The sequence below is a fragment of the Comamonas sp. w2-DMI genome, from assembly GCF_040187735.1.
Classification (GTDB): domain Bacteria; phylum Pseudomonadota; class Gammaproteobacteria; order Burkholderiales; family Burkholderiaceae_C; genus Comamonas; species Comamonas terrae.
On sequence record NZ_JBANEL010000016.1, the window covers coordinates 1 to 56,024 of the forward strand.

Consider the following 56,024-nt stretch of genomic DNA (forward strand, 5'->3'; position numbering starts at 1 on the left):
GTTTCGTGCAGAGGAGTCCTGATATCTGGCTGTCAGGAGCCGTATGCACAAGAGGCTTCAAACCGCGCTGAATGGTGCAGTCGTCTTCTGAAAATGACATCAGGTTAGGGCATAGCCTTAACTGACACCACCTCCCAGGGCCTGATATAAAGCAACACTATCGACTAGGCGTTGTGCCTGGGCCGCAACCATATTGATCCGGATTGACTGTGCCTGTTGCTGCGCGATGAGCAGTTGCAGGTAGCTGGCCGCGCCCAGCCGGTATTGCCGCTCGACCGACTGCAAGGAGGCCTGTGCAGCCATATCAGCGGCAGCGAGGGCAGTCAAAGTTTGTGCATCGCTTTCCACCGCGCGCAGGGTGTCGGCGACGTTACGCAAAGACTCCAATACGACGCTCTGGTAATTGGCTGCGGCGGCATCAAAAGCGGCGAGCGCCGCTCTTTTTTCAGCGGGTAGCCCTGGATTAAAAAGAGGCTGGGTGAGCTGCGCAACCAGGCCCCACACTGCCGAGCCACCACCGAACAGGGTACCGGTGGTCAGCGCTTGAGAGCCAAGGTTGGCGCTCAGGTTGATCTGTGGGTAGAGCTTGGCGACAGCCACACCATAGTCTGCATTGGCCGCATGCAACAGCGCCTCTGACGCCTGGATATCCGGTCGGCGGCGCACCAGTTCTGAGGGCACGACGAGCGGCATCTCGACGGGCAGAGTGAAATCGGCCAGAGTGAAGGCCGGGATGCCACCCGTGCCTGGGGCACGACCGGCTAGCACCGCCAGTAGATGTTCGGTTTGTTGCAGTTGTTTACGCAGCGCAGGCAGTTCTGCCCGCGTTTGCTCCGCCTGAGCTTGTAGGCTCAACGCTTCATCAGGTGAGGCCTGACCGATACGCACGCGTTCATGGGCTAGGCGCAGTTGCTCATCCTGCACGCGCAAAATGGCAGTAGTGGCTTCTAGTTGCGCGGCGAGGCGTGCTCGGGTAATGGCAGCGGTTGCCATGTTGCCGGCAAGGGCCAGGCGCGCAGCATTCAGTTCGAAGCGACGGTAGTCGGCGCGAGCAGCCAAGGCTTCGAGTGCGCGCCGGTTGCCGCCAGCCAGATCGAGGTTGTAATGCACGCCAACGCTGGCGTTGTAGAGGCTGAATTGACGTGCGTCTCCGCTCAACCCTTGGCTACTGGGACTCATTTGCTGGCGCTGAGATCCCAGTGCGACATCTACCTGTGGATATTGCGTCGAGCCCGCCTGTGCGGCAAGAAGCTCCTGCGCCTGTCGCAAATTGGCGCTGATGCTCGCCAGCGTCGGGCTGACATGGAAAGCTTCGTTGATCAGTCCGTCGAGTGTGGATGAACCCAAGCTTTGCCACCATTGCGTTTCGATCGGAAGCCCTTCGACTAGACGTTGTGTTTCGCCGAACTGCGTGGGAGCGGACGCGGTTCTATCAGCCACCGGTGTTGCAGTGTAGCGAGCCACATCGGGTGCGGTGGGACGCTGAAAATCAGGGCCGGCGGCGCAACCGGCCAGACCGGCGGTGACCAGACCAGCTACCAGGTAAGTTGCCGCAAGCCGTCTTTCGAGGCTGATGGGGCGCTGGCATGTTTTAGCGTGCTCCATAAAAATGCTCCACGAAAGGTTTACGGAAAGCTTGGTGGCAGCCCAAGCAGCTTTCCTGCACGTGGGCGAATGATTGGATCACCGCCTTGCCGTCGCTGCTCGCAGCAGCCAGCTTCATGGCCAGCGCCGCCTCGTGAGTCTGCGCGTCAAAGTTTCTGAACTTGGTCGCATCAGCGCCGAGGTAAGCAAGGATGCGCATTTTTTCAGTAAGCGGTGGCTCGGGGTGTGCAGCAACTTTTGGGGCGAGCTGAACGACCTGAACCCATTCCTCCTGCGAAATCGCACCGGTAATAGCCTGCATGTTGCGCCCGAGTTCCTGCATGATCTTGCGTAGCGCCAGTGGCTCAACCTGGGTAGCGTCACCAGCCCAAGCTGGCAACTGAAAACCCCATAAAAGCAGGCAGGCCGTAACGGTCAGGGTGATAGTTCCAAATGCGTGGCTGTGTTTGCGGTGGGTCATGAAATTCTCCTGTAATTCAATCGTTCTCTCATTCGAACTCCCGCCCTTCGCCAGCTTCCTCATGGGTCACACCGTCGCGGATGTGGTAGATGCGCTTGAAAGTGGGGATGATCTTTTCGTCATGGGTGACGACGATGATGGCGGTCTCGAACTTCCGAGCCATGTCATTGAGGATGCGGATTACAGCCATGGCGCGCTCACTGTCTAGTGGAGCTGTGGGCTCATCAGCCAGGATCACCGGAGGGCGATTGACCAAACCTCGCGCAATGGCGACCCGTTGCTGCTCGCCACCGGAGAGTTGCGAGGGCATGGCGCGAGCCCGGTGTTGCACATCGAGCGCGGTGAGCAGTTCCAGTGCCTTCGCGCGCGACTCCCCATTCGCGACGCCTGCGAGCATCGGCAGTAGCGCCACGTTGTCGGTGACATCGAGAAACGGAATCAGGTATGGTGCCTGGAAAACGAAACCGATCTTGTCGCGCCGCAAGGCGCGCAAGTCGCGGACTTTCCAGCCATCGTCGTAGATCACTTCTTCGCCCAGCGTCATGCGACCGGCGGTCGGATCAATCACCGCGCCCAGACATTTGAGCAGCGTGCTCTTGCCGGACCCGGAAGGGCCAATCAGGCCCACCACCTCGCCGGGTGCCACCTGCATGTCCACGCCTTTCAAGGCATTGACCGCGGTATCGCCCTCGCCATAACGTTTTCTCAAACCTTCGATGCGAATGCCTTTGCCACTCATCTCAACCTCCAATGGCTTCGGCCGGGTCGACCTTGAGTGCCATGCGAATGGCGACGATGCTGGCTAGAACGCAGATCACGAGCACGGCGAAAAAACCGGCGATGGAGTCGAACGGCATCAGCAGTACGTACTTGGGAAACAGGGGCGCTGAGAAAGTGGCTGTGATCTTGCCGACCACGAAACCAATCACGCCCAGGGCGAGCGCCTGCTGCATGATCATCGCGGCGATGGTTCGGTTGCGTGTGCCGATGAGCTTCAACACCGCGATCTCGCGGATTTTGTCCATCGTCAGCGAATAGATGATGAAGGCAACGATGGCCGCGCTAACGATGGCCAGAATCACCAAGAACATGCCGATCTGCTTGGCCGACGTGGCGATCAACTTGCCGACGAGGATGTCTTCCATCTGTGCCCGTGTGTAGACCGTCAAACGTTTCCAGCGCCGGATGGATTCGGCAACCTCGTCCGGCGCATGACCAGGTTTCAGAGTGACCAGCACTGCATTGACGAACGCGTTGGTGCTCTGTGAAGCAATCACGGCATCCAGCAAACCAGTAACACCGGGTCGATTGAAGGCCGGGTTGGCTTCGGTGCGACGCCGGCTTTGCCAAATGGCGTCGTTGTCCTTGAGGAACTGAGCCTCTTGGGCATCCTTGAGCGGAATGAATACCATCGGGTCGCCGCTGGACGACACCATGCGCCGTGTCAGCCCCACGACGGTGTAATGATTTCGGCGAATGGCAAGACGATCTCCCAGTTTGAAGCCGGTGGCGATGTCGGCCACCGCCTCGTAGTGACCGCGCGTGATCTGGCGTCCAGCGACGAGATAAGGAGGCCATCCGGGTGTAGCCCCCAACGCACCGGGCGCGATGCCGACCACCATGGTGCGTACATCACTCTCGCCCTTGCGTACCTGCATGGTCAGGTAGGTCACGTTCGCTGCCTGTGAGACTCCCGGCATGGCGAGAATGGCGCGATACACGTCATCGTTGAGGCTGGACGACTCCGCATAAGGACCCAGAGTATCCTTTTGCACCACCCAAAGGTCAGCGCCACTGTTGTCGAGCAACGCCTTGCCGTCGTCCACCATGCCTCGGTACACCCCAGCCATGACCAGGGTGACGCCGATCAGCAGACCCAGACCGATGCCGGTGAAGACGAATTTTCCCCAGGCATGGAGAATGTCGCGGCCGGCCAGGCTGATCATCGTGACACTCCTGGGATATGGTCGACCACATGGATGCGGCTGCGCGCCGTCAGTGCCTTTTCGCTATAGGTCACAACCTGGTCCCCATTCTTGAGCCCTTCGCGCACCTGCACGTAACCATTGAGGTCGGAAGTGCCGAGCTTGACCGGGGAGAAATGCAGATCACCATCCACGATTTGCCAGACACCAACTTTGTCGCCCTCACGCTGGACGGCAGCGTTGGGGATCAGTGGAGCGGCCGGGAGCGCCGGCAAGTCAACCGTGACTTCGGCCAGTTCACCCACCGGTGGCAAAGGTTCTGGTTTGTTATCGAATGTCACCTTGGCAAGCGTTTCCTCGGTTACCGCGTCGGCCTTGGGTTCCACCCGCAGCACGCGACCTTTCAAGGTCTGGCCACCACGCGAACGCAGGACGATAAGAGTCGGCAACCCCCCAGCCAGCCCCGATGCGCTGATCTGGTCGAAGCGCGCATTGATCCACAAACTCTTGGGGTCGATCACTTCCACCACGGCCTGGCCCGCGACGATGGTCGTGCCGGGATCGGCATCGCGCACGGCGACTACACCATCGACCGGCGCGATCAGGCGCAGATTGCTCCGCTGCGCGACGAGTCCTTCGCGGTCGGAGCGTGCCCGGACAATATCTTCCCGAGCGGCAGATAAGGCGGCATCGGCGATCTGCAGTTCCTGCCGCTTGGTGGTGACGATTTCCTCGCTGGTCGAGCGCACCGCAAACAATTGCTCGTAGCGGCGCGCCTGGGTTTGCGCGTAGGCTTGCCGGGCTTCTGCCTCGCGCAAAGCCGCTTCCGCACGCTTGAATGCCGACTCCTGTGAGCGCACCCGATCATCGAGGTCGACCGGCTCCATCTCGCCGAGCACCTGTCCGGCCTTGACCTGGTCGCCTACATGCACGTCCAGGCGTTTGACGCGCCCGGCAAACGTCGGCCCGATCTTGTAGGTGTAGCGCGCCTCCACCGTGCCGATGCCGAACAGCGCCGGTGAGATAGCCCGTGATTCCACGCTTGCCACCGTCACAGCGACCGGGGCGAGCGGCCCTGATCGCAGACCGACATAAATAAAAAGCACCAGCATAGGAATGATGACGGCAAGCAGCGCCAGGGTGCGGCCTTGCAAGGGTAACTTTTTCATTGCGCACTCCTTATGCCACGCCGATAAATTGCAAAGACGCGCGGCGCATCGCGGTGCATACGTCCCACATCACCCGCCAACAGCGATTGCATGACCAAGCCCTGGATCGTGCCAATGAACAGCGTTGCCGCCGCCTCGTTGTCAAGCGAGGGAGACAACTCGCCGCTGGCCTTGCCTTTCTCGATGAGACGATGCAAACGTTCGCCGTAGCGCTGAATCAAGGTTTGCACCATGCGCTTGGCCGGTGTCGATTCGGCACGCTGAAGCTCACCAAACATCATTCTTGGCACGCCTGGGTGCTCAGCTACGAATTCGATATGACTCATGAACATCGCCTCCATGGCTGCCAAGGGCGACTCGATTCCTTGTGCGGATCGATCGATTCTGGCTAATAGGCGCTCTGCTACCCACTCCATGACCGCCTGCCAAATGGCTTCCTTGTTCGGGAAGTGCCGAAACAGCGCACCCTGGGTCAAGTTCATGTGTTTAGCGATAGCTGCAGTGGTTATCTCGCTTGGGTTTTGTGAACCGGCAAGCGCCACGACGGACTCGACAGTTACGGCACGACGTTCATCGGCCGGCAGATGCTTTGGATGGGTGTCCACGAGCACTCCTTGTAAGATAGTAATTGATTGCTATCTTACCACAAGAGGCAACTCAAACAAGAGAAAACCCGACGTACTCGTCAATATCTAGCGTCTGCAATGGGCTTAACGTGCTTTATTTTCCGTTTTCTGAGACGTCCCCTGCTAGTCCTTCACAGTCGCAGGGACGACGTGGGCCAGTGCGGCGCTTGCGGCCCCCGGCCGTGTCGATGCAGGTGTCGGCATGGCCGAGGTCGCCAATTTTCTGGCGGGCCTGTCAGCAGCCAACCTGCGCCGGCCGCTGCTTCGGAGACCCCAGAGTAGCTCGGTCTTCTCTTGCCGGGGTTTCACGACCGCGTATACCGTTCATGCGCTGATCACGAAATACACCGTGAGCGCGAGCGCGACAACCGCCAGGATGAAGTTGAGCCAGATGCCCAAGGTGGTCCAGTAACCAGCGGGTATCTCCTTCTCGCCCAACCCACGCAAGACTCGGCGGAACTGCAGCGCAGAGGCAACCGCCACACCCGCGCCGAGCATCAACAACACGACCCCAAGCCACAATGAAAACCCGCGCTGAGCATCGGAGAGCGGCTGGTTGCTGATCATGCGCAGAAACAGTCCAAAGCGCTCGACGACGAAGCCGAAGCCCATCAGCGCTATGGCTGTGCGTTGCCAGGCGAGCAAAGTCCGTTCGGCGGCGAACAACACACGGGGATCATCTAAGTACGACATACCAGATGCCTCAGATTCACGGCCTGCGCGCCACAAGGCCCACAAGCGCCGAGCGCCCTGCGTGGCGCGCCCCTTCGCGCAACTCGGCTTCGTACTCGACCAATTCGACGATCTGCAGAGAGGCGAATGCGCGGCGGAGCAGGTCTGCGGTGTAGAGGTGCGACAGTGCCCCTGGGCCGCCTGTCTTGTACTCCAACTGCTTGGGCGTATAGCCCTGAAGGACCAGCAGGCCACCCGGTTTCAACGCTCGCACGATATTGGCGAAGAGCCGCTCTCGCATCTCAGGGTCAGCGAACTGGACGAACACCGCGACGACGAGATCGTAAGCATCCACGGCCCATGGCCACTCATCGCAGCCAGCGACATGGTAGGCCACAGACACCCTTGCTTCGTCAGCCAACCTGCGGGCCTTGGCCACGCCTGCCTGCGCCACATCGAATGCCTCGACGTGCAGGCCCTGGTGGGCAAGCCAGACACTGTTGCGCCCTTCGCCGTCGGCGACGCATAGCGCGCGGCTGCCAGGTGCGAACAGCGCCGCCTGGGCGCGCAGGTATTCGTTGGGTTCGCGTCCAAAAACGTAGTCTTCGCCGGAATATCGTTCGTTCCATGTCGCGGCAGCGGCGGCGATTGATTCAGAGGTCACGACATACTCCTGTCGAAGAAGGTAAAAGGCCCGGGAACAAGCGACAGGCTGTTGTGCCGTCAGCATTGCTCAATGACAGCACGCCAAGCTGCACAGCGGCCGTCCTGCGTCGCGGGTGTGTAAGACAGCGCGTAGTTCTCAGACACGGTCGCGCAAGGCGTCGGCAGAGCTAACCTGCGTTGGGTCCAGCCGATGCTCTGGCCTTGAGCACGCTTCGCTCCATCTCTGGACGGCATCGTCAGCAAGCTGTCTACCGCCACACCACGCTCGACGGCCATCCGACAGGTGCAGCCAAGTGCTCGCCGCGTGCGGCCAGGATGCCCCGGCTCCAAGCAGGCGAGCGCTGGTGCCAACCACGGGCCACACTTCAGCTAAAGATGCCGGCGCACTTCCGCCGGCAGCGCATCCTGGATGCGTTTAAGGTTGCTTGGACTTCACAGGGCAGGTGCTGAGACCCAGGAGCGGATACAGCGGGCAGAAGCTCACCAAGCCGGTCAGCAGGGGCACAACCCCCAGCCAACCCCACCAGCCCACAGTTCCCGTGGCGGCCAAGGCGATCAAGACGATGCCAAGGACGATGCGCAGGCCCCTGTCGATACCACCAACGTTGGATTTCATGTGCAAGCTCCTTTCTTCAACAAAAAAAACGTTCCGACCGGCTTCACGGCCCGGTAGCAGCAGCGGCTACGCCCCTGCCAACCACCCCGACACCGGAGCGACTTCGATCAGCCATCACGGGCAAAACATGGCCTTGAGGGTCGTCATCAGCTTCTCCACATCGGGGTTGTCGATGCGGTAGTGCAAGGTCTGGGATTCACGGCGGAACGTCACGAGCCCCTCCTCGCGCATCTTCGCCAGATGCTGCGACAGGGCTGACTGGCTCAGCGACACATGCTCCAGCATCGCGCCCACAGTCAGTTCTTCGTGCTGGATCAGCAGACACAGCACCAACATCCGGTGCTCGTTGCCGATAGCGCGCAGCATCGCCGCCGCCTTGGCTGCACCTTCCTGGATGAATCGCTGGTCTTTCTTGTTCAGTGCCACGGATGTCCTCGACTTAGGTTCACTAATTTAGTAGATTCTAATATATAATGAATTCCAGATGTGTTTCTTTGTAAGGAGTCAAGCATGCAGCCTCAAGCCCGCATCCAAGCATTCTTCGACGAGCCAACCAGCACAGTGACCTATCTGGTGTGGGACCCGGCGACGCGGCAAGCTGCGGTGATCGATCCGGTTCTGGACTATGACCATCGCAGCGGCAAGGCCTCTACGGCGTCCGCTGACCGCGTGCTGGACGCTGCCCGCGCCGACGACCTGACCATCGCCTGGGTGCTGGAAACCCATGCCCACGCCGATCATCTGAGCGCCGCCCCTTATATCCGACAACGCACGAATGCGCGGGTGGCCATTGGCGAGCACATCCGCGATGTGCAGACGATCTTCCGGCCGGTCTTCAACCTTGACGATGTGTCAGGCGACGGCAGCGAGTTCGATCGTCTTCTCAAGGACGGAGAAACGCTCCAGATCGGGCAACTGACCATGGAAGTCCTGCACACGCCCGGCCATACCCCCGCTTGCGTCTCCTATCGCATCGGGGATGCGGTCTTCGTGGGCGACACGCTGTTCATGCCCGACTATGGAACGGCGCGCGCGGACTTCCCTGGAGGCAGTGCGCGGACCTTGTACCGATCCATACAGCGGCTGCTGGCGCTCCCGCCGCAGACCAGGATTTTCCTGTGCCATGACTACAAGGCCCCCCGGACGCGACAGCTATGCCTGGGAAACGACCGTGGCCGAAGAGCGCGCGCGCAACGTTCATGTCCGCGAAGGGATCGACGAGGAAGCGTTCGTCGCAATGCGCCAGCAGCGCGACGCGACACTGGCGGCGCCCACACTGCTGCTGCCGTCGATCCAGGTCAACATCCGCGCCGGCCAACTGCCCCGCGCCGAGTCCAACGGCGTGCAATACCTCAAGATCCCTGTCCGGATGGCCGCATGAGGGGCGCAGCGCGACGCACGGTCCGTTGAAGCATGGCCCCTCCAGACAGACTGCAAGCCCCCAAGTCCGGACCGAGTTCGGACTTGCGGTTGGATGCAGCCTGCCTGCTCCATGCCGTCAGCCCGCTGCTGTGGCTGCCGCAGGCCGCATTGCTGGCGCTGGGCGTGGCACGGTTGCAGAGTGGCGCCGGCCTGAATGGCGTCGTGGGTCCGGCGGTGGGCATAGTACTCGCCGGCGTACTGCGCGCCTGGCTCGACGCCTGGAGCGCCGGGCGTATGTTCGATACGGCCCGCGAAAGCCTGAGCCACTGGCGCGGCCGCGCCATCGCTGCAGTTGCGGCGCGTTCTCCGCTGGATCGCGCCCGCGCGCACGCAGGTGCCGCGGCCAGCGCGCTGGCGGAACAGGCTGAGGCGATCCTGCCCTGGCAGACGCGCTACCGCGGCGCTGTCTGGCGCGTGCGCCTCATACCCGTGCTGATTCTGCTGCCCGTGGCCTGGTACTCCTGGGCAGCAGCGGCCGTACTTGTGCTGGCCGCGCCGTTGATCCCCATGTTCATGGTGATCGTGGGCTGGCGGGCCAAGTCCGCCAGCGAGGCTCAGTGGCTGCAAATGGGCAGCATGAATGCGTTCCTGCTCGATCGCCTGCGCGGCTTGCCGACGCTGCGCGCACTCGGCAGCGTCGAGGTCACGGCGCGCCGCCTGCGGGCCAGCGCCGAGGACCTGCGCCAGCGCACCATGCGCGTACTGCGCATCGCATTTCTTTCTTCGGCGGTGCTGGAGCTTTTCGCGGCGCTGGGCGTCGCCATGGTCGCCGCCTACGTCGGGTTCCATCTGCTGGGGCATCTGGATTTCGGCGCCTGGGGTCGGCGTCTCAGTCTCGCCGAGGGCCTCTTCATCCTGTTGCTGGCACCCGCCTTCTTCGAGCCCTTGCGGGAATTGGCATCCGTCTGGCATGACCGCGCTTCCGGCATGGCGGCAATGGATGCCTTGGACCGGCTCAATGCAGACGGGTTGCCATTGCCGGACGACGAGACGTCGGATCAGCCCAGGCAGGAAGCCCAGGCAGGGAACTCGGATGAAGACGGCAAGCGAGTTCGTCCGCCCCGCGTCAAGGTTCAGGACCTGGCATTCGCGTTCTCTGGCGAGACACCGGTTTTCAGGGACTTTGCGCTGGACGTAAAGCCCGGTGAGCACGTCGCCCTGATGGGTGGCAGCGGGGCGGGAAAGACCATCCTAATGTCGCTGCTGGCCGGATTGCTGCCCGCTTCGGCAGGCCGTATCGAGATCGCCGGCACTGCGTTGACCGCCGAATCCGCACGCGCGTTGCGCGGACGCATGGCCTGGATGGGGCAGCGGCCCCACGTGTTTTCTGGGTCGGTCCGACACAACGTCGCCCTCGGTCGAGCGGGCGTGAGAGATCAGCAAGTGCACCGCGCGATCCAGTGGGCACAGCTCGACAAGGTGGCTCAGGCCCGTCCGGGGACGTCGCTCGGAGAAGGCGGGACAGGCCTGTCGGGGGGCGAAGCCGCGCGTCTGGCGCTGGCTCGGCTGGCCGCCGCACCGCGCGCCGATCTGCTACTGGCAGACGAGCCTACCGCGCATTTGGACACCGAAACCGCCGAGCAGGTCATCGAATCCCTGGTGGCCCTGGCCCAGGGGCGCACCCTGATCGTGGCCACCCACGACCCGGCGCTCGCCGCGCGCATGGACCGCATCGTGCACCTGTCGGCACCGGTCGATGCCGCGCAGCCCATCCCGGGAGGATGGCATGGCGCGTAGAACCGCCCCGGCATCGATACTGCTGCCTGCTCTGCGGGCCGTGCTCGCAGCATCTTCCCGTCGCATGATCCTGGGCGCTGCGCTCGCAGCGCTGACCGTCCTCGCGGGCATGGGGCTGCTCGGCCTGTCGGGGTGGTTCATCGCCGCCACGGCCATCGCTGGACTGCAGGTGATCAGCGCCCTGACATTCGATGTCTTCATGCCTTCGGCCGGCATTCGCCTGCTGGCGCTGGGGCGCACCGCCGCCCGCTATGGCGAGCGGCTGATCACGCACGACGCCACGCTGGCCGCGCTGGCGCACCTGCGCGAGCGTCTCTTCCGGGGGTGGGCGGCTGCTCAGGACATCCGCGATCTGTTGCGCCGCCCGGCCCGGGCGCTGTTTCGCCTGACCAGCGACCTCGACGCTCTGGAATCCCTTTATCTGCGTCTGCTGGTGCCGGCCTGCGCGGCCCTGGGCGCCGCCGTTCTCGCTGCCTTGGTGATCGGCGTCATGGCCCCTTGGCTCGGCATCGCGCTGGGCGTCTGGCTGCTGGCCGTCGGCGTGGCCGTGACCGCGGGACTGTCGCTTCGGGCACGGCCGCCCGCCGTGCGCCGCGCGTTGATCACCGAGCGCCTGCGCGCGCAGGCTGTCGACCTGGTATCGGGCCAAACGGAACTGGTCATGGCTGGCCGTCTGGCAAGCCACTGCGAGGCGCTGCAACAGACAGACCGTCGTCTCGCGCGTGCAGACCGGCATCTGCACCGCTTGGACGTGGCGGCTGGCGCGGTCTATGGTGTGGCCGGCAGCCTTACGTTGGCGCTCGTGCTGCTAGGCGTGGGCATCCTGGCTGACCACGGGCGGATCGGAACCGCAGGCGCAGCGCTGGCCTTGCTGATCGCGTTGAGCGCCATGGAGCCCTTCGCTGCGCTGCGGCGGGGCGCCGTAGAGGCTGGCCGCACGTGGCTGGCGGCGCGGCGACTGTCGCCGCATTGTGGCGGCGATACCCAACAAACGATCCGGCCCGCCGAGCCACCCGAGCCACCCGAGCCGGGGCATGCGCTCAGCCTGCGCCAGGTATCCGCGCGCTACCCGGACAGTCCCGTGGACGCCCTGCAGTCCGTCTCCCTGACCCTGGCGCCCGGAGAACGTATCGCCGTGATCGGCCCCAGCGGCGCGGGCAAATCGACGCTGATGGCCTTGGCCGCAGGTGAGCTGGTGCCGCGCGAGGGCACCATCCGATCACTGCCTCACGCCTGGCTGAGCCAACGCACCGATCTTTTCCAGGACAGCCTGCGCGACAACCTGCGGTTGGCCCAAGCCGATGCCGACGACGACACCCTCTGGCGTGCGCTCGGATCGGCAGGCCTAGCGTCGGACGTGCGCGCCCTGCACGCCGGCCTGGACACCCGCCTCGGAGAAGGCGGGCTGGGACTGTCGGGCGGACAGGCGCGGCGCCTTGCCCTCGCTCGTCTGCTGCTTCAACCCCACACCTTGTGGTTGCTCGACGAGCCCACCGAAGGACTGGACGCGCCCACTGCCGCCGACGTGCTGGCGACGCTGCACACGCTGGGCTCCGGGCGGGCGTGGCTGCTCGCCACGCACCTGCGGCGCGAAGCCGTGCTTGCGGACCGCCTGGTGCTGTTGCGCGGCGGTCGCATCGAAGCCGAATTCCCGCGCGGCAGTCCGGGCTTTGACGCTGCATTGGCTGCCCTGCGGCCCGACTGATCCCTTCAAGCACACAAGATTCACATCGATAGAGGAACCCACCATGGACTTTGACATCGTCAGCCTGTCGCGATTGCAGTTCGCGATCACGGCGCTCTACCACTTTCTTTTCGTACCGCTGACGCTGGGCCTGTCCATCGTGATCGCCATCATGGAAACGGTCTACGTGATGACGGGCCGGACCATCTGGCGCGACATGACCAAGTTTTGGGGCGTGCTGTTCGGCATCAACTTCGCCATGGGCGTGGCCACCGGCATCGTGATGGAGTTCCAGTTCGGCATGAACTGGAGCTACTACAGCCACTACGTGGGCGACATCTTCGGAGCGCCGCTCGCCTTGGAGGGGCTGATGGCCTTCTTCCTGGAAGCGACCTTCGTCGGTCTGTTCTTCTTCTGCTGGGACCGGCTTTCCAAGGTGAAGCACCTGGTCGTGACTTGGTGCGTGGCGCTGGGATCGAACTTCTCGGCGCTATGGATTCTGATCGCCAACGGCTGGATGCAGAACCCCGTGGGCTCGCAGTTCAATCCGCAGACCATGCGCATGGAGATGACGGACTTCTTCGCCGTGCTGACCAACCCGGTGGCGCAGGCCAAGTTCGTGCACACCGTCTCGGCCGGCTACGTGACGGCCGCCATCTTCGTGCTCGGGATTTCGGCCTGGTACGTTCTCAAGGGACGGCACCTGCAGCTCGCCAAGCGCTCCATGACGGTCGCGGCATCGTTCGGCCTGGCTTCCGCGCTGTCGGTGGTGGTGCTGGGCGACGAGAGCGGCTACCTGTCCACCGAGCACCAGAAGATGAAGCTGGCCGCCATCGAAGCGATGTGGAAGACCGAGCCCGCGCCGGCCGCGTTCACCGCCTTCGGCTTTCCCGATCAGGCGGCGCGCGAGACGCACTATGCGGTGCACATCCCCTGGGCCATGGGACTGATCGGCACACGTTCGCTGACCACCGAGATTCCCGGCATCGACGAGCTGGTCGCGCGTGCCGAGACGCACATCCGGGACGGCATCGTGGCATACGACGCCCTGCAGCAGATCCGCGCCGTGAAGGGTGGCGCGGACGTCCCCCCGCAGGTGCAGGCCGCTTTCGAGGAGCATGGGCATACGCTGGGCTACGCGCTGCTGCTCAAACGCTACGTGGACGACCCCCGCCAGGCCACGCCGCAACAGATATCCCAGGCTGCATGGGACACCGTTCCACGGGTGGCGCCGCTGTTCTGGGCGTTCCGGCTGATGGTCGGCCTGGGCTTCTTCTTCATCCTGCTGACCGCCGTGTTCTTCTGGTTGTCGGCGCGGCGCAAACTGGATGCGCACCGATGGCTGCTCAAGGTCGCCGTGTGGTCCATCCCCTTGCCCTGGATCGCCGCTGAACTCGGCTGGATCGTGGCCGAAGTGGGGCGTCAGCCCTGGGTCATCGAAGGCGTTCTGCCGACGGCCGTGGCCGTCTCGAACTTGGGCGCATCGACCGTGCTGCTCACGATCGCTGGCTTCGTCGCGATCTACACCGTCCTGCTCGTCATCGAGATGAAGCTGATGCTCAAGGCGATCCGCAAAGGCCCCGATGACCATGCGCCGGCCCGCGTCGAAGGTCGGCCCGCCGCTTCGGCCGACCTGGCGCCTGCGCAGTAACACCCCAAGGAGAAACGAACATGATCCTGCACGAACTGATCTCCTACGATGTCCTGCGCCTGATCTGGTGGGCGCTGCTGGGGGTGCTGCTGATCGGCTTTGCCCTCACCGATGGTTTCGATCTGGGCACCGGAACGCTGCTGCCTTTCGTGGCACGCAGCGACGTCGAGCGCCGTGTCGTCATCAACACCATCGGCCCGGTCTGGGAAGGCAACCAGGTGTGGCTGATCCTCGGCGGCGGCGCGATCTTCGCGGCGTGGCCGCAGCTCTACGCGGTGTCGTTCTCGGGTTTCTACCTGGCGATGTTCGCGATCCTCGTCGCGCTGATCCTGCGGCCGGTGGCCTTCAAGTTCCGCAGCAAGCGCGAAGAGCCGGCGTGGCGCAGCCGCTGGGACTGGGTCTTGTTTGTGGGCGGCTTCGTGCCCGCACTGATCTTCGGGGTGGCGATGGGCAACGTGTTGCAGGGCGTGCCGTTCCGCATCGAGGACGACATGCAGATCTTCTACGACGGCTCTTTCTTCGGGCTGCTCAACCCTTACGCCTTGCTCGCCGGCCTGGTTTCGGTCGCGATGCTGGTCATGCACGGCGCCGCCTGGCTGCAGCTCAAGACGTCGGGCACCGTGGCCGAACGCGCGCGCCGTTTCGGGATCGTGGCGGCGCTTCTCACAACGGTGCTGTATGCCGTGGCGGGCGTGCTGCTGGCCTACTTCGTGACGGGGTATGCCATCACCGGCAGCATCGACACGTCTGGCGCCTCGAACCCTCTGCTCAAGAACGCCGTGGCGCAGGGCGGCGCGTGGTTCGCCAACTACGCCACCCATCCCGCACTGTGGGTGGTGCCGGCGCTGGGTCTGGCCGGGCCGGTGATCGCGGCGCTCTGTCTGGCCATGCGCCGGCCGCTGGCTGCGCTGCTCGCTGGCGGCGTCGGCATCGCGGGCATCGTCGCCAGCGTGGGCGTGTCCATGTTCCCCTTCATCCTGCCCTCGTCGGTCAACCCGTCGGTGAGCCTGACTGTCTGGGACTCGTCGTCGAGTCACCTGACGCTGTTCATCATGCTCGTTTCGACGGTCATCTTCATGCCCATCATCCTGGCGTACACCAGTTGGGTGTTCTCGGTCCTGCGCGGCAAGGTCGACCCCGAGGCCATCCAGGATGGCAAGGGCCATGCGTACTGACTCACGCACACCATCATTCATAGGACATTGACCATGTGGTATTTCGCCTGGATTCTCGGCTTGCCCCTGGCAGCCGCCTTCGCCGTTCTCAATGCAATGTGGTTCGAGTTGATGGAGGACGAAGCGGTCCGGCGCGACCGCCTCGATCCCAAGGAATCTTGAACCGGGCTACGTGCCCGTCACGACACGAGCCCATGACAAGTTCCATCACGGCGACACCAGTAAATGCAGCCAACACCGCAGATGCCCAACGCAATGTTTGGCTGCTGGTAGCCGCCCAATCCCTGGGCGGTGCCGCGCCGCCCATCATCATTTCGCTGGGCGGCATCGTCGGGCAGATGCTCGCCAGCGATCCCACGCTGGCGACGTTGCCTGTCAGCCTTTATCAACTGGGGCTTGCGCTATCGACCATTCCCGCAGCAATGCTCATGCGCCGCCTGGGCCGGCGCGCGGCCTACGTGCTGGGCGCGTTGCTGGGCAGCGTCTCCGGACTGATCGCCACCTACGGTGTAGTGCAAGGCGACTTCGCTACCTTCTGCGTGGGCACCGCTATGGCCGGTTTCTATGGTGCTTGCGTGCAGAGCTACCGCTTCGCCGCCACCGACGCGGTGGAGCCATCGCAACGGGCGAAGGCCATCTCGCGCATCATGGTGGGCGGCCTGGTTGCCGCCGTCATCGGCCCACAGGTCGTCATCTGGACGCGAGATGCTTGGCCCATGGCGCCGTTCGCCGGCAGCTTTCTCGGCCAGGCCGGCCTGGCCTTGCTGGCCTTGCCACTGCTATGGATGCTACGTGCTCCGCCGCCTCAAGCTGCCGTGGCGGAAGGCACGGCGCGGCCGCTGGGCACCATCGCCCGCAGCCCGGCCTTCGTGGTGGCGGTCACCGCGGGCGTCGTCTCCTATGGACTGATGGCCTTCATCATGACCGCAGCTCCCATGGCCATGGTCGGATGCGGCCACACGGTCGGCGAAGCCGCGCTGGGCATCCAGTGGCACGTGCTGGCCATGTTTGCACCGAGCTTCTTCACGGGCCACTTGATCGCGCGCTTCGGCAAGATCGCCATCACGGCGCTGGGGCTCGTGTTGATCGCCGCCTCGGGTTTGCTGGCGTTGGCAGGGCTTGAGCTGTTGCACTTTTGGGGCTCGCTGATCCTGCTAGGCATAGGCTGGAATTTCGGCTTCATCGGCGCCACGGCCATGGTGACTGACACCCACACGCCCGCAGAGCGGGCCAAGGTCCAGGCGCTCAATGACTTTCTGGTGTTCGGCACCGTGGCAGTGGCGTCGTTCGGTTCGGGGCGCCTGCTGAACACCTCGGGATGGGAAACCATCAACACCCTGATGCTGCCGCTCATCGCGGTGGTACTGGTGATGCTGGGCTGGCTGACGTTGCGCCACCGTCGCACCACTACCTCGGTGACGGTCACGCGGTAAGGCTGGTTGTTCAGAAGCAACCACGGACGTGGCGAATATGCCGTCTTCATCGACCGGCCTTGTGTCTGACCCTGAATGACCCTCGCCATGTACCCCACGCAGCATCCGCAACGCGTCCTGCCGCACAATGAAGTCCGTGCCCGCCCGCCGCAGGCATTGGTGCTGGGTCCGGCCACTGGTCGAGTGGGCATGGGCGAAGTCAGCCGTACCGCATTCAGGAGCGCCAAGTGAGCAAGTCGCACTGGGAACAGGTCTATGGAAGCAAGTCGCCTAATGCGGTGAGCTGGTATGCCCCCCATCTCGATGAATCGCTGAGCTACATCCGCCGAACTGGCGTGGACCTCGCGGCCGCGATTGTCGACGTGGGTGGTGGAGAGGCCACGCTTGTCGACGATCTGCTTGAGGCGGGATATCGTGACATTGCCATTCTGGACATCTCGGAACGCGCATTGGAGGTTTGTCGAGAGCGACTGGCCGAACGATCCGCTCGGGTGAAATGGCTGGTGGGTGACGTGCTGGAGCAAGACTTTGCTCCGCGCTCCGTCGATGTGTGGCACGACCGGGCTGTCTTTCATTTCCTCACGGAGCATGCACAGCGCCAGCGCTATGTCGCTCGGGTATTGAAAGCGCTCAAGCCCGGCGGCTATGCCATCGTCGGCGCATTTGGCCCACAAGGTCCGACGCAGTGCAGTGGTCTACCCGTGGTGCGCTACTCGTCCGACGAACTGCATGACGAGTTCGGCAGTTGCTTCCTCCTCTTGGACCACTCGACGACCCTGCACACGACGCCGTGGGGGTCAACTCAGCAGTTCGTCTACTGCTACTGCAGACGTGAGCATTGACGCCAATGATGTGACTCGTGGCCGCGGCCCTCGCTGCCTCAGGCCAGGCTGTCGGGGGACAATTCCGCGATGGCTTGATAGTGGGTGAGGTAGATCCGTCCGCTGAGGCGCGTCAGAAACGGTGTGCCGGCGAGCTTGTCCATCACCGGCCCCTTCACTTCCGACAGATGGAGCCGGATGCCCGCCTCGTTCAACCGCGCCTCGATCGTTTCCAGGCTTTCGAGCGCGCTGGCGTCGATGTCGTTGATGGCCGAGCACTGAAGCACCACGTGCCGGAGTTCGGGGCGATCCGCGACAGCCTCATTGATGCGGTCCTCCAGATAGCGTGCGTTGGCGAAGTACAGGCTTTCGTCGACGCGCAGCCCCAGCACCTGCGGGCTCGTTAGCACGGAATGGCGAAGCACGTTGCGAAAGTGTTCGGTCCCGGGCACGAGCCCGACCACAGCCACATGCGGCCGGCTGCTGCGGTACAGATGCAGCATCAGCGCCAGGCCTACCCCGGCGATCAGGCCAGTCTCCACGCCCGCCAGCAGGGTCGCGGCCAGTGTGGCCGCCACCACAGTGAAATCGAAGCGTGAGTATTGCCAGGTCCGCTTGAGCATGCCCAGATCGACCAGCGAGAGCACCGCCACCACGATGGTTGCTGCCAGGGTGGCCTGTGGCAGGTGGTGCAGCAGCGGCGTGAGCAGCAAGGTCGCAACGGCGATGCCGATAGCGGTGTAGATCCCGGCCGCCGGCGTCTGCGCGCCGGCGTCAAAATTGACCACGGAACGCGAGAAGCCACCCGTTACCGGCAAACCACCCGTGAAGGCCGCTGCCACATTGCTCGTTCCCAGCGCGACCAGCTCCTGATCCGGTTCGACACGTTGGCGCCGTTTGGCCGCGAGCGTTTGCCCCACCGAGATGGATTCAACGAAGCCGACCACGCTGAGCAACAGCGCTGGCACGGCCAGTTCCGTCCACAGGGCCGGGTTCCACGCAGGAAGCGTGAACGGCGGAAGTCCCTGTGCACCACCCCTACCACACGCACGCCGTGCGCGGCCAAGTCCCAGGCCCAGACTGCGACTGTGGTCGCCGCGATGGCTGCCACGGGTCCCGCCTTGGCGAGGGCATCTGCCCAGCGCTGCCCGATGCCGATGCGGCGCAGCCATGGCTTGAGCCCGCTGCGCGACCACCACAGGAACAAGAGCGCCGACAGCCCCAGAGCCACGGTTGGGCCATTGGTCTGGGGCAGACCTCGCCATAGCGCGGGAAGCAGTTCCGGCAGGGTATCGCCCGATGCCGCAATCCCCAGCACGTGCTTGGCCTGGCTCAAGGCGATCAGCACGCCGGACGCCGAGATGAAGCCGGATATGACCGGATGGCTGAGGTAGTTCGCCAGCCAGCCAAGCCGCAGCACGCCCATGAGGGTCAGCATCAGGCCAGACAGCAAAGCCAGCACCAGCGCCGCCGCCCAATAGTCAGCGGAGCCCGCCGCAGCAACCTGCCCGACGGCTGCGGCGGTCATCAACGACGTCACCGCCGCCGGCCCGACAGCCAGTGTGCGGCTGCTGCCGAACACCGCATAGGCAAGCAAGGGAAGCATGCTTGCATAGAGGCCCGCCTGCGGTGGCAGGCCAGCCAGCATGGCGTAGGCCAGGCTCTGGGGAATCAGCATCAGCGTGACGATGCCGGCCGCAAGCATGTCCGCGGACCATTGGCCTCGGTCGTAGGTTTTCCCCCAGGACAAGACCGGCAGCCACCGCTTGGCCGCAGAGGACCGTTGGGAGGTGGAAGCCCCGCTCATCGGTAGGCCTCGAAAGCCAACGAGAAAGGCACGCGGGCGAGCCCATCAGAAACCATCACATTCACGGGGATACCTCTGGAATGATTTACGAATTTACATATTATAATTTCTTCATTCGTTCAACAGCGAGAACCAAGATGCCACCGTTCAACAAGAGCAACCTAAAAGCGCCCGAGCAGCTGCGTGAGCACGCTGGCGAAGCGTGCGCCTTGCTCAAGGTTCTTGCGAACGAAGACCGCTTGATGCTGTTGTGCCAGATCGCGTCCGCTCGCCACAACGTGGGCGAGCTGGAAGCCATCACCGGCATTCGCCAGCCCACGTTGTCGCAGCAGCTGGCCGTGTTGCGTCAGGAGGGACTGGTCGAGACCGAGAAGGAGGGGAAGTACGTCTACTACCGGCTGGCCAACGACAACGTCGTGCGCGTCATGCGCATGCTCTGGGACATCTACTGCGCCCCGAAGTAAACGGGGTACGAGACCATGAATCACCACAAGAACCCTATCCAAGGAGACAAGGCAATGGATCAACCGCTCAATCGGCGCCGGGCTCTTCTGACGCTTGGTGCGGCCGGCGCTGCAGGCATTGCACTTACGCCGGGCATCGCCAACGCGGCGAACAAGGTCAAGACCACGGCCCGAATCGTCATCGCAGGCGCCGGCGCCGCGGGCCTGGCGGCAGCATCGCGCCTCTCGGAAGCGCTGGACGGCGCGAAGATCACGCTGATCGACGCGCGCAAGGAGCATTTCTACCAACCAGGCTTCACGCTGGTGGGCTCGGGCATCAAGCCCGCAGGCTACGTGGTGTCCACCACCGCCGAATACGTGCCCGCCGGCGTCGAGCTGGTGCAGGAACGCGTGGCCGAGTTCGATCCGGAAGGCAAGAAGGTCGTCACGGAAAGCGGCGAGGCCCATGCATACGACTTCCTCGTCGTCGCCACCGGCATGAAGCTGGAGTACGGCCTGATCGAAGGCATGGAAGAGGGCCTGATCGGCAAGAACGGCATCGGCAGCATCTACCACAGCCCGGCCAAGGCCGAAGCCACGTGGCAAGATCCGCCAGCGCCGCAGCTCGATCTGCATCGAGAGCATGACGCGCGATGCGTCGAGCTGGCAGGAGGATGGGTTCGAAGTGACCCAGGAGGCGGTCACCTATCGGTTCACCGATGGCGCCACGATCTTCTGCACGACCGAACAGGACTCGGTGCCGGTCGATGCCGATATCTGCCCGGAATGCTGGATCACCTACGAGGTTGTTTCAGATGGGCATTCCGACGAGCGGATCACGCCTGCGCGAGTGACTTTCAACTCGACCTGTCGCGAAGCCTTCTGGCTCAAGTACCACGCGCCGTCGTCCAACGACCTGGCCATTTCTACGTCGAACCCGTGGTCTGCCGAGACCCGCTGCCACGACGCAGACACAACGAAGGAGAACCCCTAGCATGCCCTCGTCCATCACCACCGACATTGCCATCATCGGAGCTGGCACTGCCGGTCTCACGGCTTTCAGCGAATTGCGTCGCCTCGGCCTGTCCGCCGTTCTGATCGACCATGGCCCTTTGGGCACGACCTGTGCCCGGGTGGGTTGCATGCCTTCCAAGGCAGCACTGCATGCCGGCCACCAGTGGGCTAACCTGCGCGCGCTGCTGAAAGAGGCCGCCGCACCTGCGGGCTCGGCCACTCCTGACGACTTGTGGAGCCACGCCCGCAGGACGCGCGACCTGCTCGCTGGTAGCACCGCCAAGCGCACCCGCGAGGTAGCAGGAGATCGGCTTCTCACGGGAACGGCGCGTTTCACCGGTCCCGACACCGTGGACGTCAACGGCCAGCCCATTCACGCTCAGGCGTTCATCGTCGCCACCGGCTCCCGGCCGGTTGTTCCGCAGGCTCTTGCGGCGCTGGGCGATCGGCTGCTCACCACGGATAGTCTGTTCGACCTGGACACCCTTCCCGGGAGCGTCGGAATGTTGGGATTGGGCGCCATCGGGCTGGAAATGGGGTTGGCGCTGTCGCGGCTCGGGGTTCGAGTGGTCGCCGGTGACATGAAGACCTTGCCCGCAGGCATCACCGACCCCAAGATCGGTGCGCGTGCCATCGAGCACTTCAGCGGCGATATCACCATGTGGCTGGGGCGGCCCGTCGAAGCCACTGCCCGGCAGCAATCAATCGAGCTGCGCAGCGGCGACGCCGTCGAACAAGTGGACGTCGTTCTGGCCGCACTGGGTCGCCGTCCCAATGTCAAAGGTCTGGAGCTGCAACTGGCAGGCGTGCCGCTTGATGCACGCGGACAGCCGGTCCTGCATGCCAAGACCCTGCGTGCCGGCTCGTCCCTCGTGTTCCTCGCCGGTGATGTGAGTGCCATTCGGCCGCTGATGCATGAGGCCGTCGATGAAGGACTGATCGCAGCGCGTGCCGCTGCGCAATCGCTTGGTGGCGCCCCCCTTGCCGAACTCCCGCCACGCCGCACGCCGCTGGCGATCGTGTTCAGCGACCCCGACATCGCGACGGTCGGTCAAGCCTACGACACGCTGAATCTCGACCATACCGTCATCGGCTCCGCGCAAGGCGACGCCAATGGTAGATCGCGCGTGATGGGTGCCGAAGGCAACCTCGTTCGCCTGTATGTGGACCGCGGCAATGGGCGCCTGCTAGGTGCCGGTCTGCTCGCCACGCGTGGGGAACATCTGGCCCACTTGCTGGCTTGGGCCATCCAGCGCGGCGAGACGGTCGAGAGCCTGCTGGCGATGCCGTACTACCACCCCAGCATCGAAGAACTGGTGCAAAGCGCGCTCAAGGATGCAAGCCGACAGTTGAAGGCTTCGGCATGAGCACTTTGGAAGCGGCTTCCACAACCTCATCCGCAAACCACCCCCGCTCTACCCCCATACCAACCAGGAGCTGAACATGCAGACCACTGATTTCGTCGCGACTGTCTTCGACGGCGCAAGCAATCCGAACAAGGTCACCGTGACCTTCACCATGGCGCTCAACGCCTTGCTCAAAGGCCACACGGCCACCATCATCCTCATGGTCGAAGCCGTCCAACTCGGCAAGCCCGGGGCCACGGCGGGCATGGCGATCGGCAAGCCGTTCGAGCCCGTGGCAGACCTGCTGGCCAAGTACCTCGAAAAAGGTGGTCGCATCGCCATCTGCGGCTCTTGCATGGTTCACAACGGTCTGACGGCCGAGCAGATGGACCCGCGCTTCGAAGTCATCACGGCGCCGGATGTCATTGAGCTTCTCATGAATGCGAGGGGCTCCTTGCAGGTGACCTGAGGGCACACCAACCGTGCGATATGCAAGGCCGCCCATCGGCATGAAAGAGCCACCTCCTGCCCAGAAGCTGGCGAGCGGATGTTTCGGCCCGCTCGTTCAAGGCGGGAGCTAGAACTTGATTCATTCCGTTCAGATCGGACCAGTGTCACTGCCGCCCGGCCTGGTCCTCGCTGCGCTCGTCCTGACAATCGCTTTGTTGGTCGGAAATTGGCTTGGGCGCAACGCCGGAGTCGAAGTAGAGAGTCGAATTTACCGCGGTCTGTTCATCAGCGCGATCTGCGCTCGCTTGGGGTTTGTGCTCCAGTACCATGAAGCCTACTCCAGCACGCCATGGAGCGTTCTTGATTTTCGCGATGGAGGATGGTCTCCCTGGGCTGGGCTACTTGCAGCATGGCTCTATGCCGCGACGGTCGTTTTACGTTTCCCGACAATAAGGAAGCCCCTGCTGTCGGGCTTGACTGCTGCAAGTGCGATTTGGATCGCCGGAACGGTGGTCCTGGCCTTGCCGTTTCGTGAAAGGCAGTTCCTGCCGGATTTCAACACGCTCTCCATAAAGGGCGACCAAATCGCGCTGCAGTCCTACGTCGGAAAGCCTACGGTGGTCAATCTATGGGCCACCTGGTGCCCACCTTGCCGGCGCGAAATGCCCGTCTTCGAGCGCGCTCAGAACGAGCATCTTGACATCAACATCGTCTTTCTCAATCAAGGGGAGGCACCGGCCAAGATCCAGCAATTTCTTGCAGGAAGCAAGCTGTCGCTACGAAATGTGTTGATTGACACGCAGGGCGAAGTTGCCCGCTCAATGGGCCAAAAAGGCCTACCAACAACCCTGTTCTTTAACAGGATGTTGAAGAACCGCCGTTGAAGACGAAATCGCCCACCGCAATTCGAGTCGACTTGTTCATCCAGCCCTCAACTTTCACAAGATGGACTTCAAACAGCCCATTCCGCTCTCATTCGAGGCGTGGAAGAAGCCATTTCGCCCCTTTCGTCGCTCATTGGGCGCACTGCGCGTGCAATTGCGCCAAGGTCCGCAGCCGCGTGAGGTTGTAGGCCGCCATCGTCAGGGTCAGAAGCTGATCAACCTTGTCCAGCCCCCTCACCATCACCTGACGCATCGGCCCGATCTGCTTGCCCCAGCCGAAGCACTGTTCGATGCACTTCCTCTTGCGCTGGCTGACCTCGTAGCCAGGGTGCCGTGTCGTGCGGCTGTCGATGGCGCTGCCGCCTTTGCGATTGAGGTTCTGCGCGACATGCGGCGTGACGTTCATCTCTCGGCACGCACTGACGAACCCCTTGGTGTCGTACGCCTTGTCCGCCCCCACCGTCACGCGCTTGCCCGGGGCAGCGACGTCGCACAGCATGTGCGCAGCGACCTCTCGCTCGGCTGTGCCGTCCGCGGTGCTGGCCTGCACATTGACCACCAGGCCATGCTGGTTGTCCGTCAGCACATGGCCCAGGTAGCTGGGCAGCGCGGGTGCCGCGTTGCTCTTGCGGTACAGCTGCGACTCGGGATCGCTCGTGGACGCATGCGTGTCGTTGCTTCGACGCTCACCTCGCCAGTCCTCAGGAGGGCGATCATCGTCCGATCCGTCCTTGCGTCGCATGCTCTTGTGGCTGGCCCAGGCCTGGATGAGCGTGCCGTCCACGCTGAAGTGCTCGCCCGACAGCAGCCCGCGCTTGTCGGCCATCTCCACGGTGGCGTTGAACAGATCGGTGACGGCGTCGTGTTCGATGAGGCGGTCGCGGTTCTTGCTGAACACCGAGTGGTTCCACACCGTGTCCTCAATGGACAGGCCGACGAACCAGCGGAACAGCAGGTTGTACTGGATCTGCTCGACGAGTTGTCGCTCGCTACGCACGCTGTACAGCACCTGCAGCAACATGGCCCGCACGAGCTTCTCCGGCGCGATGCTCGGGCGGCCGCCCTTGACGTCAGCCGCGTACATGGCCGAGAACTTGCTGTTCATCTTGGCCAGCGCGTCGTTGACCCACTCGCGGATGGGGCGCAGCGGGTGCGTGGCCGGGACGAACTTCTCCAGCGTCACCGTCGTGAACAGGCTCTCGTTGTAGCTGTCGGCACCTCGCATTGGCGGATCATCTCTTCTTGTTCAACGTCGATATGTTCGCTGACTCGGGTGGTCGTGTCGACGGGTACTTCAACATCCTGTTAACGCGGCTGGCCGCTTGGTCGATGTTCGCGTCGGCGAGTTTTCTTACCCAACCCTCAACCAGCGTATTGATGCGCTCAAGCTCGGTCATGAGGCTGGCGGAAAGACGTGAGCCACTTTGGGATAAGCATCTGTAGTGCAGCAGTCACGGCACTACGGGAGGAGTTGATGCTCACAGTTATTCCGTCTGAGCCTGATCAACATACTTGTTCCATGATGTCGGCAGCCCAGCAGGCGTGATCGAGTTGGCACGTTGCTGGTCAATGCATCCGGTAGGCATCGCGAGCTGCGAGGGGTGATTGCAACGGCTGCATTCTTCTCCTTAACTGCGACCAGGGCCATAGGCAGTGGCCCCACAGATAGGGAGAAAACATGAACTTGCGTCATATCGAGGCATTCGTCGCAGTGGCCGAGGAACTGCACTTTGGCCGGGCTGCCAAGCGCCTGCACATCGAACAGTCGCCGCTGTCGCGCCGGATCAGCCGGCTGGAGGCGGACCTGGGCGTGACGCTGCTCCACCGCAACGGGCGTGGCGTGCGGCTGACCGTGGCCGGGCGCGTGTTCCTGGAAGATGCGCTGCGCGTGATGCTGGCCTGCGAGCAAGCCCAGGCCCGCGTTCGGGATGCGGCGGCGGGCTATCACGGCACGCTGCTCATCGGCTTGGCAGGCGACATCGGACGCACGCGCCTAGCCGCGCTGCTCGCGCTGTGCCGACAGGAAGCGCCGGAGGTCAGCATCCGGTTGACGGAGGTACCGCTGGCCCAACTCCTGCACGGATTGGGCGTGGGTATGTTCGACGCAGGCCTGGCGTCGGTAGGGCATGTGGAGGGCGAAATCGTGGCGGCGCCACTGTGGCGCGATCCGTTCCTGGTGGCCTTGCCAGCGCGGCATCCGCTGCTGGCGTACAAGGAAGTGCCGCTGCAGGAGGTAGTGAGGTATTCGCTGGTGCTGTCTGACCCGCAGGCGTGCGACGGTTGCCACCAGCAGCGCGAGCATTTGTTCCGCTCCATTGGCGTGCAGCCGGCGGTGGCCGAGTACGTCAGCACCCATTCGCTGATGTTGGTGCTGGTGGCCGCAGGCTATGGCGTGGGCTTCTGCAGCGCGGCGCATTTCGAAGGCTGCACGCAAGCCGACGTGGTGGCCCGGCCACTTGCGGACCAGGACGCTTCGTTGACGACGTATTTGCTGCGGCCGCAGGGTGACATCCTGGAACCGCTGCGTGACTTCATCGACCGTGCGGAGCGGGTGGCAGGCTCGCCGTTTGGTGGTGATCAACGCCCGAAATGACTTAGGGACGATTGGTTGGTCGATGCGTTTTGGATCTTGCGCGAGACCCGATTTGCATCGCAATCCGACCACGATGCGGCCCCGCGATAGGAGCATGCCTCTGGGGCAATCCGCATGACATGAGAAGCCGATGCCTGCGCGCTGCGAGGTCAGGGCGCTGACGCGGAACGCATGAGCTTTATCTGGATGCAAACCGGCTCATCCGGCCGACGCATTGATGCTTTACCCTGCCCCATTTCCTACGAAAGATTTGCCCTGGTTTTCCGGTTGAGCGCGGCATCGTCGATGGATGCGCGACATTTCAAACCGTTGCGCCGGTAACAAGACTTTTCGCAGGCGCATTATGGTGGCGGCGTATGGGGCATCGCAAGGAGTGTTGCCCCTTGTGCAACGCTCGGCTCCAGCGCCGAGCCCAACGTTCACCATGTGCCGGCCGGCCCGCGCTTTATCGGGTTCTGGGGCAATCGCCGCGCCCACATGGGCCGTGCGCGCTTGCCACTTGTCGATCCGACGATGGGAAGAGCGCGATGACGAAATCGAGCAGCCTCGCCTTTGGCGCCAAGACCTACTACCGCCCGATTGAGGCGGCGATCCGCTGGTGCGGGCTGCTGCGCTTCGAGCAGCGCATCCTGCAAACGCTGGGACCGCGCGCGATGCCGGAGCCCGGCGAGTTTCCGCGCTGGCCGCTGCTGCGCCTGTATGCCGAACGCATCTTCGATGCGCTGACGCATGGCGAGCTGGCCGGCGGCCGTGCCGGCATCGTGCTGGATGGGCAGCGGCCGGAACTCGACGATCCGCAACTGACGGTGCGCCATGTGGACCTCAAAGCGTGGATGGCCCACTACTACCCCGGCGAGCGGCCGGGTTTTTTGTTTGACGACATCGAACGCGCGGTGCATCCGGTGGTGAGCGTGGACACGCTCAACATCCTGCTGGCCGACCGCGAGGCAACGAAGGTGCAGCTCGCCGAACTCTCGCAGGTGCGCGAGGCGCTGCGAGCCGCGCACGAAGCCTTGGCGAAGGAACAGGCGGCGCGCGGCGATGCCAGCGACACGTCGCGCGAGCCGGGCCTGCGCAGCGAGACGACCTACCTCAATATCATCGGTGGGCTACTGACCTTGCTGCTGGGCAAGTCGCCCTCGGGCACGGCCTATTCGTGCTTCCACAGCATGGACGCGGTGGTGAGCGCGCTGCTCGCGCACCACGAAGGCCGGCCGGGCCTGAGCGAACGCACGCTGTGGAGCAAGCTCGCGCAGGCGCGGCGCCACCTCGAAGCGTCGCGCTGATTCAAGTCCCGGCCGCGCCCTGCAATTGCAGTCGCGCCTTCTGCAATTGCAGTGATTTCCGCGGCGGCCGTCTATTCAATGCGAGGCACTTTCCGAACAACGCCAATGAGCGTCAAGGAGTGTCTCTCATGTCTTCGCAGACCACAGCGCCGGTTACGCCGGCCGAGCACCGCATCCTGCGCCGCGCCGAAGTCGAGGCCAAGACCGGCTTCAAGCGCGCCCACATCTATTCGCTAATGAAGGAGGGCAAGTTCCCAAAGGCGCTGCGCCTGGGCGTGCGCGCCGTGGGATGGGACTCGGTGGAGGTCGAGCAATGGATCGCTGACCGCCTCAACGAGCGCGCCTGACGCTTCTTCCGGCACATGCCAATCAACCGGGAGAAGCCCATGCAGGTGGTGTCCATCATTTCGACCAAGGGCGGCGTGGGCAAGACCACGACGGCGGCCAACCTGGGCGGCTTCGCGGCCGACGCCGGGCTGCGCGTGCTGCTGCTGGACCTGGACGTGCAGCCCACACTGTCGAGCTACTTCACGCTGGCCGAGCGCGCGCCGGCCGGCATCTACGAGATGCTGGCCTACAACGAGCAGCGCGCCGAGCAACTGGTATCGCGTACCGCCATCGCCGGGCTGGACCTGGTGCTGTCGAACGACGACCGCGGCGAGCTGAACACGCTGCTGCTGCACGCACCGGACGGCAGACTGAGGCTGCGCCACCTGCTGCCGACGCTCGCGCCGCGCTACGACCTGCTGCTGATCGACACCCAGGGCGCGCGCAGCGTGCTGCTGGAGATGGCGGTACTGGCCTCGGACCTGGCACTGTCGCCGGTGACCCCGGAAATCCTCGCGGCCCGTGAGCTGCGCCGCGGCACCTTGCAGCTCATCGAGGACATCGCGCCGTACCGGCACCTGGGCATCGAGCCGCCGCCGCTGCACCTGCTCATCAACCGCGTGCATCCGGTGTCGTCGAACGCGCGGCTGATCCAGCAAGCGCTGCGACAGGTGTTCCAGGGGCAGCCTGGCGTGCGCGTGCTGGACACCGACGTGTCGGCGATCGAGGCGTATCCGCGCGCAGCGACGCGAGGCTTGCCGGTGCACCGCGTGGAGTACCGCCAACCGGCGGGCCGCGCCGCACCCGCGGCACTGGACACCATGCGCGCGCTGGCCGGCGAGCTTTTCCCGGCGTGGCAGGAGCGCTTCGCGCTCGTCACCGGCCGAGAGAACGCGGGAGGGGCCGGCCATGGCCAGCGCGCATGAACTGGCGCGCGGCCACAAGCGGCTGCGAGCGCTGATCGAGTTCGCCCTGGGCGAGGGCTGGAAGGTGGTGCGCACCCGTGGCGGGCACCTGCTGTTCACGAAGCAGGGCTGCGCGCCGATCTACACCAGCTCGACGGCGAGCGACCACCGCGCCGAGCGCAATGCCCGTGCGCAGCTTCGCCGCGCCGACCGCCAGGCGCAGGCAGCCGCGGCATCGCCGCAGGAGCGCAGCCATGGCTGACATGACGCCAGATGACATGGCCGCGAAGCTGCTGGCCTCGGGCTTCGAGCGCAGCAGCCCTTCGGCCGCAGCCTTGACCGACCCCATCGCCGACACGCCGATGGTCGTCACGCTGGACCAGTTGCGCCCCTATGACCACGACCCGCGCGTGACGCGCAACCCGGCCTACGAGGACATCAAGGCGTCGATTCGCGAGCGCGGGCTGGACGCGCCGCCCGCCATCACGCGCCGGCCCGGCGAGCCGCACTACATCATCCGCAACGGCGGCAACACACGCCTGGCGATCCTGCGCGAGCTGTGGAGCGAGACGAAGAACGAACGCTTTCTCCGCATCCCCTGCCTGTTCCGCCCCTGGCCGCAGCGCGGCGAGGTGGTGATGCTGACCGGGCACCTGGCCGAGAACGAGCTGCGCGGAGGATTGAGCTTCATTGAGAGAGCCCTGGGCGTGGAGAAGGCGCGCGAGTTCTACGAACAGGAGATGGGGCGGGACAGCGGCCAACCGCTGTCGCAGAGCGAGCTGGCACGTCGGCTCACGGCCGATGGCTTCCCGCTGCCGCAGTCGCACATCAGCCGCATGCAGGACGCGGTGCACTACCTGCTGCCGGCGATCCCGAACCTGCTGTACGGTGGGCTGGGCCGGCACCAGGTCGAACGGCTCGCGGTGCTGCGCAAGGCCTGCGAGCGCACTTGGGAGCGGCGTGCGCTGGGCCGCAGCCTGTCGGTGGACTTCGCCACGCTGTTCCAGGACGTGCTTGCGCAGTTCGATGCGCAGCCCGACAACTTCTCGCCGCAGCGGGTGCAGGACGAGCTGGTAGGCCAGATGGCCGAGCTGCTGGAAGCGGACTACGACACGCTGACTTTGGAGATCGACGACACGGAGAGCCGGCAGCGTGCGCTGACCGGCGATCCGGCCCCACCAGCGGCAAGGCCAGCACCATCGGCGGCATCGGCCGCTGCGCCCGAGCCGCCGCGGCCGTCGCCGCCGCCATCGTCGCTGGTTACCCCATCAATGCAGTCGTCGGAGTCCCGTTCGCCCGCTACGACGGGCGCAAGCGCTGCTGCATCGATGGTTGGCGCCGAGGGCGAACAGAGTGGCGACGACCGGCGCGATGAACGCCTGCAGGGCCACATCGTGTCGCCAGCGCCGACCACCGAGCGCTTGCAATCCATCCAGCGCATGGTCGCCGACCAGATGGGAGACAAGCTGCCCGACTTCGAGGCTGACGCGCTGCGCGCGATCCCTGTGCAGGCCGGTGGGCTCTACCCCATCTCGGACGTCTGGTATATCGAACCCGGCCTGGACGTGCCGGATCGGCTGCGCGTGCACATCGCGCAGTTCGCGCGCGAGATCGCGGAGGAAGCCGGCGTGGCCGAGAAGGTCGAGCCCAGCGACGGCGGCGTCGGCTTCGCCTGCGTGGCCCCGCCGGCTGCGCGCGCGATGCCGCCGTTCGCGCGGGCGGTGCTCACGCTGTTGCAAGCGCTGTGCGCCGCCCGTGCCGTGGCCGGGCTCGATCACGCCCGGCTGGCCGATGACTTGGCGCCCTTGCTGTATGGCGGCGGTGCCTATCCGCGCCTGAGCGATGCTGGGCTGGTCAAACTGTTCCGGCTGCTGCGCCTGGCGCGTCGGCTTCTGGATCTGGAAGCCGGCGCGGGCGCCAATGCCCCTGGCGCCTGAGCGGAGACCAGCCATGTCCGCACCGCACCCGCTCAACCAGGCCGTGATCGCGCAGGCGCTGCACGACCTGCGCAACGGGCAACTGCGACGCTGCAAGGCGATGGGCTTCGGCGAGGAAGAACTCGATGCGCTGAAGCATCCCGAACTCGTGAGCATGCTGGTCAATGCCACGGTCTCGTGGTGCTCGGTGTCGGTCAATCGCGAGGTGCTCAAGCGATTGCTGAGCCAGGTGCACGACGTGGAGCGCGAGATCGCCACGGTTGACCGCATGCTGCGCCTGGGCGCTAGCACCGAGATGGTCAGCCGCTTCTACGGCCTGACGCACCAGGAGGTGGCCCTGCGCCGCGACATACTCGGCCTGCCCAAGCGCAAGGGGCGGCATCCAGTGCTGGACGAGGCGCAGGACACGGCGTTGTGGAAGCAATGGAAGGCCGGCGTCACGGAGCGCGGCGTCGCGCTGGACGACGAGGTGGCGATGCTGGCGCTGACCATGGACCTGGCCGAGACCTTGAACCTGCCGATGTCGGTGATCTGGTCGGCGATACGCAACTGGATCGATCAGGGGCTGGTGTAGACCATGGCGACCGGCGGCTCACCCCGGCGCGATGGCCCCGTGGCGCTGTCGGCACTGTTCGACGACGCGCTGCGCGAACTGGTCCCCCCGACACCATCGGCACCGCCAGCCCCGCGCGGCACTGCCCCTGCGGCGCAGGCCGCGCCGGTCAGCGACGGTTTCCTGTACAGCGGCAACCGGCACGAGAGCGTGCCGCGCGCGCTGTTCCTCGACCGTCGCCTGACGCCGCTGGAGCGCAACGCCTGGCAGGTGTTCCGCCTGCAGCTCCAGAGCGACGGCGTGACGGCTTTCCCGACCTACGACCAGCTCCGGCCCTTTCTTGCCTCAATGCCATGCGCGGCACAAGCCTCGCACGAGACCGTGGCGCGCGCCTTGACGTTGCTGCGGCTGACGCGCTGGCTGAGCCTGGTGCGACGGCGCCGCGACCCGAAGACCGGGCGCATCCTGGGCAACCTCTACGTGCTGCACGACGAACCGCTGACACCCTTCGAGGCGATGCAGCTCGACCCCGACTACCTGGGCCTGGTCAGCCAGGCGCTGACCCATGCCGCGAAGGCGGTGCAAATCGTCGGTGCGAACACCCTGCGCGAGATCGCCGAAGACCCGATGCTCAATGGCCGCACGCTGCCCACGCGCCTACAGGTGCTGGCACAACGCATGGCCTGCAACGAATGGGTCGATGCGAGTTATCCACAAGAGCCTGTGGATCACGAATCCGAAGAAGGCCAGGACGGCCTACTTCGGAATCTCGACGGCCCGTCTTCGGATTCCGAAGCAGGGCCGAAACCCGCGCCAGACGGCTCACTTCGGAATCCGAAGGAGGACCGTACAGTACGTAAAGAAAATCATAGTGAAGTACGTACAGTACCGCGCGCGAAGGCGTTGCAGCACCTGCGCCTGCCCGAGCGCCTGCTGCGCTTGAAGGACGAACAGCAAAGCGGCGCGATGGTGGCCTTGCAGCAGGTGGACGAGTCGCTGCGGCAGGCGGTGCTGGACGAATGGGATGCGCGCTGTCGCAACAGCGCGGTGCGCAACCCGGCCGGCTACCTGTTCGGCATCATCCAGAAGGCGATCCGCGGCGAGTTCAAGGCTTGGGCCGGCGAAGGCGGCTCGCCATCGACGCCGCCTGCGCCGCCGCCACGGCCACCCGAACCGGCTCCTTCTGCATCGCCACCGCCCGCACCTAACGGCCCCGGCCGTGAGGCAGCGCGGGCTTACCTGGCGAAGCTGCGTTCGACGTTGGGCAACGCCTGAACAGCTATCCCCAGGGGATAGCTGGGACACGAAGCCTTCCAGCCATCGGCTTCGGTTCTGTCATGTGTCGCACCGTCGCAGCCCGGCGCGGACCTATCCCCAGGGGATAGGTGGAACACGCAGCCTTCCGCGCCCCCGGTTCGGTCCCCGTCTTCATCGCCTGAGACGGGGAGCTATCCCCTGGGGATAGACGCAACACGCGGCCTTCCGGGACGACAACCGGGGACGCACCCGCTGCGGTTTGTTGACTGACGCCCTTCCGGGCGATGCCGATGCTGGCGGCTCGTTCCTTTACCGCGAGTCGTCACCATGGCCAACGAATCCCAGCAGCCCTTGCAGTTGAACCTCGGATCGCTGCGCAGCGCGATGTCGCTGACGCTGCACACCCACCACGCTTCGCGCATCTGGCATGGTCGAGCGCCCGCCGAGGGTCGGCCCGGCATCATCGGCCTCAACGGCTACATCAGCGTGATGAACAAGATGAAGCGCGGTGCCGAGCAGGACGATCCTTACTCGGATTTCTGGATGCTGCGCATCGAGGACAAGCTGACGCAGACCAAGACGAGCTTGCAGGCGCTGCGCGAGCAGGTGGACCAGGCACTGGCCGACGTGCCGCCTGCGCTTTCGCTGGGCGAGAACATGAACGTGCAGCCCGTGAAGCTGCCGCTGTTCGTCAACGCGCAGCTCGGCTTCATGGCGGTGTACCTGCTGGCCGACTATGACGACCTGGCGCGCAAGCTGATCCTTGCCCATCACACCGCACTGATCGACCGCAGTACGTTGGAACGCTGGCTCAACGACGGCGCGCACGCGCTGCGCAGCCTGTTCTCCTTGGCACAGCAGTACCGCTACTCCGGCGCGACGCGCGACGACTTCGCCTCGAAGAACGCGGTGGCGCGGGCGGCCCTGGAGAAGTTCGGCGAGCTGCCGCAGGACGTGCTCGAAGGCACGCGCCGCTCGCGCTTTGCGCCACCGATCGCGCGGCGGGCAGGCAAGCCTGGTGCAGCCGTTGAGGCCGCACCCGTCGCTGGCGCAGCCGACGTGGCGGACGACGATCTGGACGGCGAAGGCGCCAAGGCATGACGGCATCGTCTTCGACCGGCCAACCGGCGCGCTTCCTGCCGCTGGAACAGGCGGACTTCCAGCGCCTGGAACACGCGGCCTACCTAAAAGGCCTTTTACAGCCTTTTAAGGGTAAGGGGAGTCTGGAGGCCTGGGCCAACCAGTGCACGGCGCTGCGCGACCACTTGATCAGGCTGGCGCAGCGGCGCGTGCTGCAACAGGCGCGGGCCTATCCCTTCTCGCTGCTCGACGTGCAACTGGCCCAGCAGACCACGGGCGCGGGCACGACCTTCCTGCGCTGGCGCAACCACGACCGTTCCTCGATGGGCGTGGCGTTGTGGGAGTCGCTGCTCGACACCCCGGCGACGCCGGCCTCGCTGATCGATGACCTGTACGCGATGGAGCTGCAGCGCATCGCGCTGAACATGCAGATCAGCCTCCTTCACACGCTGGGCCGCCAGGCCCAGGAGTGCGCCAGCAAGGCCGCGCAGGCCGAAGCGGCTTACCTGCGGCGTGTCCACGGGCATGCCGCGTCCGTTCCATCCACCACCCCCAAGGAGTCACCATGAGCACGCACTTCGTCGGCGAAGGCAACATCGGTTCTGCGCCGGACTACCGCGAATTCCCCAACGGCAACGACGAGCCGCGCCGGCTGTTGCGCCTGAACGTCTACTTCGACAACCCGATCCCGAAGAAGGACGGCGAGTTCGAGGACCGCGGCGGCTTCTGGGCGCCGGTGGAGCTGTGGCATCGCGACGCCCACCACTGGAAAGACCTGTACCAGAAAGGCATGCGCGTGCTGGTGGAAGGCCGGACCGTGAAGGACGAGTGGGAGGACGCCGACGACAACGAGCGCACGACCTTCAAGATCGAGGCTCGGCGCGTGGGCATCCTGCCGTACCGCCTCCAGGCCGTGACCCTCAGCGCCAGGACGCTGGAACCCGAGGCGGCAGTACCGCCGCCGAAGGAAGCCAAGGGGACAAAGGCGCCGAAGGAAACCAAGGCCAAGGGCTGATTCCCCGCAGGGGCGGCTGTAGCAACCGTCAGACGCCCGACATGCACCAGCTATCCCCAGGGGATAGCTCCAGGGTGTTCCACCGAATTCCAGCCGCCCTCCCGAAACGACGCTCCCGCTGCGCCAGCCGTTGCAGTGCCGCGCGTGCCGCTGCGGCAACGCATCGCCTGCTGATCACAAAGCGGTGTCTGCGCCGATCGACTTCCTTGCTGCCGTCATCCGCTGGCCCGGCCAAGCTGGGGCCATCCGATGAACCGCACACTTCCAAGGAGGCTTCATGCGCGTGTTCCTGTGCGAGAAGCCGTCCCAGGGCAAGGACATCGCCCGTGTGCTGGGCGCTGGCCAACGCGGCAACGGCTGCTACAGCGGTGCCGGTGTCATCGTGACCTGGTGCATCGGTCATCTAGTCGAGGCGGTTCCGCCCGAAGGCTACGGCGAGCAGTACAAGCGCTGGGCCATCGAACAACTGCCCATTCTTCCCGAGCGCTGGCGTGTCGAGCCCAAGGCGGCGACCGCGGCGCAGTTCAAGGTCGTGCAGCAGCTCGTCGCCAAGGCAGGCGAGCTGGTGATCGCGACCGACGCCGACCGCGAGGGCGAGATGATCGCCCGCGAGATCATCGAGCTGTGCGGCTACCGCGGCCCGATCCAGCGGCTGTGGCTGTCGGCGCTCAACGATGCGTCGATCCACAAGGCGCTGGGTGCACTCAAGCCATCCGCCGAGACGCTGCCACTGTACTTCTCCGCGCTCGCCCGATCGCGTGCTGACTGGCTGATCGGGATGAACCTGAGCCGCCTGTTCACGCTGCTGGGCCGCCAGGCCGGCTACAGCGGCGTGCTGTCGGTCGGGCGCGTGCAGACGCCGACGCTCAAGCTGGTCGTGGACCGTGATCGTGAGATCGCACGCTTCGTCTCGGTGCCGTTCTGGGCCATCGAGGTCGCGCTCTCGCATGCAGGCCAGTCCTTCGTCGCAAGCTGGACGCCGCCGCAGGGCAGCACTGACGACGCCGGCCGCTGCCTGCAGCAGCCGGTGGCGCAACAGGCCGCCGTGCGCCTGCGCGCGGCCGGCGCCGCCCAGGTGCTGTCGGTGGAGACCGAGCGCGTGCGCGAAGGCCCGCCACTGCCGTTCGACCTCGGCACCTTGCAGGAGGTGTGTTCCAAGCAATTGGGCCTCGACGTGCAGGAGACGCTGGACATTGCCCAGGCGCTGTACGAGACGCACAAGGCGACGACGTATCCGCGCTCGGATTCGGGCTACCTGCCCGAGAGCATGTTGGCCGAGGTGCCGGCCGTCCTCGACAGCCTGGTCAAGACCGATCCCGGTCTGCGGCCGCTGATCGACCGCCTGGATCACCAGTAGCGTTCGCGCGCCTGGAACGACGGCAAGGTCACGGCGCACCACGGCATCATTCCGACGCTGGAACCGGCCAATCTCTCGGTGATGAGCGAGAAGGAGCTGGCCGTCTACCGGCTGATCCGCGCCCACTACCTCGCGCAGTTCCTGCCGCATCACGAGTTCGACAGGACGGTGGTGCAGCTTACGAGCGGCGGGCAGTCGCTGGTCGCGGTCGGCAAGCAGATCGCGGTGGCCGGATGGCGCCAGGTGCTGGCGGCGCCGGAGCTCGACGACACGGACGGCGAGGACGCGCAGCGCGGCCAGGTGCTGCCGGCGTTGCGCGCCGGGGCCTCCTGCCAGGTCGGCCAGGTCGAACTGAAGGCGTTGAAGACGCTGCCGCCCAAGCCCTACACGCAGGGCGAACTGGTCAAAGCGATGAAGGGCGTCGCCAAGCTCGTGACCGACCCGCGCCTTAAGCAGAAGCTCAAGGACACCACGGGCATCGGCACCGAGGCCACACGCGCCAACATCATCAGCGGGTTGCTGGCCCGCGGTTATCTCTTGAAAAAGGGCCGTGCCATCCGCGCGTCGGATGCGGCTTTCACGCTGATCGACGCGGTGCCGGCGGCCATCGCCGATCCGGGCACGACGGCGGTGTGGGAGCAGGCGCTGGACATGATCGAGGCCGGTCAGATGACGCTGGACACCTTCATCGCTAAGCAATCGAGCTGGGTCGCCCAGCTCGTGCAGCAGTACCGCAGCGCCACGCTCGATCTCAAGCTCCCGCCTGCACCGAGCTGCCCGCAGTGCGGCGCCCCGATGCGCCAGCGCAGCGGCAAGAGCGGCGCGTTCTGGTCGTGCAGCCGCTACCCGGACTGCAAGGGCACGCAGCCGGTCGAAGATACCGCGGCAGGCGAGCGCGGCGCCTCCCGCCGACCATCCAGCACGCCGCCTCGGCGCTCCAGGGCGAACTGACGCCCACGTCTCCCTCTGCCACGCCGGCTGCTGCCGACGGCGGGGCAAACCTCCCGCGCCCCGCGGGACTCCCCAGCGCGCGTTCCCTTCTGCAACGGTGTGCGCGTCCTGCACGGGCCGATCACGGCCGGCAGGGCGAGAAGGTCATTACTCCATCGAGTCGCGCGCGACGCGGTTCCGCTGATCCAGGTGCTTGCGTCCATCCGCGAGCGGTCTCCTGACGTCTTGGCCTGCAAGGCTGCGAGGTGCCAGGAGACCGCTTGCGGTCGACGGTATTCGGTGCCGGTGCCCGCCGGCGAAACAACGGGTTCCCTTTGTGTGTGGATACACGCCAGAGGATGCCGGCCCCAGCCACGAAACGGGCCGGGTGAGATTGCTGACGCAGCGAATGGCTTTGACGACGGCCTGGCCTGCTTGCAGCCCACAGGTGGATTGATTCCTCTCCAGCCGAAGTCCTGCGGGGCTTCGGCGCCTTTGTCGTGGGCGGACGGATCGTGCACCGCTCCTGCCGGCAGTGCTCGGGCCAAACCGGACGACGCGCAGTTCCGTTTGATCGGCGACGGCGCGCTTCGGGGCTTCCATCCTTCCCGCATGTTTCGCTGACGGTCGTCAGCAGCATGCCCTGGCAGCTCCGGTCTTCAAGGCTGCAACGCGGTTCGCCACGTTGACCGATCCAGTCCGCTTCGCACCGACCACCGCGGACGCGCGTCGCCACGACGCGGGTGCTTTCGATGTTCAACCCTTCGGGAGTTTTCCGCTCCCGTCAGGGCGTGGTGCTCCCGGTCTTCAACCACCAGGAGAAACCCATGTTCCTTGCGTTCGCATCGGCACCTTTGAGTGCTGAACAGGCCCGCGCCGAATCCATCGGCTTCCAGGCCCTGGCCTACGTCGGCAAGCGCCTGCCGCTGCAGGTGCTGTGCAGCGCGGCCGGCCACTACATCGGCACCGCCGATGCGGACGGCCCGGTCTCGCGCGAGTCGGTCAGCTACTTCCGCTCGCACCACGCCGCTGAGCACGCCCTGCAAACGGGCCGCTGGCAGCAGCGACTCAACCCGTGATGTCCAACCACCAGGAGCCAAGTCATGAACCGTGCACTGCCTCAAGAGGTACTTGATCAGATCGAGCTGGAACACCAGCACTTCGCCGCCGCGCCCCAAGCCTTTTTTGAGGCATGGAAGCGCGGCGTCCACATCGCCGGAGCCGAATGGTTCGGCGACGGAACCTGCGAAGGCCTGCAGCGTGCCACCACCAAGTGGGATCTGAAGCCAAAGCTGATGATGCTCAACGACGCCCTCGGCGTCCTGAGCAGCGGCCAGCGGATGTTCCTGTCCGCGATGGTGAGCTTCTACAACGCCCGTGAGGGCGGTGCCATGCTCAAGCGTTGCGGCTTCGATGGTCTGTCCGACCTGGGCGGCCTCGACCTGGAACGGCGCAAGGTCATCGCCGACCTGACGCTGAACTACAACGGCTGGTGAGCCGCGCTGCGGCCTGCCGACGTTCTTCTTTCTTCCTACCCCACGAGGGACATGCGTCCCCGATCGGGGCCATGTCCCTCCTTTTCTTGAAAGGAGTGATTCATGTCCCCTGACTTTTCCATCGGTCTGCTCGTGACCGACGACGACATCGATGCGGTCATCCTGGAAGGCTGGCCGGCCGACGTGCGCAAGCCGCGCATCGTGGTGTTCGACTACGCCGGCCACGATGTCCCCGACGAGCACGTGCTGCGCATCGGAACTGGAGCGCCGAACGCCGGTTTGACCGGGCGCGAGGTGTTCGCGGTCGAGTACGGCCCCGATTGCCGCTACCCATCGCCCGCCGAAATTCTCTCGATACTCGATACGCGCAAGCCGGCCGAGAAAGCTTCTGCACTGAGCATCGCCCGCGACGTGCACCAGAGCATCCTCGACTTGGATGCGCGGCTGGATCGCCTGGAGCAGGCGCCGACCGGCGACGACTACAACCGCCTGTACCAGCTTGCGAATGGCGGCCTGCTCGACCTGTTGAAGGCGCTGGGCGACCCGTCCTCTACCGTTGCCGGCTGACCGGCTGCCACTTCATCCACGTGCTGGGGTTCAATTCCCCAGCAGGGGATTGCCTCGGCCATCCTCTGCTGGAGAAATCCCATGTCCTACCCGAACAACAATCCCTTTGTCCGCGGCTACGACGGCCTGTCCGTCCAGCGGCTGCTCGCCATCTCCTACGACGACGACTGCCCGCTGACCTACCTGCCGCTGCATCCCTCGCAGTCGAATCAGCCGGACAGCCAGGTCGAACGGCGGGCCTGCATCTCCTCGGACGACTTCGTGCTGATCACCGAGGACCAGGCGGTCCCGGACGAGCTGCAAGCGCAATGCCGCAGCCACGGACTCGCCCGCAACGTGGTCTACGCCGTGATGGCCGAGGAAGACGGCAAGCCGCGGCACGTGGGCGACACTTACTCCGAGGAAGCGGCCCGTGAGGTGGTGCGGCGCCTGCGCTTCGAGACCGGCTACTACAGCAGGTGCTGGGAGATCAGCAGTGCGCACCTCGACGCCGAGGCGCACCAGTTCCTCGCGGAGCTGGCGGACATCGCCACGCCGACGCTGTTCCTGTTCGTCGCCTTCCGCATCCCGTACAGCCCGGCCATCGGGTTGAAGCTGATCGCCACGCCCTGGAGCGACGAAAACCTGCGCGCGGTGGAAGGCATCACGGCCAAGCGGCTGACGCAGGAGCACCGCAAGAAGGGCATGCCGGAATCGCTGGTGCATGTGCTGCACCTGGCCGCGCTCGCCGACGTGCGCATGCTGGTCTTCGATGCCGATGCGCAGGTGCTGGACGGCCTGCCGATCTACGACGACTGACACCACCTTTCGAGCCCCCACGCGGGGCTCGTTTCATTTCTGGACGAAGCCGGTGGCGGCGCAGTGCCGATTCCCCCGCGACGCTGGCCCACACCCGACGCACGCTGCTCGCATGTTCGCTGGCGTTGCCGGCAAGCATGCCCAGGCAGTCGAGACCTTCGAGGCTGCGGCACGGTTCGCCGTGCTGGTTGCTTTTCCTTCCACGGGCGCATGCGCGTCCATCCACCTCACCCCCAAGGGACATGCCTCCCTTGCGGGCGGAAGTTCCTTGGATTGCCACAAGGAGCCTCCTAATGGATACCCAAGCCATCCGCGCACAGATGCCGACGCTGGTTCGCGGCCACGTGCCTTCCAACGTCCGCAGCTTCAAGTTCAACATCTTCGACGGCCAGCCCAAAGTTTCGACGCTGGGCTTCCACATCGATCCCAAGCCTTTCGAGGGCAAGGTCATCGCCACCACCGACGAGGCCATCGTCGTCAAGACGGGTCGGGCCGAGTTCGCGGTGCTCGACAAGGCGCTCGTCACCGACGTGCCCGACGAAGGCGCCAAGGTGCAGGTCGAACCGTATGCGCGGCGCCGCTTCGACGGCGTGCGCGCGGACACGCCCGAGGAGAGTACCGAGTTCACCGCCGACGGCCAGCCGTACACGGTGAAGCGGCTCATCCTGGGTTCCGCGCCGGCCAAGTTGCCGATCCCTGAGCCGCAGTGCCCTGAGCTGCAGGAGCTGATCCATCAACTGGAACAGTTGCCCGCGCCCGATGGCTTTCGCCGCATCACGCACCTGCTGGTGGATGCCGGCGCGCGGGACTTCACGGTGGTCGATCCGAGCCCCAGCAACATCATCGCCACGCCGCCGGCCATCGGCTTCACGGTCGCCTCGGCGAAGTTCCAGGGACGAGTCAGCGTGCTCTACGAACGCGGCCTTGACCTCTACGCGATGGAACTGCACCGCGACGACGAACTGGTCGAGCGGGTCGATGAAGTGTCCTTCGACGCGCTAGGCCAGGTCCTGGAGCGACTGATCGACGACGGGAGCTGGCGCCTCATCCGCGTGCAGCGCTTGTCCGGTCGCAAGCCCGTCCAGCACTGAGTCCCTGCATCCCCAAGCGGCTTCCCGTCCTCACGGCGGGAAGCCATTTTCTCGTACCTCCATTGGAGATCACTTCCATGACTGTTCGATTCAAAGGCGCCGCGCTTCGGCCCGTGCTCGCCGAGGCAGCGGCCAACCAGTGCCGCGTCATCCTGGTCAAGGACCAGGGCGTGTATTTCATGGCCGAGCGTGGCGAGCGCCAGCCCGATGGACGGCGCAAGACGATCGCCTATGCCGTGGGCTGCAACCCCCATGTCGATGCGTTCGACGACTGGTGGGAACTGACGCGCGCCGAATTCGGCGGCGACGACTTCGGCGAGTTCTTCGACCTGCAGGAACGGGTCTTTACCCGCATCCTGCACAGCGAGGACGACCTCGAAGTGTCGGCCACGGCCACGCACCTGTCGATGCAGCCCATGCCCGCTGCGCCGGCCGGCCACTGACTGGCCTGCTTCCCAGCCCCTTCACGGGGGCTTCTCTTTTTTCTGGTTCAGCGGCCCCGGCCGCATGTCGGCTCAAGCTCCCCACTGGCGCAATGGACTGAAGAGCGCCAGCAATACGGAGAGTCACGGATACCGATTGCCGCTCGCGCGGGCGCGTGCCAGGCGCCACGCTTACCACCATGTTCCGCTGACACCCGTCAGCAGCATGCCCAGGCAGTCTCGATCTTCAAGACTGCGATGCGGTTCCGACCGCGCTGATCACCCAGTTCGCTCCGGCATCCCAGCGCGAACGGCCATCGGTTCTCCCGATGGTGATGCCACCCAAGCTGTTCCTTCAACCCACGCGGGGGTTCCACACCTTCCCCGCCTTGGGTCGGGTGTGTCTCCGCCTCTTTGTTCTCAGGAGATTCACCATGACCACTTCCACCGAAAAGTCCTTCTTCGACCTGCACATCACCGGACTCGGGTATCTCAATCGCATCCGCGAAGTGAAGCCCAAGAAAGGCGATGCGTTCCTGGCCTGCGACATCGCGGCGCTCAACGGCCCCAGCGATGATGTGGCCTACGTGCGTTTCGACACGCGCGTCTCGGGCTCCGAAGCGCAGCACCTGGTGCGCCGCTGCATCCAAGCGGTTGATGCCGAGAAGAAGGTGATGATCGGCTTCCGCCTGGGCGACCTGTGGACCGACACCTTTACCTACTCCAAGGGCAAGCGTGCCGGCGAGCAGGGCGTTAGCCTCAAGGCCCGCCTGCTGTTCGTCAGTTGGATCAAGGTCGATGGCAAGCTCGTCTACAAGGCCGAGCCCAAGCCGACCGACGCCGACGACCGCGACGAACGCGACGTGCGCGCCACGGATGTCCCCGCGACGTCCGCCGAGCCGCAAGCCGCTGCGTCCGAGCCCGCCAGGCCCGCCGCTGAAGCTGCCGATGAAGCCACTGCCGATGCGCCCGCATTGGAAGTTGCCGAGTCGTTCTGATCCGCAAGGCCCTGACTCTGAATTGAGCCCAGGGCCTTGTCTTCTCCCACTCGCGTGCGCATGCGACCGTCACCATGACGGCCGTGTGCGTGACCGCAGCTTCGTCCGCAGGAGTTCTTCATGATCACCATTCCCGGCCAATTGGCCATCAAGACCATCCACGGCCGCAACGGCGACTTCAACGTCGGGCGCCTTGCGACCTCCATCGGCGAGTTCGTCGTGAAGAACGCCGAACTCGACCAGTACGCCGAAGGCAAGTACGAGGGCGATTTCGCCATCGCGGAGATTCGCCCGTCCACGTACACCGCCAACGGTCGCATGGTCATCGAGATCCGCGCCCTCCTGGGCGGGATGACCTTGTCCAACATCGACGCCCTGAGCCGTGACGACGCCCGCCGGCTGAGTCCGCAGGAAGTCGATCCGATCGACGAGGAAGCGCAGACCGCCACGCCGACGCCGACGACCGCCCCCAAGGCGGCCGGCCGGAAGAAGGCGCGCAGCTCGCGCGACCCGCTGGTCGATACCACGCCGTTCGGCAGCGAACCGGCTGCTGCGTCTGCCGAGGCTCCGGTCCAGGCGGACGAAGACGGCGACGCGGCACTGTTCGGTGTGCTCTGGCCGCTGGGCGATGTCGTCAAGCTCGATGCCACCGTGGATCGGCGCGTGCTGCGTCAGCAGCGCGACCGTCTCGGCGACCTGGGCTACGAGTTCGCTCCGCTGTCCCAGGACTGGCACCTCGCCAGGGTCTGATCCCATCGCCACTTCACGCCGCATGCCTGCGGCTTTCCACCAACCCGCCGGGGTTCCTTCCCCGGCGGGAGGACTCCGGCCCTTTCTCACAGGAGTCATTCCATGGGCTGGACATTCGTTCGATTGACGCGCGATCAATTGATCCGCGAGCTGACCGCAACTGAGGAAACCGAGCGGTCGCGCAATGAGGTCATCGATCACACGCTGGTCGGCAACGTGCTGTGGACGGTGGTGCGCGTCACCGCCAAGCAGGCCGGTGTCCTGGGTCTCGCACCCGGAGAGTCGGCCACCTTGATCGGCTGCCATCTGCTGGAAAGCGAGGGCCGCGAATGGGGCTACAAGTCCCTGGTCGAGGCCGAGCACCCGTACTACTACTCGTGCCCGCTGCGCTATCTCGACATGGCGCCGCAGCGCTGCGCCACTTGGCGCGCAAGGGTGCATGCCTTCCATCAGCAGCATCCGGCGAGCAGTGTGGCCGGCGATGCAGCCACTGAGTGAGGCGCACATGGACACCATCCTGTCGTCCATGCGGCCCGAGCTGCTTCGCTTCGTCGAAGACCAGTTGGCCAACAACGAGGTTTCCGACGACGACGAGCTGCGCGAGCACTTCATCGCCAACGGCCTGAGCGAAGAACAGGCGTGGCAGGCACTGACCTACCGCGCCCTGTACTTGCGCTACATCTTCCTCGAAGGCTTCACGCCGATCCTTAAAGGCCAGGAAGCGCTTTGCTTCAACCCGCATAGCCGAGGCTGGGAGCCGGTTCAGAACCCATAGGCCGCTTCCCAGCGACGCGCTTCTTCATCCCTTCCATCAGGCCCTGTTCAGCAGGGCTTTTCTTCGTCCCATGCAATCCGCGCATCCGGCCTCGGCCGCTGGATACCGATTGCTTCATTCCGCAAGGAGATCATCATGCAACTCGCTTCCCGCTTCGCTTTTCGCTCCCCGGTGCTGCGCGCCGACTATCCGCTGTCGGATGATCAGATTCGCACCGTGGCCCCGTCCATCTTCGCGGACACCCCGCACGAAAGCCGCTCCGAACGGTACAGCTACATCCCCACGGCGGCTGTGCTGACTGAACTGCGCAAGGAAGGCTTCCAGCCGTTCATGGTGTGCCAGACCCGCGTGCGGCACGAGGACCGCCGCGACTACACCAAGCACATGCTGCGCCTTCGCCACGCCAGCCAGATCAACGGCGCCGAGGCGAACGAGATCATCCTGCTCAACTCGCACGACGGCAGCAGCAGCTACCAGATGCTCGCGGGCCTGTTCAGATTCGTCTGCCACAACGGCCTGGTGTGCGGCGACACCTTCGCCGACGTGCGGGTGCCCCACAAGGGCAACGTCACCGATCACGTGATCGAAGGCGCCTACGAGGTGCTGCACGGCTTCGAGCGCGTGCAGGACTCGCGCGACGCCATGCAGGGCATCACGCTGGACAACGGCGAGGCCGAGGTCTTCGCCAGGTCGGCGCTGACCTTGAAGTACGACGATTCGGGCAAGGCCTTGCCCATCACGGAGACCCAGATCCTGCGGCCCCGTCGTTACGACGACAACCGCGCCGACCTGTGGACTGTCTTCAACAGAGTCCAGGAGAACCTGGTCAAGGGCGGCCTGAGCGGCCGTGCTGCCAACGGGCGCCGGCAGCGCACGCGAGCCGTCCAGGGCATCGACCAGAACGTCCGGCTCAACCGGGCGCTGTGGCTGCTCGCGGACGGCCTACGCCAGCTCAAAGCCTGACCCACAAGCGGATCGTGCCTCACGGCATGGTCCGCTTTTTTTTGGTTCTTCGCCAATGTCCGTGAAGCCAAAGGCGGGCACACGGTCGTCACTGCTACCTTGGTGGTACCAAGCATCAAGACGGCAGGAGGGCGACCATGGCCCAAGCGCATCCTATGACTCGGCTGGGAAGCTGGAGCGGGTACGAGGTGGTGGAAGACTGGCAGGAGCAGCGGGATGGACGGTCCTGGTGCGTGCTGCGACTGCAGGCCGTAGTGGGCTCATTGCGCTGCTGTAGCCAGTGTGGCGGGCTGACGCAGGCCGTCCACGATCAAGAAGAGCGCCGCATCCGGGACCTACCGATCTTCGAGCATCGGGTCGAGCTGATCGTGCCCAGGCTGCGCGTAGCCTGCCGCAATTGCGGCCCCAAGCTGGAGCGGCTGGCCTGGCTGCAACCGTATGCACGAGTGACTCGGCGTCTGGGCGAGTCGGTGGCCCAACTGTGCAAGGTGGCCTCGATACGCCATGTGGCCAGCTACTTCGGGCTGGACTGGAAGACCGTCAAGGACTTGGACTTCGCCAGCTTACAGCGCCAACTCGGCCCCATCGATCTGGATGGCTTGGAGGTGATCGGCATGGACGAGTTTGCCATCCAGAAGGGCCACCGCTATGCGACGGTCATCGTGGAGCCCACGCGCAAGCGTGTGCTGTGGGTGGGGCGAGGGCGTGGCCGCGCCGATGTGCGACCCTTCTTCGAGCTGCTTGGCCCGCAGCGTTGCAAGCAACTGCGCGCTGCCGTCATGGACATGAACGCGGGCTACGAGATTGAGGTCAAGCACCACTGCCCGCAGGCCGCCATCGTCTTCGACTTGTTCCATGTGGTGGCCAAGTACGGGCGCGAGGTGATTGACCGAGTGCGGGTTGATCGTGCCAACGAACTCCGCGCTGACAAGCCCGCTCGGCGGGTGGTCAAAGGGGCGCGCTGGCTGCTATTGAAGAACGCAGAGAACTTGGCGCCTGGGCAGGATGTTCAGCTCAAGGAACTGTTGGCCGCCAACCGCGCCCTGTTCGTCGTCCATGTACTGCGCGATGCGCTCAAGGACCTGTGGAGCTATCGCCATCCCGGCTACGCCGAGCGCGCCTGGAAGAGTTGGTACACCAAAGCGCGACGCAGCCGTATCGAGCCCCTCAAACGCTTTGCCGCCAAGCTCAAGCCCTACCTGCCGGGCATCCTCGCCCATTGCAGATTCCCACTGGGGACCAACCTCATCGAGGGCATCAACAACAAGATCAAGGTCATCAAGCGCATGGCCTACGGCTTCCGTGATGACGCCTACTTCTTCCTCAAGATCCGGGCAGCATTCCCCGGAGTTGGGTGAAGAACCTTTTTTTTGGCTGGTGCTGTGCTGCCAGCGCACCGTGTTCCATTTGGTTCGGTGTAACCCTAATGCGGCAATTCGCGGCTGCCTCGAAAATCGAGATTCGACTGCATACCTCCCTGGCTTTTCCTCCCTGAGCCAAGCAGTCATCTTTGCCGCCTCGGTGTCCCCGGGGCGGTTTTCTTTTGCGGCCGTCCTTCCGGCGCCGCGGGCGATGCGCCAGCGCAAACAGGGTTGGGCGCCGGGTCGGTTTTTCGCTCACGCGGTGTACGCAGCTTGGCGCAGGCTATGACTCGTGTCCGTCGGCGTAGCCGACAACATGCCCAGGTAGCCCAGACCTTCAAGGCTACGGTGCGTTGCGACGCACGGTCTGATTCTTCACAACGACGTTCACCGCGTCTTCTTTCATCCCCCTGGGGCAGTGACTGCCCTAGCGGGTGGTGCTGTCTCCGCTCACTTCGAGGACATCACCATGCCTGCACCTTCTTCCCCCAAGACGCTCTATCGCATCGACGAATGCCCCGACCTGATGGCCGATGGCGTCGTCGGTGACGAGAACGGCAACCTGGTCTTCATCTCTCTCTGGGCGCGCGACACCGCCGTCCAGGGATTCCTGGCCCGCCTCACCCTGGGCCGGGACGAGCAGGGACTGGACCAGTTCCACGTCATCACCGAGCAGGGCGCGAGCATCCCGGTCTTCGTCGGCAACGTCGAGAACCTGGAAAAGCGCAGCGCACGCGCCTACCGGCGCACGCTGTTCGGCTCGCTGACCAACATCTGGCTGTTCGATCGGCGCTGCGTCAAGCCCGACAAGGCCAACGCCAGCGCGCTGGCGCTCCTGCCCCGCGGCTCCGCGCACCGGCTCGACCGGATGTGGAGGCTGGTGCGGGACACCTGCCCGCTGCCGCTTCTCGATCCCTGGCGCGATGGCGTGCTGGAGCTGCTGCAGGCGAAGTCAATGCTGACGCGCCTGCCGTTCGCCCTCGGTCCCCTGGAAGGCCATCGGCTCGCCATCGACGTGCCGACGCTGACCCAGGTGCTGGGCGGCCTGATCCGCAGCGGTGCGCTGGTCGCCGACACGCCCGTCAGCCGCATGCCCTCGGCCCGACCGCTCGAAGCGGTGGCTTGAGGTTCCTTCACCGGACATGCACGCGCGCATGTCCGCATCCCTTCATCTTCAGGAGATTCCCATGGCCCTCATGTTCCCGCGGCTCGCCCGCAACTTCATCAAGAACGGGTACTTCCCCACGGATGAACCCACGCTCGAAAGAGCACTCGCCGCACTGGCGCCCGCCGAGGCCTCGGCCGGACCGCTGTGCATCCTCGATCCCTGCGCCGGCGAAGGCGTGGCGATCGCCGAAGCCGCGCACGCCCTCGGGCGCGAGCGGGTCCAGGCCTTCGCCGTCGAGTACGAGGCCGAGCGTGCACGCCACGCCCGGCAGTTGGTCGATCGCTGCATCCACGGCGACCTGATGGACACGCTGATCAGCCGGCAGAGTTTCGGCCTGCTGTGGCTCAACCCGCCGTATGGCGACCTGTCCAAGGATGCCAACGGCAACGTCGGCTACCAGAGCCAGGGCCGTGCCAGGCTGGAAAAGCTGTTCTATCAGAAGGCGCTGCCGCTGCTGCAATACGGCGGCGTGCTGATCTACATCGTGCCGCACTATGTGCTCGATGCCGAGCTGGTCGGATGGCTGACCCGGCACTTCGCCGAGCTGCGCATCTACCGCGCGGTGGACGCGCAGTTCAGGCAAATCGTGATCTTCGGTCGCAAGGTTCGCCAGCGTGACCAGGTATCGGATTCGTGCAAGGCCACGCGCGCGCTGCTGTTGCAGATCGGGCAAGGCGACGCCGAAGCGGAGGAACTGCCGGTTGAATGGCCGTTCCTGCCGTACACGGTGCCTGCCACGGCCGAGCCGGAGCACTTCTACCGCGTGACGATGGAGCCCGAGCAGTTCGCCGATGAAGTCGGCCGGCTGCAAGGACTCTGGCCGACGCTCGACACGCACCTTGGCGCCGCGCAGCAGTCGCTGCGGTCCCCGGCGCGAGGGTTATCGCATTGGCATCTCGCCTTAGCGCTCGCCGCGGGTGCGATTTCCGGCGTGGTGAAGTCTAAGACGGGCCGCGTGCTCGTCGTCAAGGGCGACACGCACAAGGAGAAGACCTTGCAGACGGAGTACACCGAGCGCGACGACGGCACCGTGGCCGAGACGCGCATCCTGACCGACAAGTTCGTGCCGGTCATCCGCGCCTGGGACATGACGCCGGGCTCGTCGACGTGTGGCGAGGTGCTGACCATCCGCTGATCGCTGTTCCCTGACGGTTCGCCGTCGCTTCATCCACCAACTCATCCACCCAACGGGGCCATGTCACCCCGCCGGGTGCCGTGGCCCCTCTTTCATCCGAAGGAGAAACACCATGGCATTCGCAGTTCTCAACGTGGCGTTGCAAGCACGCTTTGCCCCCGGTCACCTTGTCATGACCTGCGGCATTGACGCGCTGGTCCGGCAGGGCCGGCTCAACCCGACCCCGTACCTCTGCCGCCATCTCAGCGGCGATTGGGGCGACCTCGACGACAGCGACCGGCGGCAGAACGATGCCGCGTTGCGCTCCGGCGAGGATCGGCTGTTCTCGTCCTACCAGGTCGCGCCCGACCTGAAGCTTTGGATCATCACCGAATGGGATCGCAGCGTGACCACGCTGCTGTTGCCCAGCGAATACTGATCTTCATCTACCGCGGCCACGCGCCGTTCTTCTCTTCCCACCACGGGGCATGCAATCGCCCCGCAGGGGAGGTGCATGCCCCATTTCATTTGGAGCATCACCATGTCCCTCGATACCGACGTTGTTTCCGCCGCCGATGGCACGCCCGTCCAGGGCGATCTGCTCGAAGCGGCTGCTTCTCCCCTGGCGATGAGCCTCCAGGATTTCGTTGCCGAATTCGGCGACGAGCTGCTGGACTCGCTCAACCGTGCCAACCCCCCCCGTCTACGCCGGCCAGGCCCGGCCGCATCGCCAGCTCGTGCTGGCCAGTCTCAAGCGCAAGCTGTTCGGCGCGCAAGCCGAGGTGGTGCATGCCGTCACCGAGCTGCTGGCCGACCGCGGCGAACGCGCCGCGATCGTCAATGGCGAAATGGGCTGCGGCAAGACCACCGTTGGCATTGCCACGGCGGCCGTGCTGCACGCCGAAGGCTACCGTCGCACGCTGGTCCTCTCACCGCCCCACCTGGTCTACAAGTGGCGCCGGGAAATCCAGGAGACGGTGGCCGGTGCCAAGGTCTGGGTGCTCAATGGCCCGGACACGCTGGTCAAGCTCATCAAGCTGCGCGAGCAGTTGGGCGTGCCGGTACGCGGCCAGGAGTTCTACGTGCTCGGGCGCGTGCGCATGCGCATGGGGTTCCACTGGAAGCCCGTCTTCAACGTGCGGCGCACGCGGCACGGCGAAGTGGGCGCATGCCCGGACTGCGGCCAGGTCATCACCAACCTCGACGGCGAGCCGATCAACCCGGTCGAACTCGAAGCCGAGGACTACCGCCGCCGGTGCAGCCATTGCGCCGCACCACTGTGGACGCTGATGCGACCGCGGAGCCTGTCCGCCAGCGACCAGTCCACGGCCGTCTTCAAAGCCTTGCAGCGCATCCCGACCATCGGGGAAGTCACCGCGCAGAAGCTGATGAAGAAGTTCGGCGACGGCTTCCTGGCCTCGATGCTGGGCGACAACATCCACGAGTTCATCAACCTCATGGATGCCAAGGGCGAGCTGGTCTTCTCGGATCGTCAGGCGCACCGCATGGAGCGGGCGATGGCGAACATGGAGTTCGGCTTCGGCGAAGGCGGCTACCAGCCGTCCGAATTCGTCAAACGCTACCTGCCGCAAGGCACGTTCGATTTGCTCATCGCCGACGAGGCGCACGAGTACAAGAACGGCGGCTCCGCACAGGGCCAAGCGATGGGGGTTTTGGCGGCCAAGGCACGCAAGACGCTGCTGCTCACCGGCACGCTGATGGGCGGCTACGGCGACGACCTGTTCCACCTGCTGTTCCGAGCCCTGCCGGGGCGAATGATCGAAGACGGCTACCGCCCGACCAAGAGCGGCAGCATGACCTCGGCCGCGATGGCGTTCATGCGCGATCACGGCATCCTCAAGGACATCTATTCCGAGAGCACGGGCACGGCGCACAAGACGGCCAAGGGCACCAAGGTTTCGGTGCGCACGGTCAAGGCGCCGGGCTTCGGCCCGAAGGGCGTGCTGCGTTGCGTCCTGCCGTTCACGGTATTCCTCAAGCTCAAGGACATTGGCGGCAACGTGCTGCCGTCCTACGACGAGGAGTTCCGCGAGGTGGCGATGGACACGGCGCAAGCCGCGGCCTATCGCGATCTGTCGTTTCGTCTGACCTCGGCGCTGAAACAGGCGCTGGCCAAGCGCGACACGACGCTGCTCGGCGTGGTCCTCAACGTGCTGCTGGCCTGGCCGGATTGCTGCTTCCGGTCGGAGACGGTGGTGCACCCTCGCACGCGCCAGACCTTGGCCTTCGTCCCGGCTCAGTTCAACGAGCTGGAGGTGATGCCCAAGGAGCGCGAGCTGATCGAGATCTGCAAGCAGGAGAAGGCTGCGGGTCGCAAGACGCTGGTCTACTCGGTCTACACCGGAACGCGCGACACCACGTCGCGTTTGAAGGTGCTGCTGGAGCAGGAGGGCTTCAAGGTGGCGGTGTTGCGCGCGAGCGTAGACGCCAGCCGTCGCGAAGACTGGATCGCCGAGCAGTTGGACCGTGGCATCGACGTGCTCGTCACGAACCCGGAGCTGGTCAAGACGGGTCTCGATCTGTTGGAGTTTCCGACGATCGTGTTCATGCAGTCGGGCTACAACGTCTACAGCCTGCAGCAGGCGGCCCGGCGCTCATGGCGCATCGGCCAGAAGCTGCCGGTTCGCGTGATCTACCTCGGCTATGCGGCTTCCTCGCAGATGACCTGCCTGGGGCTGATGGCGCGAAAGATCATGGTCTCGCAGAGCACGTCGGGAGACGTGCCCGAGTCGGGACTGGATGTGCTGAACCAGGACGGTGATTCCGTCGAGGTGGCACTGGCCCGGCAACTCGTCGCGGCCTGATCCCACCCACCCACGCCGGCTGCCCTTCGGGCGCCGGCTTCTTTTTTGTTCTGCACATCGACGGCAGGCCATGAAGTCGGGCGCATGCCAGTTCCCTTTGTTTGCTGCCCCAACGCCCTGCGGCGGCGATGGTGAGGGCTCCGTGTTCCAGGGAACTGCCCCATGCAACCACTCACCTGCGTCGTTCATCGCCTGGCTGCGCCTGCCTTGCTGGTTGGCTGCGTGCTCATCACCGGCTGCGCCGCCACGGGCACGGCGAGCACCCCGACTGCCCCTGACTCGATTCCCGAGCCTGCGGTGTTGGTCAGGACCATCGCCCCGGAGCCCGAGCCGAGCCTGATCCCGGTGGCCCGTTATGGGCGCTACACGCTGGTCGAGATGGTGCCGGAACCGGCGCAGCGCGACCTGCTGCGGCAGGTGATCGAGATTTCGATTCCGCCGACCTTGGACGCGAGCGTCGGCGATGCCCTGCGGCACGTGCTGCTGCGCACCGGCTACCGCCTTTGCGATGCGCCGGACGCCGCTTCGCTGTTCACGCTGCCGCTGCCGGCGGCGCACCTGCGGCTCGGGCCACTGCCGCTGCGCGATGCCCTGCTGGCGCTGGCCGGTCCGGCCTGGGATCTGTCCGTCGATGACGCTGCGCGCGCGGTGTGCTTCGCGCGCCTGACGACTGCGCGTGCGCCGGGCGCCAGCCCCATTCCTGCGGCTGCCGCATCGAGCGCGCCGGCCGCCGAACCCCACGTGCCCCAGGAGGCCCAGCCATGACCATCCCGCAGCTTCCCGACGAGAACGCCGGCCGCGCGCGCTGGTTGAACATCGCAGCGACCGCGTGGCTGCTGCTCGTGAGCATCCTCGCGGTCGTCAGCAGCGTGGGCCTGTCGCGCCTGAGCGAGCAGAGCCAGGCCAGCGCCCAGGATGCGCACGTGCAGGCGCTCAACACGCGCGTCGCCGAACTCGAACAGCAGGCGGCGGCCTCGAAGAACCAGCCCAAGCCTGTCACCCAGCCCGACTTCGAGGCCGCGCACAAGGCGCTGGACGAGCGCCTGACGCAGGTCGAGCAGGCCCAGGCCGCAGACGCCCATACCGGCGACTTGCAGGCGCTGCAGGCGCGCATGGGCGACCTCGAAGCGCGCATGAAGCGAACCGCCGCGCCTGCCGCGGCACCCCGGCGCACCGCCGAGCCGGCCAATCCCAAGGTGCCCGAACCGCCGTTCAACGTCGTGGGCGTGGAGCTGCGCGGCGGCGAGCGCTTCCTGTCGGTGGCGGCGCCCAAGGCCTCGTCGGTGCTGGACGTGTGGCTGCTGCGCGAAGGCGATGCCGTAGGCGCGTGGCATCTGCTGGCGATCGAGGCGCGCGCCGCCGTATTCCGCGTGGACGGCCAGACCCAGCGCCTTGCGCTGCCATAGGAGCCGGCCATGAAGCACGCCGCGATCTGCTTCGCCGCCATCCTCGCCGCTGTCGCAGGCACGGCCTCGGCGCAGTCGGCGCCGGTCGCGTCCTCTCGCACCGTTCCCGCCCAGGTGCAGAACAGCAGCGACGCTGCGCTGGACGAGCGCCTGGCACGCGATTGGGGCCTGCGCCCCGAGGAGTGGGCGCGCTACCGCCAACTGATGCAGGGGCCGCTGGGCATCTATTCCCCGAACCTCGATCCGCTGACGGCGCTGGGCATCGAGGCGCGCAGCGACGAGGAACGCAACCGCTATGCAGAGCTGCAGGTGCAGGCGGAATCGAAGCGCGTGGGCAAGACGCTGGCGTACCAGCGGGCCTACGACGCGGCGTGGAAGCGGCTCTATCCGGGACAGCAGCGCGTGAACATGCCCGGCGCGAAGGTGCCGGGCGCCGGCAACCGGGGCTCGGGCCGGCTGGCGGTTTTCGTGAAGGCCGAGTGCCCGCCGTGCGAGCAGCGCGTGCGCCAGTTGCAGGCGGCCGGCACCGCCTTCGACCTCTACATGGTCGGCAGCCGCCAGGAGGACGCCCGCATCCGCCAGTGGGCGACGCAGGCCGGCATCGACGCCGGCCGCGTGCGCTCCCGCACCATCACGCTCAACCATGACGCCGGGCGCTGGCTGTCGCTCGGCCTGCCCGGCGATCTGCCCGCTGTGGTGCGCGAGGTCAACGGCCAATGGCAGCGGCAGTAACCCGCCGTGCAGGCTGCGCGGCCTTGGTCCTCGGCCTTTGCGCCCATGCCGCCATCGTCTTCGGCCAGGAGGTGCCGCCACCCGCCTACCAGCTCGCCGCTCAGCAGGCGGGCGTGCCGTCGCCGGTGCTGTATGCGGTGGCGCTGCAGGAGAGCGGCGCCCGGCTGCGCGGCCGGTTGATCCCGTGGCCGTGGACGCTCAACGTCGCCGGCCGCGCCGAACGCTACGCCACGCGGGCCGAGGCCTGCGCAGGCATCCGCCGGGCGCTCGCCCGCACGCCGGCCAACCGCATCGACGCCGGCCTCGGCCAGGTCAACCTCGGCTACCACGCGCACCGCTACGCGCATCCCTGCGAGCTGCTGGACCCATACCGCAACCTCGCCATCGCCGCGGAAATCCTGCAGGAGCAGCACACGCCGGGCGAGGACTGGCTGGTCGCCATTGGCCGCTACCACCGCCCCGCGGGCGGCGAGCCCGCCGCCCGCTACCGCCGCAGCGTCCACCAGCACCTGACCCGCGTGCTCGGGCCGGGCGCCTCACTTCCCTCTGCCCGGAGCCCCATGCCATGAACCGCATCCTCGTTGCCGCGACTGCGGCGCTGCTGGCCACCACCGCCGACGCGCAGGACCGCGGCCCTCTCAGCAAGAACAGCTCCCCGCCGCTGATCGTGGTCGAGGACAAGGGCGGCACCTCGGTGCTGCCGTACTACCGCGCCTTGAACCCGCAGGATGCGCAGCCCGGTCAGCCAGCCACGCCGCAATCCAAGCCGCGCATTGGCGGCCCGGCCGAAGCCGAGGCGGCCATGCTGCCGGTGCGCTCGATGCGGCTAACACCCGGCGACGAGCCGCGCCGCGTGATCCGCGCACCGGGCCTGACGCCGCTGTTCCTGGTCGGCGACGACGACCGCTCGCGCGCCTGGCTCAAACAGCGGGGCAAGGACTTGCAGGCGCTGCGCGCCGTGGGCCTGGTGGTCAACGTTGCGACGCCCGAAGCCCTGGCCGCACTGCGCCGCCTGGTACCGGGCTTGATGCTCTCGCCGGCCTCGGGCGACGAGCTGGCGCAGCGCTTGGGGCTCAAGCACTACCCGGTGCTGATCACCGCCTCCGGCATCGAGCCCTGACGTGACGTGAAGCACCCGCCATGGCCCAGTCCCAAGCCGTCGAAGTCTTGCTGCGGCCAGCGGTGGAGCTATACACCGTCGCGGTCTGTGCGGGCGCCGCGCTTCTGTGCCTGGTGGCCCCGTGGTCGCTCGCGCTGAGCCCCTTGCTCGGCCTGGGCAGCGCGCTCGCTTTCCTCACCTTCGGCACGCTGCGTTTTCACGATGCTTGGGCCATCCTGCGCTACCGGCGCAACATCCGCCGCCTGCCGCGCTACGTGATGACCAGCCGCGACGTGCCGGTGAGCCAGCAGCGGTTGTTTGTCGGCCGGGGCTTCCGCTGGGATCAGCGACACACGCACCGGCTCATGCAGACCTACCGGCCGGAGTTCCGCCGCTACGTCGAGCCGACGACGATCTACCGGATGGCGCGGCGCATGGAAGAGCGCCTGGAGTTCGCGCCGTACCCGCTGTCGAAGATGGCGAAGGCCCTGGCCTGGGACAACCCGCTCAACCCGGCGCGTCCGCTGCCGCCGGTGGGCGGTATGCCGCGGCTGCACGGTATCGAACCGCACGAGGTCGACGTCACGCTGCCATTGGCCGAGCGCGTCAGCCACAGCCTGGTGTTAGGTACGACCCGCGTCGGCAAGACCCGCCTGGCCGAGCTGTTCATCACCCAGGACATCCGGCGCAAGGTCAACGGACAGCACGAGGTCGTGATCGTCTTCGACCCGAAGGGCGATGCCGACTTGCTCAAGCGCATGTACGTGGAAGCCAAGCGCGCCGGGCGCGAAGGCGAGTTCTATGTCTTTCACCTGGGCTGGCCGGACATCTCCGCGCGCTACAACGCGGTGGGCCGCTTCGGACGCATCTCGGAAGTCGCCACGCGCATCGCGGGCCAGCTTTCCGGTGAAGGCAACAGCGCGGCGTTCCGCGAGTTCGCCTGGCGCTTCGTCAACATCATCGCGCGGGCCTTGGTCGAGCTGGGGCAGCGGCCCGACTACCTGCTGATCCAGCGCCATGTCATCAACATCGATGCGCTGTTCATCGAGTACGCCCAGCACTACTTCGCCCGGAACGAGCCCAAGGCCTGGGAGGTCATCGTCCAGCTCGAAGCCAAGCTGAACGACAAGAACATCCCGCGCAACATGATCGGCCGCGAGAAGCGCGTCGTCGCGCTGGAACAGTACCTCTCGCAGGTGCGCATCTACGACCCGGTGCTCGACGGCCTGCGCAGCGCGGTGCGCTACGACCGGACGTACTTCGACAAGATCGTCGCGTCGCTGTTGCCTCTGCTGGAGAAATTGACCACCGGCAAGATCGCCCAGTTGCTGGCGCCGAACTATTCGGACCTCTCCGACCCGCGGCCGATCTTCGACTGGATGCAGATCATCCGAAAGCGGGCCGTGGTCTACGTCGGCCTCGATGCGCTGTCGGACGCGGAAGTCGCGGCGGCAGTCGGCAACTCGATGTTCAGCGATCTCGTCTCGGTCGCCGGCCACATCTACAAGTTCGGCATCGACGACGGCCTGCCGGGTGCCGCGACGGGCGTGAAGGTGCCGATCAACGTGCACGCCGACGAGTTCAACGAACTCATGGGCGATGAGTTTATTCCG

The 56,024-nt window shown here is 65.3% G+C and carries 56 protein-coding genes and 4 pseudogenes (1 of these 60 running past the window's edge); 47 read left to right on the top strand and 13 right to left on the bottom strand.

The window, feature by feature from the left end; translation table 11 throughout:
- Window positions 1-117 precede the first annotated feature (117 nt).
- From V8Z74_RS16430 to V8Z74_RS16475, 10 genes are all read right to left on the bottom strand, one after another.
- Window positions 118-1,605, bottom strand: coding sequence for an efflux transporter outer membrane subunit (locus V8Z74_RS16430; protein ID WP_003056103.1), 1,488 nt, complete (start codon window positions 1,603-1,605; stop codon window positions 118-120).
- Window positions 1,592-2,065 (bottom strand): cytochrome c, encoded by a 474-nt coding sequence (locus V8Z74_RS16435; protein WP_003056106.1) that lies wholly within the window; start codon window positions 2,063-2,065, stop codon window positions 1,592-1,594. Before V8Z74_RS16435 ends, V8Z74_RS16430 begins: the two co-directional genes overlap by 14 nt.
- Window positions 2,066-2,093: 28 nt before the next feature.
- Window positions 2,094-2,804, bottom strand: coding sequence for an ABC transporter ATP-binding protein (locus V8Z74_RS16440; RefSeq protein WP_024000741.1), 711 nt, complete (start codon window positions 2,802-2,804; stop codon window positions 2,094-2,096).
- Window position 2,805: 1 nt separating this feature from the next.
- Window positions 2,806-4,011, bottom strand: a complete 1,206-nt coding sequence (locus V8Z74_RS16445; RefSeq protein ID WP_003056108.1) for an ABC transporter permease — start codon at window positions 4,009-4,011, stop codon at window positions 2,806-2,808.
- Window positions 4,008-5,159 carry an efflux RND transporter periplasmic adaptor subunit gene (locus V8Z74_RS16450; RefSeq protein WP_234262729.1) on the bottom strand — a complete coding sequence of 384 codons (1,152 nt, stop codon included), beginning with the start codon at window positions 5,157-5,159 and terminating at the stop codon, window positions 4,008-4,010. Before V8Z74_RS16450 ends, V8Z74_RS16445 begins: the two co-directional genes overlap by 4 nt.
- Window positions 5,156-5,764 (bottom strand): TetR/AcrR family transcriptional regulator, encoded by a 609-nt coding sequence (locus V8Z74_RS16455; protein WP_004393990.1) that lies wholly within the window; start codon window positions 5,762-5,764, stop codon window positions 5,156-5,158. Before V8Z74_RS16455 ends, V8Z74_RS16450 begins: the two co-directional genes overlap by 4 nt.
- A gap of 345 nt (window positions 5,765-6,109) precedes the next feature.
- Window positions 6,110-6,478 (bottom strand): YidH family protein, encoded by a 369-nt coding sequence (locus tag V8Z74_RS16460; protein WP_020226643.1) that lies wholly within the window; start codon window positions 6,476-6,478, stop codon window positions 6,110-6,112.
- 16 nt (window positions 6,479-6,494) lie between these two features.
- A complete protein-coding gene (locus tag V8Z74_RS16465) occupies window positions 6,495-7,187 on the bottom strand; it encodes a class I SAM-dependent methyltransferase (RefSeq protein WP_020226642.1) in 693 nt (230 codons plus the stop codon).
- Between the two features lie 351 nt (window positions 7,188-7,538).
- A complete protein-coding gene (locus V8Z74_RS16470; protein WP_020226641.1) occupies window positions 7,539-7,739 on the bottom strand; it encodes a YgaP family membrane protein in 201 nt (66 codons plus the stop codon).
- 114 nt (window positions 7,740-7,853) lie between these two features.
- On the bottom strand, window positions 7,854-8,105 hold the full coding sequence (locus V8Z74_RS16475) for an ArsR/SmtB family transcription factor (RefSeq protein WP_020226640.1): 252 nt from the start codon (window positions 8,103-8,105) through the stop codon (window positions 7,854-7,856).
- Between the two features lie 144 nt (window positions 8,106-8,249).
- Here V8Z74_RS16475 and V8Z74_RS16480 point away from each other — a divergent pair.
- The 8 genes and pseudogenes from V8Z74_RS16480 (at window position 8,250) to V8Z74_RS16515 (ending at window position 17,683) form a co-directional block, all read left to right on the top strand.
- Window positions 8,250-9,120: pseudogene (locus tag V8Z74_RS16480) on the top strand (MBL fold metallo-hydrolase).
- A 32-nt stretch (window positions 9,121-9,152) separates the two neighbouring features.
- Window positions 9,153-10,898, top strand: a complete 1,746-nt coding sequence (gene cydD / locus V8Z74_RS16485) for a thiol reductant ABC exporter subunit CydD (protein WP_020226638.1) — start codon at window positions 9,153-9,155, stop codon at window positions 10,896-10,898.
- Window positions 10,888-12,603 (top strand): thiol reductant ABC exporter subunit CydC, encoded by a 1,716-nt coding sequence (gene cydC, locus V8Z74_RS16490; RefSeq protein WP_034689643.1) that lies wholly within the window; start codon window positions 10,888-10,890, stop codon window positions 12,601-12,603. The genes cydD and cydC overlap by 11 nt, the downstream gene beginning before the upstream one ends.
- Window positions 12,604-12,646: 43 nt before the next feature.
- Window positions 12,647-14,233 (top strand): cytochrome ubiquinol oxidase subunit I, encoded by a 1,587-nt coding sequence (locus tag V8Z74_RS16495; RefSeq protein ID WP_349710241.1) that lies wholly within the window; start codon window positions 12,647-12,649, stop codon window positions 14,231-14,233.
- Between the two features lie 20 nt (window positions 14,234-14,253).
- Window positions 14,254-15,408, top strand: coding sequence for a cytochrome d ubiquinol oxidase subunit II (cydB, locus tag V8Z74_RS16500; RefSeq protein ID WP_349710243.1), 1,155 nt, complete (start codon window positions 14,254-14,256; stop codon window positions 15,406-15,408).
- Window positions 15,409-15,441: 33 nt separating this feature from the next.
- A complete protein-coding gene (gene cydX, locus V8Z74_RS16505) occupies window positions 15,442-15,570 on the top strand; it encodes a cytochrome bd-I oxidase subunit CydX (RefSeq protein ID WP_096450771.1) in 129 nt (42 codons plus the stop codon).
- A gap of 32 nt (window positions 15,571-15,602) precedes the next feature.
- The gene (locus tag V8Z74_RS16510) at window positions 15,603-16,841 is read left to right on the top strand and encodes an MFS transporter (protein ID WP_349710244.1); all 1,239 of its coding nucleotides are present in this window, start codon (window positions 15,603-15,605) and stop codon (window positions 16,839-16,841) included.
- 227 nt (window positions 16,842-17,068) lie between these two features.
- Complete coding sequence (locus tag V8Z74_RS16515) at window positions 17,069-17,683, top strand: class I SAM-dependent methyltransferase (protein ID WP_096450766.1); 615 nt, start codon at window positions 17,069-17,071, stop codon at window positions 17,681-17,683.
- Between the two features lie 38 nt (window positions 17,684-17,721).
- Here V8Z74_RS16515 and V8Z74_RS26285 read toward each other — a convergent pair whose 3' ends face one another.
- Both V8Z74_RS26285 and V8Z74_RS26290 read right to left on the bottom strand, forming a co-directional pair.
- On the bottom strand, window positions 17,722-18,285 hold the full coding sequence (locus V8Z74_RS26285) for an STAS domain-containing protein (RefSeq protein WP_502879565.1): 564 nt from the start codon (window positions 18,283-18,285) through the stop codon (window positions 17,722-17,724).
- Window positions 18,286-18,288: 3 nt separating this feature from the next.
- Window positions 18,289-19,469, bottom strand: a pseudogene (locus tag V8Z74_RS26290) (SulP family inorganic anion transporter); the annotation flags it as partial.
- Window positions 19,470-19,606: 137 nt separating this feature from the next.
- Here V8Z74_RS26290 and V8Z74_RS16530 point away from each other — a divergent pair.
- From V8Z74_RS16530 to V8Z74_RS16550, 5 genes are all read left to right on the top strand, one after another.
- On the top strand, window positions 19,607-19,933 hold the full coding sequence (locus V8Z74_RS16530; protein WP_096450762.1) for an ArsR/SmtB family transcription factor: 327 nt from the start codon (window positions 19,607-19,609) through the stop codon (window positions 19,931-19,933).
- A 54-nt stretch (window positions 19,934-19,987) separates the two neighbouring features.
- A complete protein-coding gene (locus V8Z74_RS16535; protein WP_349710246.1) occupies window positions 19,988-21,010 on the top strand; it encodes an FAD-dependent oxidoreductase in 1,023 nt (340 codons plus the stop codon).
- Window positions 20,908-22,293, top strand: coding sequence for a dihydrolipoyl dehydrogenase (locus tag V8Z74_RS16540; RefSeq protein ID WP_349710248.1), 1,386 nt, complete (start codon window positions 20,908-20,910; stop codon window positions 22,291-22,293). The genes V8Z74_RS16535 and V8Z74_RS16540 overlap by 103 nt, the downstream gene beginning before the upstream one ends.
- 76 nt (window positions 22,294-22,369) lie before the next feature.
- Window positions 22,370-22,741 (top strand): DsrE family protein, encoded by a 372-nt coding sequence (locus tag V8Z74_RS16545; RefSeq protein ID WP_020226624.1) that lies wholly within the window; start codon window positions 22,370-22,372, stop codon window positions 22,739-22,741.
- Window positions 22,742-22,856: 115 nt separating this feature from the next.
- Window positions 22,857-23,606: a prolipoprotein diacylglyceryl transferase family protein gene (locus V8Z74_RS16550; protein WP_349710249.1), complete on the top strand. Its 750-nt coding sequence runs from the start codon at window positions 22,857-22,859 to the stop codon at window positions 23,604-23,606.
- A 130-nt stretch (window positions 23,607-23,736) separates the two neighbouring features.
- On the opposite strand, the gene V8Z74_RS16555 is transcribed toward V8Z74_RS16550, so the two are convergent.
- Window positions 23,737-24,831: an IS5 family transposase gene (locus V8Z74_RS16555; protein WP_349710250.1), complete on the bottom strand. Its 1,095-nt coding sequence runs from the start codon at window positions 24,829-24,831 to the stop codon at window positions 23,737-23,739.
- Window positions 24,832-25,284: 453 nt separating this feature from the next.
- Here V8Z74_RS16555 and V8Z74_RS16560 point away from each other — a divergent pair, with 453 nt between their 5' ends.
- From V8Z74_RS16560 to traD, 34 genes and pseudogenes are all read left to right on the top strand, one after another.
- Entirely contained in the window at window positions 25,285-26,199 is a 915-nt protein-coding gene (locus V8Z74_RS16560) for a LysR family transcriptional regulator (protein ID WP_349710251.1), read from the top strand.
- Between the two features lie 527 nt (window positions 26,200-26,726).
- The gene (locus V8Z74_RS16565) at window positions 26,727-27,485 is read left to right on the top strand and encodes an ATP-binding protein (protein ID WP_349710252.1); all 759 of its coding nucleotides are present in this window, start codon (window positions 26,727-26,729) and stop codon (window positions 27,483-27,485) included.
- A gap of 128 nt (window positions 27,486-27,613) precedes the next feature.
- Window positions 27,614-27,832 carry an AlpA family transcriptional regulator gene (locus V8Z74_RS16570; protein ID WP_349710253.1) on the top strand — a complete coding sequence of 73 codons (219 nt, stop codon included), beginning with the start codon at window positions 27,614-27,616 and terminating at the stop codon, window positions 27,830-27,832.
- Between the two features lie 39 nt (window positions 27,833-27,871).
- Complete coding sequence (locus V8Z74_RS16575; RefSeq protein ID WP_349710303.1) at window positions 27,872-28,738, top strand: ParA family protein; 867 nt, start codon at window positions 27,872-27,874, stop codon at window positions 28,736-28,738.
- Window positions 28,722-28,979, top strand: a complete 258-nt coding sequence (locus tag V8Z74_RS16580; protein WP_349710254.1) for a type II toxin-antitoxin system HicA family toxin — start codon at window positions 28,722-28,724, stop codon at window positions 28,977-28,979. The genes V8Z74_RS16575 and V8Z74_RS16580 overlap by 17 nt, the downstream gene beginning before the upstream one ends.
- On the top strand, window positions 28,972-30,654 hold the full coding sequence (locus V8Z74_RS16585; protein ID WP_349710255.1) for a ParB family protein: 1,683 nt from the start codon (window positions 28,972-28,974) through the stop codon (window positions 30,652-30,654). Before V8Z74_RS16580 ends, V8Z74_RS16585 begins: the two co-directional genes overlap by 8 nt.
- Window positions 30,655-30,667: 13 nt before the next feature.
- A complete protein-coding gene (locus V8Z74_RS16590) occupies window positions 30,668-31,228 on the top strand; it encodes a DUF2857 domain-containing protein (protein ID WP_096450754.1) in 561 nt (186 codons plus the stop codon).
- Window positions 31,229-31,231: 3 nt separating this feature from the next.
- Entirely contained in the window at window positions 31,232-32,482 is a 1,251-nt protein-coding gene (locus V8Z74_RS16595) for an STY4528 family pathogenicity island replication protein (RefSeq protein WP_349710257.1), read from the top strand.
- Window positions 32,483-32,791: 309 nt separating this feature from the next.
- Window positions 32,792-33,565, top strand: coding sequence for a PFL_4669 family integrating conjugative element protein (locus V8Z74_RS16600; protein ID WP_316886759.1), 774 nt, complete (start codon window positions 32,792-32,794; stop codon window positions 33,563-33,565).
- Window positions 33,562-34,113, top strand: coding sequence for a DUF3158 family protein (locus V8Z74_RS16605; protein WP_349710258.1), 552 nt, complete (start codon window positions 33,562-33,564; stop codon window positions 34,111-34,113). The genes V8Z74_RS16600 and V8Z74_RS16605 overlap by 4 nt, the downstream gene beginning before the upstream one ends.
- Window positions 34,110-34,559 carry a single-stranded DNA-binding protein gene (locus tag V8Z74_RS16610; RefSeq protein ID WP_349710259.1) on the top strand — a complete coding sequence of 150 codons (450 nt, stop codon included), beginning with the start codon at window positions 34,110-34,112 and terminating at the stop codon, window positions 34,557-34,559. The genes V8Z74_RS16605 and V8Z74_RS16610 overlap by 4 nt, the downstream gene beginning before the upstream one ends.
- A 277-nt stretch (window positions 34,560-34,836) precedes the next feature.
- Window positions 34,837-36,867 (top strand): annotated as a pseudogene (locus V8Z74_RS16615) (DNA topoisomerase III).
- A gap of 806 nt (window positions 36,868-37,673) precedes the next feature.
- Window positions 37,674-37,925 (top strand): hypothetical protein, encoded by a 252-nt coding sequence (locus V8Z74_RS16620; protein ID WP_349710260.1) that lies wholly within the window; start codon window positions 37,674-37,676, stop codon window positions 37,923-37,925.
- Between the two features lie 24 nt (window positions 37,926-37,949).
- Window positions 37,950-38,342, top strand: coding sequence for a hypothetical protein (locus V8Z74_RS16625; RefSeq protein WP_349710261.1), 393 nt, complete (start codon window positions 37,950-37,952; stop codon window positions 38,340-38,342).
- A gap of 102 nt (window positions 38,343-38,444) precedes the next feature.
- The gene (locus V8Z74_RS16630; protein WP_349710262.1) at window positions 38,445-38,909 is read left to right on the top strand and encodes a hypothetical protein; all 465 of its coding nucleotides are present in this window, start codon (window positions 38,445-38,447) and stop codon (window positions 38,907-38,909) included.
- A gap of 81 nt (window positions 38,910-38,990) precedes the next feature.
- Complete coding sequence (locus V8Z74_RS16635) at window positions 38,991-39,707, top strand: DUF5983 family protein (RefSeq protein WP_349710263.1); 717 nt, start codon at window positions 38,991-38,993, stop codon at window positions 39,705-39,707.
- A gap of 293 nt (window positions 39,708-40,000) precedes the next feature.
- Window positions 40,001-40,798 carry a GTPase gene (locus V8Z74_RS16640; protein WP_349710264.1) on the top strand — a complete coding sequence of 266 codons (798 nt, stop codon included), beginning with the start codon at window positions 40,001-40,003 and terminating at the stop codon, window positions 40,796-40,798.
- Between the two features lie 77 nt (window positions 40,799-40,875).
- Complete coding sequence (locus tag V8Z74_RS16645) at window positions 40,876-41,241, top strand: DUF3085 domain-containing protein (RefSeq protein ID WP_096450722.1); 366 nt, start codon at window positions 40,876-40,878, stop codon at window positions 41,239-41,241.
- 413 nt (window positions 41,242-41,654) lie between these two features.
- Window positions 41,655-42,218, top strand: coding sequence for an STY4534 family ICE replication protein (locus V8Z74_RS16650; RefSeq protein WP_096450720.1), 564 nt, complete (start codon window positions 41,655-41,657; stop codon window positions 42,216-42,218).
- Window positions 42,219-42,338: 120 nt separating this feature from the next.
- Entirely contained in the window at window positions 42,339-42,968 is a 630-nt protein-coding gene (locus V8Z74_RS16655; protein WP_292998667.1) for a DUF3275 family protein, read from the top strand.
- 102 nt (window positions 42,969-43,070) lie between these two features.
- Complete coding sequence (locus V8Z74_RS16660) at window positions 43,071-43,466, top strand: hypothetical protein (RefSeq protein WP_292998665.1); 396 nt, start codon at window positions 43,071-43,073, stop codon at window positions 43,464-43,466.
- A 7-nt stretch (window positions 43,467-43,473) separates the two neighbouring features.
- A complete protein-coding gene (locus tag V8Z74_RS16665) occupies window positions 43,474-43,743 on the top strand; it encodes a hypothetical protein (protein WP_349710266.1) in 270 nt (89 codons plus the stop codon).
- 135 nt (window positions 43,744-43,878) lie between these two features.
- Complete coding sequence (locus tag V8Z74_RS16670) at window positions 43,879-44,706, top strand: DUF932 domain-containing protein (protein WP_096450712.1); 828 nt, start codon at window positions 43,879-43,881, stop codon at window positions 44,704-44,706.
- A 137-nt stretch (window positions 44,707-44,843) separates the two neighbouring features.
- The gene (locus tag V8Z74_RS16675) at window positions 44,844-46,064 is read left to right on the top strand and encodes an ISL3 family transposase (RefSeq protein WP_349710267.1); all 1,221 of its coding nucleotides are present in this window, start codon (window positions 44,844-44,846) and stop codon (window positions 46,062-46,064) included.
- 472 nt (window positions 46,065-46,536) lie between these two features.
- Window positions 46,537-47,193: a hypothetical protein gene (locus tag V8Z74_RS16680; protein WP_349710304.1), complete on the top strand. Its 657-nt coding sequence runs from the start codon at window positions 46,537-46,539 to the stop codon at window positions 47,191-47,193.
- A 61-nt stretch (window positions 47,194-47,254) separates the two neighbouring features.
- On the top strand, window positions 47,255-48,370 hold the full coding sequence (locus V8Z74_RS16685) for a DUF6094 domain-containing protein (protein ID WP_096450708.1): 1,116 nt from the start codon (window positions 47,255-47,257) through the stop codon (window positions 48,368-48,370).
- A 112-nt stretch (window positions 48,371-48,482) separates the two neighbouring features.
- A complete protein-coding gene (locus V8Z74_RS16690; protein WP_096450706.1) occupies window positions 48,483-48,788 on the top strand; it encodes a hypothetical protein in 306 nt (101 codons plus the stop codon).
- Between the two features lie 102 nt (window positions 48,789-48,890).
- Window positions 48,891-51,174, top strand: a pseudogene (locus V8Z74_RS16695) (helicase-related protein).
- 162 nt (window positions 51,175-51,336) lie between these two features.
- Window positions 51,337-51,939 (top strand): PFGI-1 class ICE element type IV pilus protein PilL2, encoded by a 603-nt coding sequence (gene pilL2 / locus V8Z74_RS16700; RefSeq protein WP_096450704.1) that lies wholly within the window; start codon window positions 51,337-51,339, stop codon window positions 51,937-51,939.
- A complete protein-coding gene (locus V8Z74_RS16705) occupies window positions 51,936-52,580 on the top strand; it encodes a hypothetical protein (protein ID WP_096450702.1) in 645 nt (214 codons plus the stop codon). The genes pilL2 and V8Z74_RS16705 overlap by 4 nt, the downstream gene beginning before the upstream one ends.
- Before the next feature lie 9 nt (window positions 52,581-52,589).
- On the top strand, window positions 52,590-53,312 hold the full coding sequence (locus V8Z74_RS16710; RefSeq protein WP_096450700.1) for a TIGR03759 family integrating conjugative element protein: 723 nt from the start codon (window positions 52,590-52,592) through the stop codon (window positions 53,310-53,312).
- Window positions 53,297-53,881 (top strand): lysozyme family protein, encoded by a 585-nt coding sequence (locus V8Z74_RS16715; RefSeq protein WP_096450698.1) that lies wholly within the window; start codon window positions 53,297-53,299, stop codon window positions 53,879-53,881. The genes V8Z74_RS16710 and V8Z74_RS16715 overlap by 16 nt, the downstream gene beginning before the upstream one ends.
- Entirely contained in the window at window positions 53,878-54,432 is a 555-nt protein-coding gene (locus V8Z74_RS16720) for an integrating conjugative element protein (protein ID WP_096450696.1), read from the top strand. The genes V8Z74_RS16715 and V8Z74_RS16720 overlap by 4 nt, the downstream gene beginning before the upstream one ends.
- Before the next feature lie 20 nt (window positions 54,433-54,452).
- Window positions 54,453-56,024: the 5' portion of a type IV conjugative transfer system coupling protein TraD gene (traD, locus tag V8Z74_RS16725; protein WP_096450694.1), read on the top strand. 588 nt of this gene lie beyond the right edge of the window; the window shows 1,572 of its 2,160 coding nt (coding positions 1-1,572); the start codon lies at window positions 54,453-54,455; its stop codon lies off the right edge, out of view.

Bases quoted from the DNA above. Each gene is read 5' to 3' on its own strand.
- V8Z74_RS16625 (WP_349710261.1), top strand. From the start codon at position 37,950: ATGAACCGTGCACTGCCTCAAGAGGTACTTGATCAGATCGAGCTGGAA.
- V8Z74_RS16580 (WP_349710254.1), top strand. From the start codon at position 28,722: ATGGCCAGCGCGCATGAACTGGCGCGCGGCCACAAGCGGCTGCGAGCG.
- cydB (WP_349710243.1), top strand. From the start codon at position 14,254: ATGATCCTGCACGAACTGATCTCCTACGATGTCCTGCGCCTGATCTGG.
- V8Z74_RS16495 (WP_349710241.1), top strand. From the start codon at position 12,647: ATGGACTTTGACATCGTCAGCCTGTCGCGATTGCAGTTCGCGATCACG.
- V8Z74_RS16660 (WP_292998665.1), top strand. From the start codon at position 43,071: ATGGGCTGGACATTCGTTCGATTGACGCGCGATCAATTGATCCGCGAG.
- V8Z74_RS16620 (WP_349710260.1), top strand. From the start codon at position 37,674: ATGTTCCTTGCGTTCGCATCGGCACCTTTGAGTGCTGAACAGGCCCGC.
- V8Z74_RS16445 (WP_003056108.1), bottom strand. From the start codon at position 4,011: ATGATCAGCCTGGCCGGCCGCGACATTCTCCATGCCTGGGGAAAATTC.
- V8Z74_RS16470 (WP_020226641.1), bottom strand. From the start codon at position 7,739: ATGAAATCCAACGTTGGTGGTATCGACAGGGGCCTGCGCATCGTCCTT.
- V8Z74_RS16595 (WP_349710257.1), top strand. From the start codon at position 31,232: ATGGCGACCGGCGGCTCACCCCGGCGCGATGGCCCCGTGGCGCTGTCG.
- V8Z74_RS16675 (WP_349710267.1), top strand. From the start codon at position 44,844: ATGGCCCAAGCGCATCCTATGACTCGGCTGGGAAGCTGGAGCGGGTAC.
- pilL2 (WP_096450704.1), top strand. From the start codon at position 51,337: ATGCAACCACTCACCTGCGTCGTTCATCGCCTGGCTGCGCCTGCCTTG.
- V8Z74_RS16540 (WP_349710248.1), top strand. From the start codon at position 20,908: ATGCCCTCGTCCATCACCACCGACATTGCCATCATCGGAGCTGGCACT.
- V8Z74_RS16635 (WP_349710263.1), top strand. From the start codon at position 38,991: ATGTCCTACCCGAACAACAATCCCTTTGTCCGCGGCTACGACGGCCTG.
- V8Z74_RS16440 (WP_024000741.1), bottom strand. From the start codon at position 2,804: ATGAGTGGCAAAGGCATTCGCATCGAAGGTTTGAGAAAACGTTATGGC.
- V8Z74_RS16465 (WP_020226642.1), bottom strand. From the start codon at position 7,187: ATGCTGACGGCACAACAGCCTGTCGCTTGTTCCCGGGCCTTTTACCTT.
- V8Z74_RS16685 (WP_096450708.1), top strand. From the start codon at position 47,255: ATGGCCCTCATGTTCCCGCGGCTCGCCCGCAACTTCATCAAGAACGGG.
- cydC (WP_034689643.1), top strand. From the start codon at position 10,888: ATGGCGCGTAGAACCGCCCCGGCATCGATACTGCTGCCTGCTCTGCGG.
- V8Z74_RS26285 (WP_502879565.1), bottom strand. From the start codon at position 18,285: ATGCTCAAGCGGACCTGGCAATACTCACGCTTCGATTTCACTGTGGTG.
- V8Z74_RS16585 (WP_349710255.1), top strand. From the start codon at position 28,972: ATGGCTGACATGACGCCAGATGACATGGCCGCGAAGCTGCTGGCCTCG.
- V8Z74_RS16510 (WP_349710244.1), top strand. From the start codon at position 15,603: ATGACAAGTTCCATCACGGCGACACCAGTAAATGCAGCCAACACCGCA.
- V8Z74_RS16665 (WP_349710266.1), top strand. From the start codon at position 43,474: ATGGACACCATCCTGTCGTCCATGCGGCCCGAGCTGCTTCGCTTCGTC.
- V8Z74_RS16565 (WP_349710252.1), top strand. From the start codon at position 26,727: ATGACGAAATCGAGCAGCCTCGCCTTTGGCGCCAAGACCTACTACCGC.
- V8Z74_RS16590 (WP_096450754.1), top strand. From the start codon at position 30,668: ATGTCCGCACCGCACCCGCTCAACCAGGCCGTGATCGCGCAGGCGCTG.
- V8Z74_RS16475 (WP_020226640.1), bottom strand. From the start codon at position 8,105: ATGCTGCGCGCTATCGGCAACGAGCACCGGATGTTGGTGCTGTGTCTG.
- V8Z74_RS16555 (WP_349710250.1), bottom strand. From the start codon at position 24,831: ATGCGAGGTGCCGACAGCTACAACGAGAGCCTGTTCACGACGGTGACG.
- V8Z74_RS16530 (WP_096450762.1), top strand. From the start codon at position 19,607: ATGCCACCGTTCAACAAGAGCAACCTAAAAGCGCCCGAGCAGCTGCGT.
- V8Z74_RS16705 (WP_096450702.1), top strand. From the start codon at position 51,936: ATGACCATCCCGCAGCTTCCCGACGAGAACGCCGGCCGCGCGCGCTGG.
- V8Z74_RS16545 (WP_020226624.1), top strand. From the start codon at position 22,370: ATGCAGACCACTGATTTCGTCGCGACTGTCTTCGACGGCGCAAGCAAT.
- V8Z74_RS16460 (WP_020226643.1), bottom strand. From the start codon at position 6,478: ATGTCGTACTTAGATGATCCCCGTGTGTTGTTCGCCGCCGAACGGACT.
- cydX (WP_096450771.1), top strand. From the start codon at position 15,442: ATGTGGTATTTCGCCTGGATTCTCGGCTTGCCCCTGGCAGCCGCCTTC.
- V8Z74_RS16670 (WP_096450712.1), top strand. From the start codon at position 43,879: ATGCAACTCGCTTCCCGCTTCGCTTTTCGCTCCCCGGTGCTGCGCGCC.
- V8Z74_RS16605 (WP_349710258.1), top strand. From the start codon at position 33,562: ATGACGGCATCGTCTTCGACCGGCCAACCGGCGCGCTTCCTGCCGCTG.
- V8Z74_RS16690 (WP_096450706.1), top strand. From the start codon at position 48,483: ATGGCATTCGCAGTTCTCAACGTGGCGTTGCAAGCACGCTTTGCCCCC.
- V8Z74_RS16610 (WP_349710259.1), top strand. From the start codon at position 34,110: ATGAGCACGCACTTCGTCGGCGAAGGCAACATCGGTTCTGCGCCGGAC.
- V8Z74_RS16655 (WP_292998667.1), top strand. From the start codon at position 42,339: ATGATCACCATTCCCGGCCAATTGGCCATCAAGACCATCCACGGCCGC.
- V8Z74_RS16535 (WP_349710246.1), top strand. From the start codon at position 19,988: ATGGATCAACCGCTCAATCGGCGCCGGGCTCTTCTGACGCTTGGTGCG.
- V8Z74_RS16710 (WP_096450700.1), top strand. From the start codon at position 52,590: ATGAAGCACGCCGCGATCTGCTTCGCCGCCATCCTCGCCGCTGTCGCA.
- V8Z74_RS16560 (WP_349710251.1), top strand. From the start codon at position 25,285: ATGAACTTGCGTCATATCGAGGCATTCGTCGCAGTGGCCGAGGAACTG.
- V8Z74_RS16640 (WP_349710264.1), top strand. From the start codon at position 40,001: ATGGATACCCAAGCCATCCGCGCACAGATGCCGACGCTGGTTCGCGGC.
- V8Z74_RS16570 (WP_349710253.1), top strand. From the start codon at position 27,614: ATGTCTTCGCAGACCACAGCGCCGGTTACGCCGGCCGAGCACCGCATC.
- V8Z74_RS16450 (WP_234262729.1), bottom strand. From the start codon at position 5,159: ATGAAAAAGTTACCCTTGCAAGGCCGCACCCTGGCGCTGCTTGCCGTC.
- cydD (WP_020226638.1), top strand. From the start codon at position 9,153: ATGGCCCCTCCAGACAGACTGCAAGCCCCCAAGTCCGGACCGAGTTCG.
- V8Z74_RS16430 (WP_003056103.1), bottom strand. From the start codon at position 1,605: ATGGAGCACGCTAAAACATGCCAGCGCCCCATCAGCCTCGAAAGACGG.
- V8Z74_RS16650 (WP_096450720.1), top strand. From the start codon at position 41,655: ATGACCACTTCCACCGAAAAGTCCTTCTTCGACCTGCACATCACCGGA.
- V8Z74_RS16575 (WP_349710303.1), top strand. From the start codon at position 27,872: ATGCAGGTGGTGTCCATCATTTCGACCAAGGGCGGCGTGGGCAAGACC.
- V8Z74_RS16630 (WP_349710262.1), top strand. From the start codon at position 38,445: ATGTCCCCTGACTTTTCCATCGGTCTGCTCGTGACCGACGACGACATC.
- V8Z74_RS16435 (WP_003056106.1), bottom strand. From the start codon at position 2,065: ATGACCCACCGCAAACACAGCCACGCATTTGGAACTATCACCCTGACC.
- V8Z74_RS16600 (WP_316886759.1), top strand. From the start codon at position 32,792: ATGGCCAACGAATCCCAGCAGCCCTTGCAGTTGAACCTCGGATCGCTG.
- V8Z74_RS16720 (WP_096450696.1), top strand. From the start codon at position 53,878: ATGAACCGCATCCTCGTTGCCGCGACTGCGGCGCTGCTGGCCACCACC.
- V8Z74_RS16645 (WP_096450722.1), top strand. From the start codon at position 40,876: ATGACTGTTCGATTCAAAGGCGCCGCGCTTCGGCCCGTGCTCGCCGAG.
- V8Z74_RS16680 (WP_349710304.1), top strand. From the start codon at position 46,537: ATGCCTGCACCTTCTTCCCCCAAGACGCTCTATCGCATCGACGAATGC.
- V8Z74_RS16715 (WP_096450698.1), top strand. From the start codon at position 53,297: ATGGCAGCGGCAGTAACCCGCCGTGCAGGCTGCGCGGCCTTGGTCCTC.